Raw genomic sequence first — 54,295 nt, forward strand, 5'->3', positions numbered from 1 at the left:
GTGGAGTGGTCCGAGCGAAAGACGGTCAAACTCGCGCAGACGTGGGGGTACGCCGGCCTCGCGGCGGCCCTCTGCGTGCCGGGGTTCCCCGACACGCTCTCCATCTACGCGTTCTCGGTCCTCGAAGAGGACTACCTGAAGTTCGCGGCGGCGACGTTCGTCGGGAGCGTCGGCCGTCTCGTCATCACCCTCGTCGGCGTCGAAGCCGTCGTCGCGTTCGGATTGCTGTAGCGCGGAACCGAGGTGCGCGCCGCGACGACTCCCGAAGCTGTCCCTCCCCCGAGGAGTCCCAACTCTCCGAGTAAGTGCCGTCTCGCGACCGGTCCGCGCCGAACACGTTCAAAATGTCGGCGGGAATAACTATGTGGTAACCAACCGACAGTGCCATGCACTACCATGGAACGAAGCAGTCGAGCGTTCATCCGAATCGCCATCGCAACCGGTGCCGTCGCGGGAGCGAGCGGAACCGCTCTCACGGGGTGTAAGACCCACGACTGCAACAAGTTCGGCAACCGCGAGGAACAACCGGGGAACGAGAACGGGCAGGCCGTGGGCCACGACAAGGACGAGGGTGATCCCGGCGGCGACGCCCACGACCAGGACGAGGAGAACCCCGAGAAACCGGGACAGCGAGTTGGACACTGCAAGTACGATTGAGCCCCGGCCCGACGAATTTTTTCCATCCGTCGCCCCGGCGGTGACGGACGCGTCTCCCTCGCGAGAGGGTCCGAATCGAGAGTGTAACGTTTCGGAGAGGATCTTCGTTCCGGTTCGGACGAAGCGCCGAACGGCGAGCGGATTTATCCTGCCTCGATTCGTGTCACCACACATGGACGTAGAGACCGGTATGCGACAGATCGACGAAGCGGTCCGGAACACCGTCGGCGCACAGAACTACGACGAGGGGACGGAAGCGGAGTACCGGCAGGTGCTGAAGGAAGTCGAGAGCATCGCCGGCGGCGGTGCCGTCGAAGACGTCGTCGGGTGGATCTCGGGCGAGGTTCGCGGCGAGGAGTCGCTCCCCTCGAAGAACGCCGTCGAGGAACGCGCGGCGCAGATATGCCGCGACTACGACGAGGAGATTCCGTCGTCCTCGCGGTTGGCGAACGCCTGAATCGGCGCGGCGCGTTCGACGGACCCGAGTTACTTTTCTTCGGCGCGCGACTATCGACACCCGTGACGCTCGTCCGCACCGGCCCGATGCGTATGCGCACTTCCTTCTAGCGCCGGGTGGACCCGAGGCGCGGTCGGCGGTCGGTAACGCGGCCGGCGGCCGGGCCCGGCGAACCTCGGGCGCGCGGTTTTCCGCCGAGAGACGCTTCCGAAACCAGCGGGATTTTGGTCCCGCCCCCGAACCACACACGATACATGAGCCACGAGGACTTTCCCACGGACACGCCAGCGGTGGTGACGTGCGGGTTGCCGTACGCGAACGGCGACCTGCACATCGGACACTTACGAACGTACGTCGGCGGCGACATCTTCAGCCGCGCCCTCCGGAAACTCGGTCAGGAGACGGCCTTCGTCAGCGGGTCGGACATGCACGGCACGCCCGTCGCCGTCAACGCCGAGAAGGAGGGCGTCACGCCCGAGGAGTTCGCCCTCCGCCACCACGAGAAGTACGAGGAGACGTTCCCCGAGTTCGGCGTCGAGTTCGACAACTACGGCCACACCCACGACGAGACGAACACCGAACTGACGACGGACATCGTCCGAACGCTCGAAGACGAGGGGTACGTCTACGAGAAGGAGATCCAGGTCGCCTACGACCCCGAGGCCGACCAGTGGCTTCCGGACCGGTTCGTCGAGGGCACCTGCCCGTACTGCGGCGAACACGCCCGCGGCGACGAGTGCGACGAGGGGTGCGGCCGGCACCTCGAACCCGGCGAGATAGAAGATCCCACCTCGGCGCTGACGGGCAACCCCGCCGAGTACCGCGAACGCACGCACAAGTTCTTCGAGGTGTCCGAACTGCAGGAGTACCTGCAGGAGTTCATCGACAGACTCGAAGGGACGCCGAACGCGCAGAACCAGCCCCGAGAGTGGATAGAGGGCGAACTGCAGGACTGGTGTATCACCCGCGACATGGACTGGGGCATCGACTACCCCGGCGACAACCCGCAGGACCTCGTCCTGTACGTATGGGTGGACGCGCCCATCGAGTACATCTCCTCGACGAAGCAGTACACGGACCGCGTCGGACGCGACGAGTTCGACTGGGAGGCGGCGTGGCGCGAGGAGGGGGAGATAACCCACATCATCGGCCGCGACATCATCCAGCACCACACCGTCTTCTGGCCGGCGATGCTCCGCGCCGCCGGGTTCGTCGAACCCCGCGCCGTCATGGCGTCGGGGTTCATCACGCTCAACGGCAAGGGGTTCTCCACGTCGCGGAACCGCGCCGTCTGGGCCGACGAGTACCTCGACGAGGGCTTCCACCCCGATCTGTTGCGCTACTACCTCGCCACGAACGGCGGGTTCCAACAGGACGTGGACTTCTCGTGGGACCGCTTCCGCGAACGCGTGAACAACGAACTCGTCGGCACCGTCGGCAACTTCGCGTACCGGTCGATGCTGTTCGCCTACCGCGAGTTCGAGGGTGCGCCGGACGCTCCCCTCTCCGACGAGGTGCGCGACCGAATCGAACGGGCGATAGAGGAGTTCGAGGCGGGCGTCAACGACTACTCCGTCCGCGAGGCGGGCAACGCCGCCGTCAGAGTCGCGCAGTTCGGCAACGAGTACATCCAGCGGAACGAACCGTGGAAGCTCGACGACGACGACCCGCAGAAGGCGCAGGTCATCCGCGACTGCGTGCAGGTGGCGAAGGCCGTCGCCGTCCTCTTCGAACCCGTCGCGCCGGACAAGGCGGAGGCCCTGTGGGCCGACCTGAACGAGGGGAGCGACGTTCACGGCGTCGGAACCGACGCCGCACTCGAAGCGCCCGCCGAGTCGTTCGGCGAACCCTCGGAGCTGTTCGAGAAGATTCCCGAGGAACGCGTCGAAGAACTCAACGAGAAGCTCCGGTCCCGCGTCGAGGAGAGCGAGGACGAGGCGGAAACCGAAACTGACGACGACGACGAGAGTGATTCGACTGTGAGCGACGAATTCGAACCCGTACTGGACGACCGCATCGACTTCGAGGGGTTCCAAGAGCTCGACCTCCGCGTCGGCGAGATTCTCGACGCCGAGGGCATCGAGGGCGCGGACAAGCTCGCCAAGTTGACCGTCGACATCGGCGTTGAGGAGCGTCAGATCGTCGCCGGCATCAAGCAGCTCCACGATTTAGAGGAACTGCCCGGCACGAAGGTAGTCGTCGTGGCGAACTTAGAGAAGGCGGAGCTGTTCGGCGTCGAGTCCAACGGGATGGTCCTCGCCGCGGGCGAACAGGCCGACCTGTTGACCACCCACGGCGACGCCGTCCCCGGAACGAAGGTCAGATAGCCGGAATAACGAGTCCGTCCCGCGGCGCGTCGCGCCGCGTCTACTCCTCCATCGACACCTGCACCTCGTCGTCGGTGACCGCGACTATCTGCTCGGCCGTCAACGCGAGTTCGCCCGACCCCTCCGAAACCGCCTCCTCCCGGTCGGCGACCGAGGGGGCGTCCGTCTTCATTATCGCCTCGTTCCCCTCGATGCCGGTGATTCGGCCGATGGGTTCGTCGTTCGGGCCGATCACGGTCTTTCCGACGAGTCGTTCGGTCACTTCCTGCATAGTCGGTTCAAGGGGCGAGAGAACCGAAAGGCTGGTGGCGCACCTATCTCCCGGGGAGTCAGTTCAACCAGCTCACACGTCTCGTGAGGACACGAAACGGTTTTGCCACCCTAGGCGAGAGACCGGCCATGTTCTTCGGTCTCACGAGCGAGGATGTCAAACTGGAACGGGGGCCGCCCGTTCGCCTCTCGGAGCGATTGGCGGTCGCTCACTTCTACTTCGTCGCGGACAGTAGCCGGGGCGTGCGGGAGGGAATCGAACACGTCGCGGTGCACGACCAAGGCGACGACACCTACGACGTGCGCTTCACCGGCCACACCGACGGCGCGTACGTCGTAGAGCGCGCGGTTCTGGAGGATATCTGCGCCTCACTCGCGGAGGGCGACCGGTATGGCGAGTGGAAGGCCCGGTTCAGGGGGGAGCGCCCCGACTGGGTGCCGAACAGTATCACGGAAGGCGAGTAGGCCGCGGCGGACGGCGAACCGCCGTTCGTCCGGATGCGGGGCGGCACGGTTCGTGTGTGCGTGGTTTTTCGGCACGGACGGACGTCATCGTCGGGCTTTTTTATCCGATCGGGAGTAACTTGACGCATGAGAAACGCGAAAATCGTCTGTACGCTGGGACCAGCGTCAGACGACCGAGCGACGATTCGGTCACTCGCCGACGCCGGGATGAGCGTCGGGCGCTTGAACGCCAGTCACGGGACGCCCGAACACCGCGCGGAGGTCATAGACCGCATCCGCGCGGTGGACGAGACGACGGAAGCGCCGTTGGCGGCGATGGTGGACCTACAGGGGCCGGAGGTTCGGACCGCCCCCCTCGACGAACCCATCCACCTCGAAACGGGATCGGAGGTACGGTTCGTCGAAGGCGACGACGCGACGCCCGAGGAAGTCGGGCTGTCGTACTCCATCGCCGCCGCGGAGGCGGGCGACACGATTCTCCTCGACGACGGCCGCATCGAGGCGACGGTCGAACGGGTCGAAGACGCCGCCGTTATCGCCCGCATCGACTCCGGCGGCCAACTCAGCGGACGCAAGGGCGTGAACGTCCCCGGCGTGAGCCTCGACATCGACCTCATCACCGAGAGCGACCGCCGCGAGTTGGAAGTCGCCGCCGAGAAGGAGGCCGACTTCGTCGCCGCGTCGTTCGTCCGCACCGCCAACGACGTCTACACCATCAGCGACGAACTGGAGAACCTCGGCGCGGACATCCCCGTCGTCGCCAAGATAGAGCGCGCGGGGGCCGTCGAGAACTTAGACGAGATTATCGATGCGTCGTACGGCGTGATGGTCGCGCGCGGCGACTTGGGCGTCGAGATGCCGCTGGAGGACGTGCCCATCATCCAAAAGCGCATTATCCGCAAGTGCCACGCGACGGGGACGCCCGTCATCACGGCGACGGAGATGCTCGACTCGATGGTCCACGCGCGGCGGCCCACCCGCGCGGAGGCGTCCGACGTGGCCAACGCCGTCCTCGACGGGACGGACGCGGTGATGCTCTCGGGCGAGACGGCCATCGGCGACAACCCCGTCCGCGTCGTCGAGACGATGGACAGCATCGTGCGACAGGTGGAGGCGAGCCCCGAGTACGACGAGACGACGGAGGGGCACATCCCGACCGCCGAGGACAACTCGCGGACGGAAGCGCTCGCTCGGTCCGCGCGCTACCTCGCCCGCGACATCGAGGCCAGCGCGATAGTCGCCGCCTCCGAGTCGGGGTACACCGCGCGGAAGACGGCGAAGTTCCGCCCCGCCGTTCCCGTCGTTGCCACGACGCCGAACGACCGCGTGCGCCGCCAACTCGCGCTCTCGTGGGGGATCATCCCGACGTACTCCGCGTACCGCGACGGCATCGACGAGATGATGGACGACGCCGTCGAAGCCGCACTCGACACGGACGTCGCCTCCTCGGGCGACACCATCGTCGTCCTCTCGGGGATGATGACCGAACTGGAGGGGACGAACACGACGAACATGCTGAAGGTCCACGTCGCCGCGGAGGCCATCGCCACCGGGCGCAACGTCGTCGGCGGGCGCGTCGCCGGCCCCCTCGCGTTCGCCCCCGGCGGCGACCTGACGGACCTGCCGGAGGGCGCGATTCTCGCCCTGCCCGCGGACTTCGACGGCGAGTTCGAGGGCGACGCGAAGAAACTCGCCGGAATCGTGGACGCCCGGCCAGGCATGACGGGCTACCCCGCACTCGTCGCCCGCGAGATCGACATCCCGATGATATCGGGCGCGCCCATCCCCGAGAGCGTCACCCCGGGCACCGAAGTGACGCTTCACGCGGAACGCGGCGTCGTCTACGAGGGGAACGTCATCGAACACGGGAAGGGGCGGCGCTGACGGACGCCGACCCGCGCGCGGATCGACCGCCCCTCCGTGTCGGTAGGCATTTCCCGACCCGTCTCCTACCGTCCGACGATGGACCGACCCGACGACACTGAATCCGCCCGCGAGGGGCGGACTCCCTCGAACCGGGCGCAGTCCGACGAGGACGAGGCCGCGCGGACGGCCGAGGAGGGGGCGACGCCCACCGAGGGGACCGCCGGCCTGTTCTGGTCCGAGGACGACGACGCGGAGACGCCCGAACTCGAACCGCTCGAACCCGGGCGGCCGTCGCCCGAGAACGTCCTGTTCGTCGTCCTCGGCGCACTCGGCACCGTCGCCCTCGTCCTGACCGCCGTCTCGCCGCTCTGAGGCGCGGACGGCCGACACGGGACCCGAGGGCGTCGAAGCGGCCGAATCCGGGCCGTTGGATTATCAATTCTGAGTACCCGACCGTAGTCTTTTATGGGTGATGCCGGGTAGAGGTGCGTAACGTCCCGCGCCGGGCATTCCGATGAGACGCACACACATACTCGCGACGGTGGTGGCGACGATACTCGTCGTCGCCGCGGTTCCCGTCCCAGCAGACGCCCTCACGACAGCCCCCGGTTCGAACGACGCCGTCGCGTTCGACGTTGACGAGACGCAGAGCGTCTCGTCCGCCAACCAGAACGCTTTGCGTTCTGGTGACGTCGCAGAACACGGTTCTGCGGGCAGTGAGACGCAGTCTCGAAACGTTGCCGACGCCTCCGGTTCGTTTCCGGGTGGCAACGTGACGGTCACTCGCGGCGATAGAGTGACGTTCACCGTCAGTCACTCCGGCCCCGCGAACGTGACCATCGGCGGCCCGGACTACGGCTATCACCTCCGAATTCACCTCGGCGGGTCCGGTACCGACGAGGTTTCCATCGACACGTACGCGACGACGAGCGCCGACCCCGACACGTACGTCACGGGCGGCGACGCCACGTTGGTCGGACCGAGCGGAGGCCTCGACGAACCGCTCGAACCCGGCGATTACCTCGTGCGCGTCGACGTGGCCGGCGTCGAACGTGACATCGCGACACTGACGGTCGAACCGCGCGGAGGGATGAGCGCTCAGACGTTCGTCGCCCCCGGCGAGTTCGACCCGAACTCCGTGAACGCGGGCAACGACGGGAACGCCAACGTCGGCCCCCTCACCGGCGTGGCGTCCGCGAGGGGAACCGTCGCCAAGGGCGACTACGCGGTGGTGAAAATCGAAGAGAGCGGATTGGAGACGGCGCTCAACGCCAGCGACCTGAGCGGCGGTGAGGCGGCCAACGGCGTGAAACTGACCTTCACGCAGACGGCCCCCGGCCCGAACCGCGACCCCACCACCTACCTCGCGCACGGAACGACCGACGGAGCGAAAGAAGCGAACGTGACCGTCTACCCGGCCTTCGGGAGCGACCACGTGTACGTCGTCTGGGACACCTCGAACGTCTCCCTCTCGCGGCAGTCCGAGCGGAACCGATACGAGGCCCGTCTGACCCTGACCGAGGGGAACTCGCTGGTGGACGAGGAGACGGTGGTGGCAGCGACGCCCGTCCGGTTGGTCCGTCAGACGGTGAGTCTCTCCCCCGAGACGGACCACGTCCACCTCCCGTGGGAGAACGACACGTACGTCGTCTCCGGGCGGACGAACCGCGCGCCGAACACGACGCTCGAAGTTCGGATCCGGTCGCCCGACCCGAACGCCTTCCTCCAGATTCGCCCGATGACGGTGGACGGAGACGGGCGGTTCAGGGCGTCGTTCGACCTCGGTGACGTCTCCCGCGGCGCGAACGCGACGATGTGGGTGCGCGACCACTACTTGGAGACGATGCAGGAGGTGGCGATAGTCGCCCCCGACCCGAGCGTCACCATCGACGACCAGGACCCCGGCGACGACCCCGAACTGACCGTCGCGCGCGCCGAAGTCCCCGAGGGCGGGTTCGTCAGACTCGTAGACGAGGGGGGAACCGCCGTGGGGCGGTCGAACTACCTCGAACCGGGCCGCCACGAGAACGTCTCGGCGTCGCTTTCGATGCCCCTGTACGACTCTCAGACGATACGCGCCGAACTCGTCGCCGACCGGACGGCGACGAGGCGTACGACGCCGGGAACGACACTGCGTACCTCCGAAACGGCTCCGCGGTGAACGACACCGCGTACGTCGAGTTCCCCGCGGCGCCGACGGAGACCGCGACGCCGACGCCGGAACCGACGGCGACGCCGACGCCGGAACCGACGACGACGCGGTACCCGATTCTGACGGAGACGCCGTTGGACCCCTCGGAGGCGTCGAAGTCGAGCATCCCGCTTCCGATACCCGTGACCCTCACCGCGCTTCTCGCGGCGGCACTCCTCCTCGCCCGACGGAGGGAGAACTGATGACCGTGTTTCAGCCCGCACCTACCACCCCGACGCGTCGAACCGACCCCGCCGAGACGACACCGCACGCCCCGCCGCGGAGCGGAGGTGACGGGCGGTGATTCCCGAGTTGGAACCGGAGGACTTCGTGTCGTTCCTCGGCGACCTCTGGGGCGAACGCGGGTGGGAGACGACGGTGCAGGAGCGAGCGAACGGGACGTACTTCATCATCGGCGAACGCGGCGACGGCAGGCGGGGCGTCCTGTTCGTCTTCCCGACGACCGAGTCGCACGTCTCCGGTCAGCACCTCCGCCGGTTCGTGACGCTCTGCGGGAAGAAGGGCGTGGACGTGGCCGTCGTCGCCACCCAAGGCGCGTACGCCGACGAGGCGCGGAAGATAGCCGACGCGAAGGGTATCCACCTCCTCGATCGGACCACGCTCGAAGGGACCGTCGAGGAGGGCGGCTTCCACCACGTCCTCCGGAAGTACACCGGCGGCGGTCCGTTGGACCCGATTCTCGCGAAACTCAGGGCGCTCGGACTCCCCGTCCCCGAGACGCTCCCCTTCGACCTGCCGTTCGACCCGGCCGAGTTGCAGGCGCGGATCCGGAGCAGACTCGGCGGCTACAGCGACGGAACCGACGACTCGAACGCCGACGGGCCGCCCCCGGACGGCGAGGGAGACGGCGGCGGCGGCGGGCGATTCGACGCGCTTCCGGTGTCGCCGCGGACGCTCCTCCCCGTCGTCGTCGCGGTGGTGCTGTTGGTCGTCGCCGGGTCGGCCACGGGAGCGCTCACCGTCCCCGGGATGGGCAGCGGCGGGGGGGACACGGCGGTGTCCGCCGTCTCGACCGCCGGCGCGAACGCCGCCCTCGACGTCCGCTGGAACGCCGAGACGACCGACAGTGTCACGATAAACGGGACGACGTACGACGCGCCGGAGAACGAGACGTTCGTCGTCGTCCGGATGAACGTGACGAGTCTCTCGGAGTCGCCGGAGCAGCTGTCCCAAGCGCAGTTGGCGCTGGAGGTGGCGGGCGACCGGTACGGTTACCAACCGCTCCGGAACAGCACCGGGTTCCCGTCGGCGGGCCTGTTCGCGCCGGGCGAGTCGCGGGAGGTGTGGACGGTGTTCTCCGTCCCCGCCGACGCCGAGAGCGGGACGCTCCTCGTCCGGTCGGGCGAGGACGTTCCGGGCGTGAAGTTCACGAGAGACACCGCCATCTCCGCGGAAGCGACCGAACTCTGACGGATGGGTCGGCCGCGCCGCCGGATGAAATTCGGCGATGGCGTGACAATCCTTAATCGGGAGCGTTCCATAGGTCCGCTATGCTCGGGTCGTCGCTCTCGCCGTTGCAGCTCTCCATCGGGCCGGAGGCGTTGCCGCTTCTCCTCGTCACGGCCGGACTCGGACTCACCCTCGCCGAGGCCCTCGCGCCGGGCGCGCACTTCATCGTCCTCGGCATCGCCCTCCTCGCGGCCGGACTCGTGGGACTCGTCATTCCGTTCGCCGGACCCATCGTCCTCGGCCTCCTCGTCCTCGTCTTCGGCGCGTTGGCGCTGTACGGCTACCGCGAACTGGACATCTACGGCGGGAAGGGGACGGGCCGAACGTCGGACTCCACGTCGCTCCGCGGGAAGACCGGTCGCGTGACCGAACGCGTGACGCCGACGGGCGGCGAGATAAAGCTGCTCGACGGCGGCGGCTTCAACCCCTACTACGCCGCGCGGTCCGTGAGCGGAGAGATGGCCGAGGGGACGGAGGTCATCATCGTCGACCCCGGCGGGGGCAACGTGGTGACGGTCGAATCGCTCGAGGCGCCGCAGGACGAGATAGACCGCGAACTCGCGCGGGGGCGCGCCCGCACCGAACGCGACGCAGGCGTCGAGTCGGAGACCGAACGCACCTGAACGCGGCCGAACGACCCGACCCGGCCGGCCCGTCGGCGGATTCGGTCGCGTCGCTCGGTTCGCTCGTCATTGTCTCGGGCTAACACTTATCCGCACAACTCACCAACCCCCGGGTATGGTAGTGGACCCCGTAGCACTCCAACTCGGCCTCGGTTTCGGATCGTTCGCCGTCGGACTGTTAGTCCTCCTTCTCGCGGTCGTCACCGTCTACCAGATGGTGGAGATCGTCGACGCCTACGAGAAGAAGGCGCTGACCGTGTTCGGCGAGTACCGGAAGCTGCTCGAACCGGGTATCAACTTCATCCCGCCGTTCGTCTCGCGGACGTACGCCTTCGACATGCGGACGCAGACGCTCGACGTCCCCCGGCAGGAGGCCATCACGCGGGACAACTCGCCGGTCACCGCCGACGCCGTCGTCTACATTAAGGTGATGGACGCGAAGAAGGCGTTCCTCGAAGTCGACGACTACAAGAAGGCCGTGTCGAACCTCGCGCAGACGACGCTCCGCGCCGTGCTGGGCGACATGGAGCTCGACGACACGCTGAACAAGCGACAGGAGATAAACGCGCGCATCCGCAAGGAACTCGACGAACCCACGGACGAGTGGGGCGTCCGCGTCGAGAGCGTCGAAGTCCGCGAGGTCAACCCCTCCCAGGACGTCCAGCAGGCGATGGAGCAACAGACCTCCGCGGAACGCCGCCGCCGCGCGATGATCCTCGAAGCGCAGGGTGAACGTCGCTCCGCCGTCGAGACGGCCGAGGGTGAGAAGCAGTCGAACATCATCCGCGCGCAGGGTGAAAAGCAGAGCCAGATCCTCGAAGCGCAGGGTGACGCCATCTCGACGGTCCTCCGCGCGAAGTCCGCCGAGTCGATGGGCGAACGCGCCATCATCGAGAAGGGCATGGAGACGCTCGAAACCATCGGGCAGGGCGAGTCCACGACGTTCGTCCTCCCGCAGGAGCTCACTTCGCTCCTCGGCCGCTACGGCCGCCAGCTCTCCAACAGCGACGTGCAGGAACAGGCCGGCCTCGACAGCCTCGACTTCGACGCCGAGACGCGGGAGCTCATCGGCCTAGACGACATTGAGGAGATTCTCGGCCAGATAGACGAAGCCGCCGAGATGGACGTCGAAGAGCTCGAACAGGAGGCGCAGGCCATCAAGGAGGGGGCCGACCCCGACATCAAGAGCGCCGACGAGATAATCACGGAGGCGGACACGGAGGACAAAGCGAACATCCGCGACTCCGACGAGGTCGTAGACGACGGTGCCGGCGGCGCGGCCGCCGCCGGGGGAACGTCGGCGGACGGCCCCCCCTCCGACGAGGACGCGGAGGTCGAACGAGAGGTCGAATAGGAAAGAAAGTCTCGGAATCGTACGTATTAACGCCTCACTACAAAATGGAGCGAAGCGCTTTTGCACTCGACCTCCCGTATTTGAGGTAGTACCGATGGCAGACAACGGGGTAGACGAGGAAAAACGGGCCACGCTGCGGCGATTCGCCGCGCTCGGGGCCGCAACGCCGCTCGTGGGGTTCGGAGACGACGAGAGCGAGACCGAATCCGGCGAAACCGGAAGCGACGCGCGCGACGCGATCGTGGGGTACGTGGCCGCGACGCCGGGGGCGCACTTCTCGAAGATACGCGACGACCTGAAACTGGGGACGGGGGAGACGCAGTACCACCTCCGGCACCTCCTGGAGGAGGGCGTCGTGGAGTCGCGCCGCGACGGTGACTACAAGCGGTTCTTCCCGACGGACCGGTTCGAAGAGTTCGAGCAGGTGTCGCTCGGCTACCTGCGCCGTTCGACGCCGCGCGGGATGCTCGTCGAACTGCTCCGTGACCCGGAGGCGACCGGGTCCGACCTCGCGGGCCGACTCGACGTGTCGCGTGCGACGGTGAGCACGTACGCGCGGGAGCTCGACGAGGCGGGACTGCTCTCGCGAGAGGACGGCTACGCCGTGCGCCGCCCGGAGACGGTCATCACGCTGTTGATCCGCTACGCGGACTCGTTCGGGCCCGACGCCGCCGCGTTCGCCGACGACGCCTCGCGGTTCATCCGCTTCGACCCGTAAGCGTCGTCGCGGTTGCGGCGTCGCTGTCGGCGATACCTTCTCGAAAAACGAGCGTCACCGAGAGCGACGACGCCGCCGAACGTCGGCGGTGCGTCCGCGTCTCGTCGTCCTGTCGCGGTGGTACGGTCAGTTAACGTGGGCTTAGACGGTCACTTTCCACGTCGTGCCCGAGGAGTAGCCCCACTTCTCGACGGTCACGTCGTACTCGTCCGACAGGAGCGCTCGCATGTTGGCCCCGACTTCCTTCGCCGAGAGACCGAGATCCTCCGCGATGAGACGGGACTTGAAGTACATCTGGTCGGGCGCGTTCGATTCGAGGTAGTTGAGGATGCGACGCTGTTTCTCGCTGAGGTCGGTCGTCGCGGCGGAGGCGGTGGTGCTCATACTACACGAAAGGCGACAATGGGGTATGAGGGGTTTGGTACGAGCGCTTAACACGCCGTCGTCGTGCGGTTTTCTCCCCCCGACCCCCCCGCCCGCTGGGGCGACAGTCCGTTGCAGGTACAGTCGTCTAACAGTACCATAATCTAGACTATCAGGCGCTCAGGGTGCGTTTGACGGCCAAATACGAAGACAGAAAATTCATACCTGCGGGCCGCCCACGAGGAATACAATGGGTCGTCCGACCGCAAGCAACGCGGTCGACGCTTCACGCGCCGTCGAAGTGAGCGTCGTCCTTCCCGCGTACAACGAAGAGAACACTATCGAACGGACCGTCGAGACGACGCTCTCGGCGCTCTCTTCGTTCCTCCCCGACGACGCCTTCGAGGTCATCGTCGCCGAAGACGGCTGTTCGGACCGAACGCCCGAACTGGCCGAAGAGATGGCCGCCGCCGACCCGCGCGTCCGCCACTTCCACAGCGACGAACGGTTGGGGCGCGGCGGCGCACTCGAACACGCGTTCGAGGCGGCCGCGGGCGACGTTCTCGTCTACTTCGACACCGACCTCGCGACGGACATGCGACACCTCGAAGAACTGGTCGAACGCGTGCGCTCGGGCGACTGCGACGTCGCCACCGGGTCGCGGTGGATGCCGGAGAACGTCGCCGACCGGCCCGCCAAGCGCGGCGTGCCGAGTCGCGCGTACAACGTCCTCGTGCGCCTCTTCCTCCAGTCCGACCTCCGGGACCACCAGTGCGGCTTCAAGGCGTTCTCCCGGGAGGTGTTCGAGACGCTCCGCGACGGTGTGGAGGACGAACACTGGTTCTGGGACACGGAGATGCTCGTCCGCGCCCAACGCGAGGGGTTCGAGGTCGGCGAGTTCGCCGTCGATTGGACGCCGCAGAGCGACACGAAGGTGGACCTCGTCCGCGACGTGTTCGGCATGGGGAGCCAGATACTTCGGGCGTGGTGGCAGCTGTCGGTTCGCCCGCGCATCACGCGCAGAGTCGCGTTAGTCGCCGGCGCGGTCCTGACCGTCGCCGCGATGCTTCTCATGACGCAGTACATCGACTTCGGGGCCGTCCTCTCGGAGGTCAGGCAGGCCGACATGACCTTCGTCGCCGTCGCCACCGTCATCTACATCCTCTCGTGGCCCGTCCGCGGCGTCCGCTACCGCGACATCCTCGAAGAGTTGGGCTACCGGGAGAAGGCGAGCTTTCTCACCGGCGCGGTGTTCATCAGTCAGACCGGGAACCTCGTGTTCCCCGCGCGCGCGGGCGACCTCATCCGCGCGTACGTGGTGAAGGCGCGGCGTGGCATCCCCTACCCGACGGGGTTCGCCTCCCTCGCGGCCGAACGCGTCTTCGACCTCCTCACGATAGCCGGCATGGCGGGCGTCGTCCTCGTGGGCTACACCGTGACCGGAGAGACCGCCGAACTGGCGGCGACGCTCGTCGGCGCGGAGGAGGCCGGGCTGGTCGCCGTCGTCGTCGCGACACTCGTCGGTCTGGCCGCCGTCGTCGCCGTCGCCGTCATCGCCCTCACCGCCCGGTCGGACAGCAACTTCGCGGGGAGTCTCGTCCGCCGGGCGAGTTCCGACTCCTACGCGGAGTACGTCGCGGGCGTCGTCGAACGGTTCGCGGGCGACTTGCAGACCGTCGCCGGGACGCGACGCGGGTTCGCCCGCGTCGGCGCGTCGAGCGTCGTCATCTGGACGCTGGACGTCATCACGGCGGTCGTCATCCTCGCGGCGTTCGACCCCGGACTCGGAGTCGTCGAACTCCTCGCCGTCGGCTTCTTCGCCGTCAGCGTCGGCAACCTCGCGAAGGTGCTCCCCCTCTCGCCCGGCGGCGTCGGCCTCTACGAAGGCGCGTTCACCCTGCTGGTCATGGGCCTGACCGACGTGGGCCCCTCCATCGCCATCGGCGCGGCGGTGCTCGACCACGCGCTGAAGAACGTCATCACCATCATCGGCGGGTACGCCTCGATGATCGGCCTGAACGTCTCCCTGACGACCGCCGTCGAGGAGACGCGCGACGTGAAAGACGCCCCCGAGGGAGCGGCGAAACTCGACGACTGATACCCACCTTTTTCTGCTTCGGGTGCGCTTCGCGCACCCTCACCGCAAAAATCTGGACCAAAAAGGCCGACTCAGCCGTCGAAGACGGCTTCGTCGGTGAACCGCACGCCTTCGGCGCGCGGATGTTCTTACGGCCAACTACCGATACAACTCGCTCACGAACGGCGCGAGGGCCGCCGTCACCGCCGATTCGAGCGCGTCCGTCCGGGACATCCGGCCGCCGGTGAACGCGCCGGCCGCGCCCTGCTTCTTTGCCACGTCTTCGGTCCCGAGAACGTCGTCCATCACCGGCCCGAGTTCCTCGCCGGCCCGCACCCTGTCCGCGATTCGGTCGGGGAGGCGCAGGCTCGGCCCCGCGCCGTACCCCGTCGTCTCGCCGTCGGTGACGGCGGCCCACATCACCAAGAACAGGTCGTCGGACCCCTCGAAGGAGGCCACACCCCCCTCGATGCCGACGCCGAAGTCGTACGCGCCCGCGTCGAGGGCGGCGACGGCGCGGTTCTCCGCGCCGGTGCGCGTCTCCGCGTGCCCCGTCGGTTGCTCCGAGACGCCCGAGGGCACGGACTCGGACGCCACGGTCGCCTCGTCGAAGGCGCGTTCCGTCGCGTCACGCTTCACCGGATTTCCGCTGCCGACTGCGACTCGCATGCCCGCCGGTTCCGCGTCGGCGGGGATGTGCGTGTCGCTTTCGGCGACTCACTCGCCGCCGTGAAGGAGAGACGAGAGCGTCTCGATACCCTCGACGAGGCGGGGACTCGGCTGGTTCAACAGGTCGTCGTCTACGACGTGAACGTCGGCGTCGACGTTCCACCCGCGGGCGCGGAACGACTCGGGGTCCACCCGGTCGCCGTGGCCGCAGACGTGCAACACGACGTGGTCGGGGTCTTCGACTTCGACCGCGGAGCGAGACACCTCTCTGGAGCGTTCGCCGGGCGGGACGAACGGGTAGCGTCCGCCGGCGGCCGCCACCGCCTCGGGGACCCAGTTGCCCGCGGCCATCGGCGGGTCGGACCACTCCTCGCAGTAGACGACCGGGCGAGGACCGTCGCCCGGTTCGTCGGCGACCGACTCTCGGACCGCCGCGAGTCGGTTCCGCGCCTCCGCGGCGAGTTCGGCCCCCGCCTCCGGTCGCCCGACGGCGCGACCCAGCGTCTCGAAGGAGTCTACGACGGCCGCTAACCCGTCGGGTTCGACGTGGCAGACGTCGAAGCCCCGGTCGAGGAGTTCGTCGCGGACGTCCGCCTGCAAGCCGTCGCTGGTGCAGACGAGGTCGGGGTCTAACTCGGCGATGCGGTCGTAGTCGGGGTTCAACCACCCGCCGACGACCGGCCGGTCCAACTCGCAGTGCGTCGTAACGCCGACGACGATGTCGTCCGCGCCCATCGCCGCGAGCGTCGCCGTCGAACTCGGTGCCAGCGATACGACGCGCGGTGCCCCCTCGGCCCCGCGTGCGCCCTCCGGGTCACCCTCCATACCCCCTCTCGAACGTGTGAGCGCAAAGGAGTTACGCGAAGTCAACAGTATATAAACATGAACGACACCCGTTCACAAACGTCGGAAATCGAGGCCTATCGTACGAATTCGAAGAAAATTCCGAACTGCTTATGTGGTCTTACTCGCTCTTTGGGGTACGGACCGCCTCGGGCTTTCTCAGCCGTGTTTCCGCACCGGGGCATTCGTCGCTGTACCAATGAGCGAGAAGAGCACCTTCACTCGCAGAACTGCGAGAACGAGAGAGGAACCGAAAGAGCGGACCGGCGAGAAACGGAACGCCGACTCCGCGGGAGAGAAGTGGGGGCGACCGGCGGACGAATCCGAGACGGAGTCGGAGACGACCGACGAGGAACTGACGTGCCCGGAGTGCGGCGGCAACGTCATCACCGACGACGAACACGGGGAGACGGTCTGTGACGACTGCGGCCTCGTCATCACCGAGGACTCCGTGGACCGCGGCCCCGAGTGGCGCGCCTTCGACGCCCAGGAGAAGGACAGCAAGTCCCGCGTCGGCGCGCCGACGACGAACACGATGCATGACAAGGGTCTCTCGACCAACATCGACTGGCGCGACAAGGACGCGTACGGCAACTCGCTGTCGTCGAACCAGCGCCAGAAGATGCAGCGTCTCCGCAAGTGGAACGAGCGGTTTCGCACCCGCGACTCCAAGGAGCGCAATCTGAAGCAGGCCCTCGGCGAGATAGACCGCATGGCCTCGGCGCTCGGTCTGCCGGAGAACGTCCGCGAGACGGCCTCGGTCATCTACCGCCGCGCACTCGACGACGACCTACTGCCGGGACGCTCCATCGAGGGCGTCGCCACCTCCTGTACGTACGCCGCCGCGCGGATGGCCGGCGTCCCGCGTTCGCTCGACGAGATCACGGACGTCTCGCGTGTCGAGAAGAGCGAAGTCGCCCGGACGTACCGCTACATCGCCCGCGAACTGTCGCTGGAGGTCAAGCCAGCGGACCCAGAGCAGTACGTCCCGCGCTTCGCGTCGGAACTCGGACTCTCCGACGAGTCGAAGATGCGCGCGCGCCAACTGCTGAAGAACGCCAAGGAGAAGGGCGTCCACTCGGGCAAGTCGCCGGTCGGCCTCGCGGCCGCCGCCGTCTACGCCGCCGCCCTCCTCACGAACGAGAAGACGACGCAGGCCGCCGTCAGCGACGTCGCGGACATCTCCGAGGTCACCATCCGCAACCGCTACCACGAACTCCTCGAAGCCGAGGAGAGCCTCGGCCTCGCCTGAACTGCGCCGTTCGCCGCGGTTTTCGGTTTTATCGACGCTCGCAAGCGACCGCTCCGCTCTCCCCGCCGAACCGAGGCGATTTGACCTCTCCCCCGACGGGTTCCGGCCGATTTCGCGCGCCGGGTAAGCGTTTAGTCGCCGCACTCCGGCCTTCGAGTATGCACCTCTCGTTCGACTCGTTCGTGTTGGCGGCGGCCACCGCCGACCTCTCGGACGCCGCGGACCCCCTGGTCGACGAACACGCCGATGCGGTGGAGTTTCGGATGGACCTCGCGGATTCGGACCCCGAGTCCGCCCTCGACGCCTACGACGGAGGCGTTCCGCTCATCGCGACGAACCGCGCGTCGTGGGAGGGCGGCGAGTGCGACGACGGCGAGGACGACCGGTTGGCGGCACTCGAACGGGCGGCCGAACGGGACGTGGTGGCGGCCGTCGATATCGAACTCGACAGCCTCCTCACCCCGCGGGGCGCGGCGGCGGCCGACCGGGTTCGGGAGTCGGGCGCGTCCGTCGTGGCCTCCGTTCACGACTTCGAGGGGACGCCCGCCGCCTCCGAACTCCGCCGGAAACTCCACCGGGCGGCGACGCTCGGCGACGTGGGGAAAGTCGCGGTGACGGCGACGGACGACCGCGACGCCCTGCGACTCCTCGAAGCGACGGACGCCGCGACGACGTGGGGCGACACCGTGGCGACGATGGCGATGGGCGAGGCAGGGCGACACACGCGCGCCGTCGCGCCCGTTTACGGGTCGAAAATCGGGTACGCGCCCGTCAGACCGGCGGACGCCACCGCACCGGGCCAGTACGACTTGGAGACGCTTTCTCGACTCGTCGGCGACCTCGAAAGAAATCCGGACACTTAAGCGTCGTGACCGCTTCGGGGCAGGACATGGCGGATACGCGTCGGCGAGCGATGGTCGCCGCCCTCGTGGGCGTACTCGGTGCGAGCGTCGGCATCGCCGGCGCGGGGCACGTCTACCTCCGGCGGTGGCGCAGAGCGGTCGCGTGGTTCACGCTCGTCGTCGCCGTCGGCGTGGGCCTCGTGTTCGCGTTCGCCGACCCGACGACGGTGTCGGTGTGGGACCTCTCGGCTCTCCCTACGGAGGTGACCGGGCCGGTGTTCGCGCTCCTGTTTCTCAGCACGGTGGACGCCTACTACGTCGCCGCGCGCAGTTACCGGACGGACTCCGGCCCGCGGTGTCCGCACTGCGGCGGCGAACTCGACGCGGAGATGTCGTTCTGCCCGTGGTGCGCGACGGAACTGAAGCGTCGGCCCGAGGGCGTCGAGAACGTCGAAGTCGAGGAACGCGGCGACGAGACGAAGTAGAGAGACGGAGCGACGGGCGGAACTCGGATTACTTCTCGATGATGCTCTCTTCGACCGCCTCGCCGAAGTGGCGGGCGGTCTGTTCGTAGTAGAGGAGGATTTCGTCGCCGGCTTCGAGGTCCGTGACCGACGTGCGGCCCTCGCGCGTGTGGACCTTGATAGTCTCGGCGTTCTGCAGGAGCGTCTCCACCCTGTCGCCGTCTACGTCTGCTTCGACGCGGAACATCGGTCGCTTCTCTATCTTCACGCGCCCGACGATGGCCTCCCGCGTCCGACCGGTCTGGTCTACCACCTGCACCTCGTCGCCGCTTTTCAGCTCCGAGAGGTACTTCGTCCCGCCGTCGGGCGTCCGGACGTACGCGTGGACAGCGCCGGCGTTGACGCGGAACGGTCGGGAGGCGACGTACGGCGACTCGGCCGTCTCGGCGTGGACGAAGAAGAGACCCCGGCCCATGCTGCCGACGAGCATCCCCTCGTCGTGTTCCATCAGGTTGCCCGTGTCGACGCAGACCCGGTCGGCCATGCCGGTCCGTTCGACGGCGGTCACCTCGGCCCACCGGAGTTCGAGCGACTCGCGTTCGGCCTCGTCGCGTATCTCGACGGTTCGGCGAATCTCGTCGGGGTCGTCGCTGTCCAAGAGGACGCCGTCGGAGCCGGATTCGAGCGTCTCGAACGCCGTCTTCGCCTCCTCGGCGGAGGTGACGCCCGCGATGAGTTCCGTCTCGTCGCCGATGCGGGCGATGAGGTTCTCCAAGGGGATGATGGTCCAGTCCTCCCCGATGACGATGGTGTGGTCGGCGTCCAGGGCCGCCTCCTCGGCGAACGACTCGTAGTCCTTCGAGAGGATGCGGACGTACGCGCCGTTGGCTCTCTCGTCGTCGCGGCGGAGCGTCGTGAGGTCGGCGGAACCGGAGAAGTCGGAGGGGAGGTCCACGGTGCCGTCGCCCTCGCCGCCCTTGCCGACGAAGTAGGCGTCGGCGTTCTCGTTCGGGTCGGGCGTTTCGTCCTCCGCCTCCTCGACGTCGTCGACGAGTCGCACGTCCCCGTCGTTCCGGAAGGCGGCCACGTTCACGTCGCCGAGCGAACGGACGCGTTCGACGTCTTCCTCGTCTACGAGCACCCAATCGACCCCCGCTTCGAGGCCCGCGGTGATTCGTCGCTTCCTCGTCTCCCAATCGCCGACGGCGTCGTCGGCCTTGAGCCAGACGCTCCGAGTCATTGTGCGAACCGACACGTCAGTAGGGCTTGAACGTGGCGACTCTCAACAGAATTGCCGGACGACGGCGCGGAATCGACGACCGGCGAGACGCCGCGACGGCGGCATCGACCGGGATTAGATATAGCACTCAATGGTTTATTTCGTTCCCGAGGGGCGCCTGCGGCGGCGTCGTTCGCTCCGCGGACGAGTTTCCCCGACGCGGCGTTCAGGTGCCCGAGTCGGACGTGAGAAAGCCCCTTCCCGCGGCGGACGAACCCGCGACGAGAACGGACGGCCGACTCGCCCGGCGGCACCCCCGGAGTTTCGGCCGCGACGACCGCCCGCGGGATCAACGCCGAACCGCCCACCGGCGAAACGGCCGCGTGGGGCACGAGGGTGAGAAGTCGGCGTTCGTCCCGAGGAGAGTCGTCGAGACCGCGGACCGACTCGGTGTCCCGTCGTCTCACCGGATTCGCTCGCCGGGGATACCGAAGCGTCGAGAACTCGCCGCCCGGGAGTACGCACGCGAACCGGTCAGCCCCCCGTTCGTCTCGCTACCGACCGCCCCACCTCCGAATCGCGTCCGTACTCGGCGGGGTCCGACCGCTATCGGAACGGATCCGTGAGCGAAATCGCCCGGAGGGACGTCCGTGACGGGCCGCGGCGGCACTCTGCGAGAACGAGAACCGACGCCGGCGAGAGAGACATACATCAAATACCGCGATACGAAATCGGGGCGTTCCGAGAAATCGGACACTCGGCGGAGGGTGCACGTCGCTCCGACCGCTTACCGGCCGAAACGGGAGAATCTGGAGAAACAGCGACTGACGAGTGCGATTACGCCGGCGCGATGCCGCCCTCCTCTCTGGTGAGGAGGCAGAGGACGAACGAGGAGAGCCAGTGGGACCCGGCGTAGTTCTCGGTGAACGCCCGTTGTAATCCGCGCTCGGCGTGTCTCTCCGCGCTCTGACGGAACGGCTCGGCGTACCGGTGGCCGTCGAGGGCGGACGCGAGGCCCGCCGCGCACCACGCCTTCGAGACGTTCAGTCCGACGAGGTGGAGCGCGACCCCTTCCTCGGGGTCCGAATCGGCGCGGACGGGTTCGAGGACGGAATCGTACGGAGAGCGGGCCAGGTCGGGGAAGAACCCCTCGGCCCACGTTTCGAACTCGTCGCGGTCGTAGACGCGGCGCATCAGGTCCGCCTCGGTCAGCGAGGGCGAGAGGAAGTCCCACCCGAGCGGTTCGTACTCGACCGGGTAGTCCCGATCCTCGGCGAAGAACTCCCTCGCCGTCTCGGAGGCGGCGGATTCGAGCGCGGTGTCGGACACCGTCCGCGCGTAATCGAGGACGCAGTGCAGGGCGAACGCGGAGTTCCGGTGCGTTCCGACCCGGAACGGACGCTCTTGGGTCAGAAACTCCGAGCGGACGAGGGAGACGATCTTCCGCTCCAACGGTTCGAGGACCGAGCGCCACGCTGCGGCGCGGTCGTTCCCCCACAGGTGCAGTTCCGACGCGAGGTGGAGGAGCCACGCCCAACCGTAGGGTTTCTCGAACGCGGGGTTGCGCTCGAACTGTTCGACCTCACGTTCGACGTTCTCGGGCGTGAACCGACCGTCGATGCTCTCTACGATTCGAGAGCGCTCGGGGTGGTCCTCGAACAGTCGGAGTTGGCGAACGAGCGCCCAGTGACTGTGGACCGCCGAGTGCCAGTCGTAGCAACCGAAGAACACCGGGTGTCGCTCCTTCGGTCGCGGCCCGCCGGAGGGGGAGTCCAGAGACCGAGCGTGGTGGGGGAACTCGGTTTCGACCGATTCGAGCGGGTGGTGCGCGAGCGTCTCCGCCGCCTCCGAACCCAACCAGTCGCTCTCTCCGGCGAGAATGGCGTCGATGTCCGCGTCGGCGAACGTATCCATCGGAAGATTCGTTTCTCCCTCTCCGTATTCAATCGGTTGCCGGTGCGGTGTTCAGGGGCGGTACCCGCGGTTCGGGCGGCGGGAGAAGAGGAGAACCGCGTCGGTTTACGCTTCGATGCCGAGTCCGGCCTGCCGGAGTGCGCTCTCTGCGTCGGCGTCGTCGTGGACGACTGCGCTCACCGCGCGCGTGATGGCCTCCGGGTCGTCGTGTTGGAAGATGGATCGACCCATCGAGACGCCCGCCGCGCCGCCGTCCATCGCGCCGCGGACCATCTCCACGGTTTCTCTGTCCGTGCCGCGACTGCCGCCGGCGATGATGACCGGCAGGCGCGTCGCGTTGCAGACGCGTTCGAAGGAGTCGCCGTCGCCGGAGTACGCCGTCTTCACCACGTCCGCGCCGAGTTCCTCGGCGAGGCGGACGGCGTGGGCGAGGCTCTCGGCGTCGTGTTCGTCGATACCGGGGCCGCGCGCGTAGTTCATCGCGAGGACCGGCACGCCGTAGCGGTGCGCCTTCTCGGTCAGTTCGCCGAGTTGCGTCATCTGGTCGGGTTCGTGCGCCGACCCGACGTTCATGTGGAAGGAGACGGCGTCCGCGCCGGAGCGAAGGGCCTCTTCGACCGACCCCGTCATGCGTTTGTCGTTCTCGTCGGGGCCGATGACCGTCGACCCGTTCAGGTGGACGATGTAGCCCTTGCCGTTCTTGTTCGGGTGGACGCGGGGGGCGACGCCCTTCTGCGTCAGAACGGCGTCCGCACCGCCGCGCGTGATGGCGTCTACCGTCGATTCGAGGTCCACAAGGCCCTTGACCGGGCCGAGCGTGATTCCGTGGTCCATCGGGACGACGACGTATCGTCCGCGTGTCGAGATGCGTTCGAGTCGTGCGTGGAGTCCTGCGTGCATTGTATTGTGTGAGACTGTGGCAACCTCGGGTTATGTGCGTTCCGCTTGTGGCTCACGTTGCGCGAATCCGCGCTCCGCTCCGTCCTTCAGTTCGCGCGCCAGCGATTCGAGTCGTTCCGCGACTGCGTCCGCGTCCTCGTCGTTCTCGTGGCCCTCCGCCACGAGGTCCACGAGGGCGCTCCCGACGATGACGCCGTCCGCGCCGCCGGCGACGATTCGCTCGGCGTGGTCGCCCGTCTTGATGCCGAATCCGACCGCCTTCGGCACGTCGTACGCTTCGAGTCTGTCGAGGCTCTCCTCGGTCTGTCCGGACACGTCCTCGCGCGCGCCCGTGACGCCGAGTCGGGCTTGGACGTAGACGTAGCCCGACACCTGCTCCATGATCCGTTCGAGGCGTTCCCCGCGCGTCGTCGGCGCGACGATGAACACGAGGTCCAACCCGAACTCGTCGCAGGCCTCGCGCAGGGGGCCTGCCTCCTCGGCGGGCAGGTCCGGGACGACGAACCCCGAGAGGCCGACGTCGGCGGCCTTCTCGACGAACGGGCGCGGGCCCGTACTCGCGGTTTCACCGCTCGCTTCCGAGGCGCCCCGCGCCTCGCTCTCCCCGTACTGGTAGATGAGGTTGTAGTACGTCATGCAGACGAGGGGCACGTCCACCTCCAGGTCCTCGACGAACTCGAAGAAGCGGTCGGGGGTCATCCCGGCCTCCAGCGACCGAACGACCGCCCCTTGGATGGTCGGCCCCTCCGCGACGGGTTCCGAGAACGGCAGGCCGAGTTCGATGACGTCTGCGCCGCCGCGCGCGAGGGCTTCGACGTACTTCAGCGACGATTCGTAGTCCGGGTCGCCGGCCGCGAGGTACGGGACGAACGCCGGCCCGTCCGCGAACGCCGCTTCGAGGGCGTCGTTCGCCATCTAGAACCCCCCCGCGAACTCGGTCATGTCGGGCGCGATGTCGATGTCGCGCTTCTCCGTCTCCTCGATGACCGATTCGAGGTCCTTGTCGCCGCGGCCCGAGAGGTTCACCAGCACGGAGTCGCCCAACTCCCCGCGGTTCTCTTCGAGGTAGGCGAACGCGTGGGCGGACTCCAACGCCGGGATGATGCCCTCCAGTTGCGAGAGGCGGTGGAACGCCGTCAACGCCGCGTCGTCGTCCACGTTCGCCGCCGTCACCCGCCCCTCGTCCACGAGGTGGGCCAGTTCCGGGCCGACGCCCGCGTAGTCCAGCCCCGAGGAGACCGAGTGCGACTCCATTATCTGGCCGTCGCGGTCCTGCAGAATCTTCGTGCGCGCGCCGTGGAGGACACCCTCCCGGCCCGTCGAGAGGGACGCGGAGTTGGGCGCGACGCCCGACTCCTCATCCACGGAGAGGGAACTGCCGCCCGCCTCGACGGCGTAGAGGGCCACGTCCTCGTCGTCTACGAACTCCGCGAACGCGCCCATCGTGTTCGACCCGCCGCCGGCGCACGCGAGGACGGCGTCGGGGAGGCCGCCCGTCTTCTCGCGCATCTGTCCGCGCGCTTCCTCGGAGATGACCGACTGGAAGTCCCGCACCATCGCCGGGAACGGGTGCGGGCCGACGACGGACCCGATGACGTAGTGCGTGTCCTCGACGTTCGTCGCCCAGTCGCGCATCGTCTCGCTTATCGCCTCCTTCAGGGTGCCGCGACCCGCCGTCACGGGCGTCACCGTCGACCCGTTGAGTCGCATGCGGAAGACGTTGGGACGCTGGCGGTTGATGTCGCGCTTGCCCATGTACACCTCGCAGGGCATGTCGAGGTGCGCCGCCGCCATCGCCGTCGCGGTGCCGTGTTGGCCCGCGCCCGTCTCCGCGACGATGCGCTCTTTGCCCATGTACTTCGCCAAGAGAACCTGCCCGAGGGCGTTGTTGAGTTTGTGCGCGCCGCCGTGGACCAGGTCCTCGCGCTTCAGGTAGACGTTGCAGTCGTACCGCTCCGACAGTCGCTCCGCGTACTGCGTGGGCGTCGGTCGCCCGCCGAAGTCCCGCAGGCGACGCCGGAACTCGTCCATGAAGCCGTCTTCGTTCTCCAGCACGTACCGCTCGTAGGCGTCCGTCAACTCCGTTATCGCCGGCATCAACGCCTCGGGGACGTACTGACCACCGTACTCGCCGAACTTGCCGTCTGTCTGTGTCTCCGTCATTCGGATGTCTCCGCTGTCGTGAATCGTTCCGCGTTCGCTCGCACGTCGCCGTCCATGATGGCCGTGCCGATGAGGAGGGCGTCCGCGCCCGCCGCGCGCATGCGACGGGCGTCTTCGACGCTGGAAACCCCGCTCTCGGCCAGAAGCGTCGCGTCGTCGGGGACGTGGGGCGCGACCCTCTCGAACGTTTCGAGGTCCACCTCCAACTTCGCCAAGTCGCGGTTGTTCACCCCGATTATCTCCGCGCCCGCCTCCACCGCGCGGTCCAGTTCCGCCCGGTCGTGGACCTCCACGAGCACCTGAAAGCCGCGTTCGCGTGCCGCCTCCAGGAGGTCCGGCAGGTCGTCGCCGACGAACCGCGCGATGAGGAGGACGACGTCGGCCTCCACGGCGTCGAGTTGCGCCTCGCTGACGACGAAGTCCTTCCGGAGGACGGGCACGTCCACGGCCTCCCGGACCCGCCGGAGGTTCTCGGTCGAACCGCCGAAGTGCTCCGGTTCGGTCAGCACCGACAGGGCCGTCGCCCCGCCCGCGACCATCTCGCGGGCGAGTTCGACGGGGTCGTCGGCTCTGGTCCCCTCGGTGGTCGGACTCGTCGGCTTCACCTCCGCGACGACGGGCACTCGTCCCTCGTCCTCGGCGGCGTCCACCGCGTCGGGGAACGACCGCGCGTCCACGCTGACGCGCGACTCCCCGCCCGACCGGTCGCGTGCGGCCGCGAGGATGGACCGCACCTCCGGCGCAAGTTCGTCCTCACTAGCGTCCATCGTTGTACATCAACGGACTCATTTGCACATAAGGCTTGCGCGTCGTCGTCAAGGTTCAAGGCCGACGACGGAGTAGCGACGGGTATGGACGCAGGCGTCTTCGCCCGGCGGTCGGACAGACTCGGGCGAACCGTGCAGATCGGCGTCGCCAGCGGTCGAGTCATCAACGTCTCGTTCCCCGAGACGCCGCCGGACGACGCCGAGGCGGACCACCCCCTGTTGGATCGGGTGTTCGACTACCTCGACGGCGAGTCGGACCACTTCGACGACGTGACCGTCGCCCTCACCGTGCCGACGGAGCAACGGCGCGTCCTCGACGCGGTTCGTAAACTCCCGTACGGCGAGACGGTGTCGCTCGGACGGGTGGCGAAACTCGCGGGACTCGACGACGAGGACGAGGAGGACCGACGGACGGTGCGGACGGCCCTCTCGGAGAACCCGGTTCCGCTCTTCATCCCCGACCACCGCGTCCGCGACGCGCCGGGCGGCGCGCCGGCCGAGGTGGCGCGCCGCCTGCGAGAGAGAGAGTCCGCGTGAGGCCGCCTCAGACCCGTCGGATGACGAGGTAGCCGATGAAGCCGAGGACGAAGAACGCCGAGGCGACGGTTTCCACCGCGTTGGACCCCATCCCGGCGGCCCACATCGCGACGGAGACGAACTGCGCGAGGCCCGCGAGGACGAACGCCCCGGCGGTGGCCAGACGGACGCGCGGGTCGGTTCCGCGACTCCGCTCCTCGTAGACGGTGTAGCCGAAGTAGAGCGCGACGACGCCGAATCCGACGTCCACGGCGACGTTCGCGAGGGGGTTGCCGGTGACGACGGCCACGACCAAGAGTGCGAGGTAGCCGACCAGAATCGCTCGTATCGCCGTCTGCCGAGTGTCTGCCATGCCGGAACTGGGGAGGTCCGGACAGTAAAAGGTTCGTCGTTCGAGGATGTTGCGCGGGCGTCGCCGCCGCCGCGGTCGGTCGCTACCGAACGCGGCGCGGGGACGCGTTCGCACTCACCCCGGAGTGGGCGCGCCGGGTTCTTCTCGGTCGTCGTTTCGGTCACCGCGGTTGAGTATCGCGTCGCGGATGCGGTCGAACGCGGACCTGTCCGTGCTGATAGTCAGAGGGTACATGGCCTAGGTGAACGTTAGTTATTGTCACACTTGGTCCTAACGGGGATCGTCGCATCCGCGGTGTCCGTGAGACTCGCTTTGCTCGTCTCGCGAGGTTCGCCTCGCTCACTCACGTTCGCTCGGCGAACCCTTCGTGGACGACGAACTCCAACGCGTTCACGAGGTAGTGCGCCACGAAGACGACGAGGAGGCTCCCGGTGAGGACGAACCCCGCCGCGAGGACGAACCCGAGGACGCCGGTGACGACGACGCCGATGCGGCCCTGCGCGCCGTGCCCGAGGGCGAACGCGACGGAGGAGACGACGGCCATCGCCCACGGCGAGACGTCGAACCCCGCCGAGATGACGCCGACGAGTGCGCCGCGGAAGAGAAGTTCCTCGAACCCCGCGATGATGGGCAGGACGCCGAGGAGAAGGACGGCCCATCCACGGAGCGTATCCGGGGCGAGGGCCTCCCGGAGTTCCTCGCCGCCGCCGAGTCCGAAGCGTTCGCCCACCGCGGAGCCAAGTTCGTTCGCGCCGTAGAGGACGACGCCGAATCCGACGCCGACGAGGGCGTACCACGGCGTGAGCGTCTCGAACCCCGCGCCGAACGCCCACGCGGGGATGTCCGAGAACCACGCGCCGGCGAGAAGGAGGACGGCAAACAGCCCCTGCGACACCGCCACGTTCACGAGGAGGAGGGCTGTCGAGGGACCGGCGTCCGCAGTCGCCTCTGCGGCCGACGGGCGCGGGCGGTTCCGCCCCGGGTCCGCGGCGACGAACTCCTCGGACGGCGTCTCGGCACCCTCGGTGGCGCGGGTTTCTGCCTCGGTATCGGCCTCCGACCCGTCTCCGACGGACGATTCGGACGGGGGGGACGCGGCGTCGGACCGGAGGTCGTACCCGCCGTTCGGACCGGCGTCTCTCGGTTCAGTTCGTACGTCCGCACGCGACTCCGCCGACCGGTGCGGTGCGTCGGGCGCGTTCGACGGCGTCCGCCGGCCGTCGTGGTCGCCGTGGGAGATAACGCCGCGAGAAGCGTGAGAGAGTAAGAGAAGCGCCGACGTGACGAGGCCCGCGAACGCCGCGAACGTCGCCCAGTCGGGCATCCGCCGTTACTGCGGACTCGGGCTGGACGGCCCGGAGACCTTGTTCTCCTGCGAGAGTGCGGAACCGGTGATGCTCTTGAGGCGGGCTACGAGAGAGTCCTTCTCGGGTTCGCCTTCCAGAGCGATGTCGAGCACCTCGCTGATGTGGGAGACGGGGATTATCTCCACCATCTCGCGGTACTCGTCTTCGATCATCACATCCTGCATGTTCGCGGCGGGGATGATGACCTTGTCACATCCGGTCTTCGCCGCGGCCTCGATCTTGTGCGTGACGCCGCCGACGGGGAGCACGTCGCCGCGGACCGACAGACTGCCGGTCATCGCGAGCGACTGGTCCACGCCGACGCCTTCGAGCGCCGAGATGACCGCCGTCGCGACGGTGATGGAGGCGGAGTCGCCGTCCACGCCGCCCTGTCCGGCCTGGACGAACTGGATGTGGATGTCCTTCTCGGAGATGTTCTCGTCGGAGAACTTCTTGATGATGGCCGAGACGTTGTCGACCGCCTCCTGCGCCATCTCCTTCAGCTGACCGGTGGCGATGACCTCGCCCGGCCCCTGCGAGGGCGTGACCTCGGCCATCACGGGGAGCATGATGCCGGAGTCCTCGCCCATGACCGCCAGACCGTTGACGCGGCCGACTTGGTAGCCCTCCGCGACCTGCAGTTCGTAGTCCTTGCGGCGTTCGATGTAGTCGTCCGCGAGCTGCTGCTCGATGGAGCGACTGCGACCCTTCGCCTGCAGGACGTGGTCGCGCGTCACGACGTCCGCGTCCTGTCCGCGGGCGATGTCGCCCGAGACGCGGACGAGACCGCCGAGGTTGCGGAGTTCGAGCGTCAGGTGACCCTTCCGGCCGGCGCGGCGGCGGGCTTCGAGGATGGTCTCCTCGATGGCCTCCGCGGAGAAGTCGGGCAGGCGGCCGTCTTTCTCGACCTCTTGGGCCACGAAGCGCACGTACTTGCGGCGCATCTCCGGGGTGTCCTCGATGGTGTCGTCCATGTACACCTCGTACCCGTACCCCTTGATGCGGGAGCGGAGCGCGGGGTGCATGTTCTCCATCGCGTCGAGGTTACCCGCGGCGATCATGATGAAGTCCGTCGGGACGGGTTCCGTCTGGACCATCGCGCCCGAGGAGCGCTCGGACTGGCCCGTGATGGAGAACTCGCCCTCCTGAATCGCCGTCATGAGGTGCTGCTGGCTGCGGATGTCGAGCGTGTTTATCTCGTCGATGAACAGCACGCCCTTGTTCGCCTTGTGGATGGCACCCGGTTCGACCCGGTCGTGACTCGGCGTCTCCATGCCGCCGGACTGGAACGGGTCGTGGCGGACGTCGCCGAGGAGCGCACCGGCGTGCGCGCCGGTCGCGTCCTCGAAGGGCGCGGCCGTCTCGTCGGCGTTGTTCACGATGAGGTTCGGAATCATCGCGTCGCTTCCGCGAGAGCCGTAGCGGAACGCCAGATAGATGATACCCGCCGCGAGGATGCCGAGCAGAATCTGCCCGGCGATGATGAGCGAGTAGCCGAGGACGATGGCGATGATGATCCACATGAGGAACGACCGCATCTGGTTGCGCTTGCGGGCCTCCTCCTTGTGGGCCTCGACTATCTGCTCGCCCTTGCCGGCGGGGACGGTGCGTACCTTCGGGTTGTTCCCGTCGTCGGGGTTGTGGTAGACGAGGACGTCCTGAAGCTCCTCTTTGGGGAGGAGTTCGGCCATTGCCTTCGCGAGCATCGACTTGCCCGTACCGGGCGAGCCGATCATCATGACGTGGCGGCGCTGCTTTGCCGCCTTTATCACGACGTCGCGGGCGTGTTCCTGACCGATAACCTGATCGACGAGCCTGTCCGGGACCTGAATCTCCTCGGTAGAATCTATCTGCAGACCGCCAAGAAGATCGTCTTCGTCGATATCGTCGGCGACGTCCGCCGTGACCTCGACTTCGCTGCCGAGGTCGTCGATGGTCCCTTTATCGGGGTCGTCAGACCCTGTCTGACGGCCCGCAGAGCCACGCTCTGCGACCCCGTCGTCAGGTCCGGACTCCGGAAACACCTCGTCGTCGGACGACGAGTCGGGGGTCTCGTCGGAGACGTTCTCCCCCTCCTCCGGAAGGTTGTCGTCGGTGTCGGTGTCGTTACTCATAGTAGTCTAACACGCTTTCCAGTTCCTGAGAGCGGCGCTCCCGTCCGGTCGTTTGCCGGTTGAGTGCCTGATACTCATAGAACTGTGTCGCTACTACAATGGTGGGTCGCTCAACTGATATACTTTCTCCCCGCATCCGACCGACGCACTCCCCAATTAAACGGACGTTTCAGGGCGTTTAACAACGGATTAGGTGATTTATTACGACTCGCACACTTTATAAACGATGCGCGGGAAAACAGGACCATGCGGGGGTTCTACATCGGCCGGTTTCAGCCATACCACAACGGTCACCACCAGATGGTCAAAGAGATAGCCACGGAGGTAGACGAACTCGTCCTCGGAATCGGGAGCGCCGGCGACTCCCACTCGACGCGGAACCCGTTCACCGCGGGCGAGCGAATCATGATGGTCACGAAGTCGGTCGTCGACTTCGACATCACCACCTACGCCGTCCCCATCGAGGACTTAGAGCGCAACTCCGTGTGGGTGAGTCACGTCCAGAGCATGTCCCCGGCGTTCGACGTGGCGTACTCGAACAATCCGCTCGTCATCCAGCTGTTCAAGGAGGCGGGCGTCGAAGTGCGGCAGTCCCCGATGTTCAACCGAGGGGTCCTGCAGGGGACCGAACTCCGCGACCGGATGATATCCGGCGAGGACTGGCGGAGCCTCGTCCCCGAACCGGTGGCGGGCGTCATCGACGAGATCGGCGGCATCGAACGCATCCAACGCGTGAGCGACACCGACTCCGGCGGGTATGACACCGACGAGGGGACCGACCCCGCTTGACACGATGATAACGCTCGCTTCCGACTTCGGGTCGCCGTACCCCGCGGCGATGAAGGGCGTCATCCTGCGGGAGAGCGACGCCCGCCTCGTGGACGTGACGCACGAGTTGCCGCGACAGGACGTCCGCGCGGCGGCGTTCTGGACGCGCGAGACGCTTCCGTACTTCCCGCCGGCGGTCCACCTCGTCGTCGTGGACCCCGGCGTCGGCACCGACCGCGCGGCGCTCGTCGGGCGCGTCGGCGACCACGCCGTCGTCGCCCCGGACAACGGCGTCGTCCGCCCCGTCGCGCGGCGCATCGCCGCCGAGACGGGCGAGGACCCCGAGTGGTTCACCTACGAGTACGACGACCCGGCCTCGACGACGTTCCACGGCCGCGACGTGTTCGCCCCCGCCGCCGCCGCCGTCCACGAAGTCGGCGTCGGGGAGTTGGAATCGCTCCCCTCGATAACCCCCGCGGACGACGCGGTGGACCTCCGGTTCCCGACGGCGTCCGTCGAGGGCGACGAGGCCCGCGGCGAAGTGCTCGTCGTGGACGACTTCGGCAACGCGGTCACGAACGTCCCCGGGGCGTTCCTCGACGGGCGGACCGGCGACACCCTCTCGGTGAACGGGACGGACGCGCCCGTCGAGACGGCGTACGCCGCGGTGGAACCCGGCGACCGACTCGTCACCGTGGGGAGTCACGGCTACGTCGAGTGCGACGTGAACCGGGGGCGCGGCGACGACGCGTTCGGCCTCGAACCGGGCGACGACGTTCGCCTGCGGTTCTGAGCGACTACTCGATTCGCCCCCGAAGGAGGCACTCGCGGACCGTTTCGCCGAGCACCTCCGCCTCCCGTTCTTCGACGGCCTCGTACCCCCGCGACCGATAGAACGAGCGCCCGACCCGGTTCTCGGCGAGGACGCGCATTTCGAGCGTCTCACAGTCTTCCTGCCGGCAGAACTCCTCGATTCGCGCCAACAGCGCGGTTCCGACGCCCTCGCCCCAGTAGTCGGGTTCGACGTAGATGGCGCTGAGCGTCGCGACGCCCTCCGTCTCGCCCGGTCCGCCCGCGGCGAACCCGACGACACCGACGGGGTCCGTCCCCCGGTCCGCCGGAGTGCGGCCGGAGGCGTCCGCCTCCAGTTCGGCCACGAAGTACGCCGCGTCGCCGCCCTCGACGAATGCCCGCGTCGCGTCGGGCGCGTACCACTTCGCCATCGCGGCGTCGATCGTCTCCCGCGAGAGGATGTCGCCGTAGGCGGTGTTCCATCCGCGCCGGGCGATGCGTCGGACGGCGGGCACGTCGTCGGCCGTCGCGTCGCGAACCGTCACCTCGGTCATGGCGAGGCGTTCGACCGACTCCGAAGTAAAGACTCGGTGAGAGGAGGGTCGGACGGTCGGGGGACGGAGCGGCGAGAGAAAATCGGGGGAGGTGACGTCGGACGGCGACTACGGCCAATCTGAGCTAGCAACTTCGTTGCTGCCACAGATATGTTCGATTGTGTCGTGGCTACTGCTCTCTTGGGAGGTCTTCTTTTAATAGGTTCAGGCCGCAGCACACGCGTAGTGATGCTACTAGAGCATCTAATAGGGGAGAACAGAGATTCAATCGGTAGTCGGCACCAGTATCCTTACCTCATTGTTGTTCTGATGCTGATGGTAGATGTGATATTATTCCTTTGTCTACCTCAGAAACAGATGTCAGTGGTAATCTCGATTGAAGGACTAATCCTGGACGTTATAGGGGCATCTCTTCTTGCTACCCTTGATACGGAATGGCTGTATGGGCGGTATGCGAATGAGGATGCCTCTGATCGAGTTAATGCATTCTATGACGGCTATGAGGAGCTAAGCCGTAAATTAGAGCTTGATAATACGAACTCCAAGTTCAGGCCTCTCGCTATGGCTGTTAAACAAGCCCTTGATGACAAGGTAGAAATTACAGCCCTCAAGATAGACGTTTCCGAAGTGAATTCTTGGGAGCGGTTGTTTGCTAATCGAGAGAATCCAATTCAGGCATTTGAACAGCATCACATGATCTTCAAGAACCTCCCACAGGTACGCGCTATCACAGATAGTGACGAAGAAATCCCTCTTGGGTCACACCGACATGTAAAGAGAATGGTCCCTGTTCAAAATTATGTTCGTGACCAAAATCAGAAATATTTCCGATCTGCGATGATCATTTTTATATTGGGATTCTCCTTCCAAATTTTCTCATACGCGTTCTAATCTCTATTTTCCAGAGCGAGGAAGGTGCACCACCGATGACTGAATCCCATCGGGCGAGAGTCGGTGATTAACCACCGAAAGCGTAGAGTTCGCCCGACAGAGTATCTCTATTCTCTACTTCGCGGCGATGACGTCGTCGATGCGGAGAATCATCGTCGCGGCCTCCGTCGCGGACTCGACCGCTTCGCGCTTGACGGCGGCGGGGTCGATGATGCCGCGTTCGACGGGGTCGCCGATTTCGCCGCTGCGACCGGTTGAGATGATGCCGGCGACGCCCTCGCTCTCGTAGCGGGCGCGGAGGTCCACGAGGGCGTCGATGGGGTCCATGCCGGTGTTCTCCGCGAGGGTGCGCGGGAGGGCTTCGACGGCGTCGGCGTACGCCTCGACGGCCAACTGCTTGCGGCCCTCGATGCTCGCCGCCGCGGAGCGGAGGTGGTCGGCGATGGCGATTTCGGTCGCGCCGGCGCCGGGGACGACGCCGCCTTTGTCCACCGCGGCGACGACGACGTCGACGGCGTCGTTGACGGCGCGTTCGAGTTCGTCAACCACGTGGTCGGTGCCGCCGCGGAGGAACAGCGTCACGGACTTCGCCGCCGCGCCGCCCTCCACGAAGGTGAGTTCGTCGTCGCCGAACGTCCGGGCCGAGACGGCCTCGGCGCGGCCGAAGTCGCTCGATTCGAGGTCGGCGACCGACCCGAGGCGCTTCGCGCCCGTCGCGCGGGCGATGGCCCGGGCGTCGGACTTCTTCACGCTCTTGAACGCGAGGATGCCCTCGTCGGCGAGGTGGCCCGCCACGCGGTCCGAGATGGACTTCGTACAGAACACCACGTCGACGCCCGCGTCGGCGAGCGTCTTCGCGTAGCCGCGGAGTTCGTCGTCCTCGGCTCGGATGGCGGCGTCGAGTTGCTCGACGGAGGTGATGTTGTACTCCGTGTCGAGTTCGCCCTTCCGCACGTCGAGTTTCACGTCGAGGACGGCCACGGTGGCGTCTTCGACGCGCAGGGGCATGTTGTCGTGGACGCGTTCCTTGTCGATGACGACGCCCTCGACCAGTTCGGTCGCCGAGGAGGAGGACCCGGTGCGCGTCGTGATGCGCACGTCGTCCCGGTCGAACGTCTCGTTGTCGTCGTGGACCATCCGCACCGCCCCGACGACGTGTTCGGCGAGGACGTCGGCGGTCACGTCACCGGTTCCCTTGCCGGTCATCGACGACTCGGCGACCTGTTCGAGGAGTTCGTCGTCCAGTTTGACGGCCAGCAGTTGCTCGTCGATGGCCTCCTGCGCGAGGCGGGCGGCCTCGTTGTACCCCTCGACGATGACGGTGGGGTGGAGGTCCCCTTCGAGGAGGTCCTCGGCGTGGACGAGGAGTTCGCCCGCGAGGACGGCGGCGGTGGTGGTGCCGTCGCCGACTTCCTCCTCCTGCGTCCGGGCGACTTCGACGATCATCTGCGCCGCCGGGTGTTCGATGTCCATCTGTTCGAGGATGGTCGCACCGTCGTTGGTGATGACGACTTCACCGGAGGAATCGACGAGCATCTTGTCCATCCCGCGGGGGCCGAGCGTCGTCCGGACGGCGCTCGCGACGGCCTTTCCGGCGCGGATGTTCGAGTCCTGCGCGGCCTGACCGTTGGTCCGGTTGCTGCCGCTCGCCAGAATGTACAGTGGTTGCTGCATACGTGTCGCCATAGTTATGAAACCTCACCCCTCCAGACGTTTGCAGTTCTATAAATACGTTTCGGCCCTCGGCGCGGCGTAACCGCACGACGGCGGCGGGAGGCGTGCTATCCCGCGTCGAAGCGGAAGCGAATCTCTCAGACGGTTCGGTGCGCCTCGACGGTCACGTCCTCGCCGCTCGTGACCGTGACGACGTACTCGGCGTAGGTGAACGAAAAGAGGCCCTCGACGTGCGTCCGCGACCCCTCGAACAGTTCGTTCAGCGCGTCGGGGTCGATACCGGCGTCGTAGAGGGGCGGAAGCGAAATCTCGGAGACGCCCTCCGCGGCGGCGACGGCGCCGACGACGGCCATCGCAACCGTCTCGTACTCGGCGGCGTCCACGAGAGACCCCTTCTCGTGGACGATCATCTCGGACTGTGGGATTCGCTCCTCTGACTCGGACATACAGAGCACTACGGAGTCACCGGCCGTTACGATGACCGTTGACCGCACAACCCATTTAAGTACTCCCGTCCGGGGGAGGCGGGGGCGGCGCGGGGTGGTGCAACCTACAAGATATTTGAACTCGTGGGGGTTCCGAGAGAGCATGCTGGAGTTGGAACACGGGTTTCGGGTCGTGGACGTCCACGCCCGACTCGACCCCGACGGGGAGTCGGTGTCAACCCGGGGGCGAGAGGTGGGGCCGGAGCGATTGGAACGGGAACTGCATCAGGCGGGCGTGGTGAAAGCCGTCGTCTCGCCGGGGCGTCGCCCGGAGGGGATGGGGTACCTCCGCGCGAACAACGCCGTCGCGCGGTTGAGCGTGGACCGGCCGTTCTTGGCGTTCGCGCGCATCGACGGTCCGCGCGACCCGAGCAACCGAACCTCGGCGCGCCTGCGCAACCTCACGGCCTCGCGGTCGCAGACGCACGTCGACCCCGAGGACGTGGAGAAGTACGCCTACGACGACCGGTTCTACGGGTTCACGCTCGCACCCGCCGCGGACGGCCTGCCGGACGAGGAGACGTTAGACCGGTTGGAGGACGTGGGCCTGCCCCTCCTCGTGCACGCCGGCGCGGAGTTCCCGCCCGTCGCCGCCGCGGAGACGTTGCTCCGACGGGAGTTGCCCGTGATACTTGCCGGGTTCGGCGGCTTTCCGCTGAACCGCGATCTGATGAACGAGGCCATCGAGATGTTGGCCGACCATGACGAACTCTATCTCGACACGAGTTTCGTCCGCTACCGCAACGTGTTGGAACGCGCCCTCCTCGAACATCCCGACCGCGTGCTGTTCGGAAGCGGCGTCCCCGAGACGCACCCGAACGTCGGCGTCATGGAGGTGCTGACGCTCGACGTCTCCGAAGACGCGATGCGCCGCGCGTTCTCGAAAAATCCGGCGCGCGTCGTCCCCGAACTCGGCCCGGGCGAGGACTGACAGCGCTACCGGCGGTCGTACTTCGCGACGGCCCGGTCGGCCCGCTTCGAACAGCCGTGGGGGTTGCGCGCCGCCGACCGGTCGCGCCGCCGGGCGACGAACCCGTCCGAGGAACCCGTCGCTATGCCGACGAGAACGTCCCGTCCGATGCCGAACCAGCCCGTCGGCGAGGCGTCGCCGCGGACCACGTCTCGGGCCGACGAGAGGGCGTCCCGGCCGGCGTGCGACAGCGTTCGCCGCAGGACGGACGGCCGGACGCCGTAGTTCTTCACGAGTCGGTACGAGAGCGCCCGGTACTTCCACCCCCAGTCCCGTTCGGTCACGCCGCCGTCGGACTCGTACTCGGTCCTGACGCACATCTCCGGTCGCCACTCAACCTCGTAGTCGAGTCCCGCGAGTCGGTGCGCCGCGTCGCGCGCGCCGCCCGTCTCCAGGTACTCGTCGAACCCGTCGAGTCCGTCGATGACGTCCGCGCGGAAGGCGACGTTACCGCCGTTGAAGTACGTCACCTCGCGGCCGCAGACGGAGTTCCGCTCAGCGGACTCCGTCGTCATCCCGGCGCGGAGCGTCTGGTGGGTCGGCCCGGTGACGGCGTCGGCGTCTTCGAGGGCCTCCTCGACGGCGGAACGCCACCGCTCCTCGACTGCGAGGTCGTACCGGAGGAGTGCGACGGCGTCGCCCGACGCCGCGCGAATGCCCGCGTTGCGCGCGACGTTCAGCGTCCGGTCGGATATCTCGACGAGAACGTCCACGTCGTCCCGGTCACGCACCATCCCCGTGGTCCCGTCCGCCGACGGACCGTTGACCACGATTACCTCGGCGTCGGGTGCGTGCTCGGCCAGCGCGTCGAGGCTGGTTGCGAGGCGGTCCCGACCGTTGAGCGTCGGGACCACTACCGAGAGATCCATACCCGTCGGTTGCGACGCGGGAACTTAAATTTCTCCGCTCGAACGCGGCGAGGGAGGGAGCGAACCGGACGTTCGTCCGGTTCGCGGACTGTCGCCTCAGAGAAACCGTCGGTCAGTCCGACCGCTCGCCGACGGTGGCCCGCCAGTAGGAGACGGAGGCGAGTCGTTCTCCGAGACTCGTCTCGCCGAAGGAGGTGTCCGCCTCGCGGAACGCGCCGGCGACGCCGTTCGGAATCTTCCGGTAGAAGCCGTACGGAAGCACGAAATCGTTTCGCACGCCGGCGAGGGTGAGCCCCGCGGCGTCGAGCAGTTCGTGGACCTCCTCGTCGCCGTAGAGGCGCGACCCCATCGGCAGGAGCCAGTTGTACGCCACGCGCGCGCTGGTGTCGTTGAACGTGTCGAAGAACACCAACTCCTTCGAGACGCGCGCCATCTCCGCGAGAAACTTCGCCGGCGTGTCCGCGAGGTGGAAGAACCGCATGGCGAAGACCGCGTCGAAGTGGTCGTCGGGGAAGGGAAGGCGCGCGGCGTCGCCTCTGAGGAACTCGATGTGGTCTTCGACGCCCGCGCGGCGCGCCTTCTCGCGGCCCTGCGTCATCATCGCGCGGGAGATGTCGAGCCCCACGATGTTCGCGCCCCGTTCGGCCAGCATCACGGTGAACCGGCCGGTCCCGCAGGCGATCTCGAGGACGTCTTTGTCCTCGACGGGACCGAGTGCGTCGAGGACCGCTCTCTTCTCCCGGTGGTCGATGAGTCGCCCGCCGCGGGAGAACCGCTTCGAGTCGTACTCTTGGGCGACGTCGTCGGCCTGATACCACTCCTTTCCTTTCACACTACCCTGTTGTGCTCACCCGCGGACTAAAACCGTACTGGATGCAGTCGGGTCGGCCTCTATTCGACGCACTCAGCCTCGTCGCCCCGTTCGTCCGGTGGGCTGACGAGCTTCGCTCGTCGACGCCGCCGAACGTCTTCGTCGCCGCCGGTCCTCGACCGACGGACCGTTCGGGAACAGTCCCCGGCTATTCGCTGGTGACCACCTTGTCCGTCGGGATTCGGACGATGACGCGCGCGCCCTCCTCGTCGCCCTTGTTCGGGTACTCCTCGACGTCCATGTACCGCCGGGCGAGTTCGTCGATGTGCTCGACCGCGCCCTCCTCGTCCAACGTCGCCTCGCCGCGGACGGAGACGAACCGGTAGGGGTCGTCCGGGTCGATGACCGAGACGCCCACCTTCGGGTTCGACTCCACGTTGTTCACCTTCTGCCGGCCGCGGGCGCTGTTTATCAGGACGTACTCGCCGTCCTCGTGGTCCACCCACACGGGCGTGACGTGCGGCGTCCCGTCGGGCATCACCGTGGCGAAGTGAGCGAACGATTTCTTCTCGAAGATGTCGCGGTGGGATTCGGGAATCACGGCGGAGGGGTTCGCGCGCGGCGACCAAAGGGAGTTGGGCAGATGTCCTTATACATAGCAGAATGTGTATAAGGTGTCTGCATTGTTTTGTCACACTTGTAGCCAACCTTTACCAAGGAGTCCGCGTTTCGGATAGGTATGAGCACCAGTACCGCAGAGACCACTCGCGAGGACCCCCTTTCGGAGTCGGAATTCCGCGAACGCCTCCGCGAACTCCCCCCTAGCGCGAAGCTCGTCGCCAAAGTGCTGGAGAGCGACGCGCCCCTCTCGCAGGGACAGCTCGCGGAGGAGTCTCTCCTCCCTGACCGCACCGTCCGATACGCGCTGAATCGCCTCGAAGACGCCGACCTGGTCGGTTCCCGCTACAGTTTCAAGGACGCGCGCAAGCAGGTCTACTTCCTCAACACGTAGACGCTCTCGCCGTCCCTTCCCAGACGCTCTCACCGAACTCCGCTACTCTCCGCCCGACCGGTCGCGGCCGCCGCGTCGGGAACGACCAAGCCACCGTCCGACGGCCGCACCGCCACGATTTTCGCGCGACGCGTCGAACGACGAGTCGTGACTTCCATCCGGCGCTTCTCCGTCCCCGTCGAGACGCGTGCGCCGACGGGCGCGACGAACGCGTACCTCCTCGGCGACGACCGCCCCCTCCTCGCGGACCCCGCGGGCCGGACCGCGGCCCTCGACGAGGCGGTCCGCGAGGCGGGCGTCGAACACGTCGCGGTCACCCACACGCACCCGGACCACGTGGGTGCCGTCGCCGACTACGCCGCGGAGACGGGCGCGACGGTGTGGGCGCGCCGCGGCCGCGAGGACCGGTTCGCCGCGGCGGCCGGCGTCGAACCCGACCGAACGTTCGCGGAGGGCGACCGACTCCCACTCGGGGCGGACGCCGCGACCGTCCTCGACGTGCCCGGTCACGCGCCGGACCACGTCGCCTTCGAGACGGACGCGGGAATCGTCGCCGGCGACCTCGTCGTCGCGGAGGGGAGCGTCGTCGTCGGCGCACCCGAGGGCGACGTTCGCGCGTACCTCGTCGCCTTACGCCGCCTGTACGCCCGGAACCCCGACCGACTGTTCCCCGGCCACGGCCCCGTCGTCGACGACCCGCGACAGACGTGCGAACGCCTGATTCGGCACCGCCTCGACCGGGAGCGTCGCGTCCTCGACGCGGTTCGGGCGGGCGCGTCGGACGTGGACGCCGTCCTCGACGCCGCCTACGAGAAGGACCTGACGGGCGTGCGCGACCTGGCGCGGGCCACCGTCGAAGCGCACGTCGAGAAGTTGGCCGCCGAACGCCGCGTTCGCTACGACCGGGAGACGGGGCGGGTCGAACCGGTCTGACGGGGCGGCCTCGCCGACTCGACCGAGGCGGTTTTCCCGCCGGGGCACCGACGACCGGACGTGAACGACCGCGAACCGACGTTGGAGGCGGAACTCGAACGCGCCAGAGAGCTCGACGTCTCGGCCCTCGCGGACGCCATCGAGTCCATCGGCTTCGAGTGCACCCGGTGCGGCGCGTGCTGTAAGGGCCACGGCGAGGGCGACGAGAGGGAAGCCCACACGGCGACCGTCTTCCCCGACGAGGTTCGCGACCTGACCGACGCGACGGAGTACGACTTCCGCGACGCGGCCCGCCCGATGCCGTTCGGGTTGGTCGAGGGCGAGGCGGGTTTGGAAGGCGAGACGTTCGAGTGGGCGCTTCAGACGGACGCCTGCGGCGACTGCACGTTCTACGAGGAGGACGACTCGGGGACGGGCGCGTGTCGCGTCCACGAGGACCGACCGCTCATCTGTCGGACGTACCCGTTCAGCGTCGCCCTCGGCGGGACGAGTCAACCGATGGGCGAGGCGGTCGACTCGGAGGGAATCGTCCGCGCGCACGAGTGCGAGGGCCTCGGACGCGACATCTCCCGCGAGGACGCCGAGGAGTTGGCCGCGGCGCTACGGACGCGGGCGGTGCGGGAGTTAGAGGAGGCCATCGGCGTCAGAGACGAGTTCTCGCCCGTCGAAACCGGACCGGGCGAGGTGGTCGTCCACGACTCCGAGGGCGCGAAGCGGCCCGACGGGTCGCGAATCGAGGAGTGAACGCGTGTTAGCGGCGGTACACATTTAACGTTCGCTAGTGACGACAGAATGGAGGTCTACACGGTGGAAATCTCAGATAAACTCCTGTGTCTGTTCAACACCGACGTGCGCGCGGAAGACGACCGATACGTGGTCGAAGTTCCCAAGCGCGAAGTCGAGGCCGGAACCGTCGAACCCGGCGAGACGTACCGCGTCGCTCTCATCTCTCGCGAAGTGACCGAAGAGGAGGAGGCGACCGAACCCAGCGGAACCTCGAGCGAACCGCAACCGCCGGTCGAGGTGGGCGAACTGCGCTACGTCGAGATAGAGGACATCGGCAAGCAGGGCGACGGCATCGCCCGCGTCGAACGGGGCTACGTCATCATCGTCCCCGGCGCACAGGTCGGGGACCGAGTCAAGATAGAGGTCACGGAAGTCAAGTCCAACTTCGCCGTCGGCGAAGTCATCGAGGAGGACTTCTAACCACCTTTTTACGGTTCGGGTGCGCGAAGCGCACCGCTCGCCGTGAAAATCTGGACCAAAAAGCCGCGCCTCGCTATCGCTCGCTCGGCGCGGGACAACTGCGGGCGACCGGCACGGCGTCGTCTTCGGCCATCTGCGGACTCTCTCCGGTCGGACGACCGGAAACTGTTTTGTGGGATTCGAACACACCGTTGAAGTATGAGTCCTCCTCGCATCGACGAGTCGCCCGGCCTACTCGCCAGATACACCCCCGATAGCCGCCGGTGGCGACGGCGAATCGCCGCCCTCGCCGCCGTCGCCGCACCCCTCGCGGCGTACGCGGCGCTGGCAATCGTCTCGGGCGTGAAGTCGGGGGCGGCGTACAACGTCCTCGTCGCCGCGTTCGGGATGCTCGCGTTGACGCTCCCGGCGGTGGCCGCGGCGTCCCTCCTCGCGCCCGACTCGGGGACGACGCCGGCGGAATCGACCGACGCCGACGAACTCCGTTCGTCGAGCAACCGGACGGGGTCCGGCGACGCCGTGGAGGCGCTGAAAAGCCGGTACGCCGCCGGCGAGATAGGCGACGAGGAGTTCGAGCGACGCCTCGGGACGCTCGTCGCAACGGACGAAGTCGGCCTCGAAGGCTCCGCCGACGAGGGCGTCGGCCCGACGCCGCGCCCGGAAGAAGTCGAGTCGCCCCGTCGGTAGTCCTCGCGGCGATTCGACGGCCCGGCGGCGGTCAGTCCGCCCGGCGTTCGACCGGGTACCCGTCCGTGAACTTCGAGAGGTCCACCTCCGAGACGTTCACCTCGTCCGCCGAGGCGTACGGCCGGTCGATGACGATGTCGCCCGCGGTTCGCTTGCCGATGCCGGGGATGGCCGTCAGTTCGTCCATCGACGCCTCGTTCGGGTCGAGGGGGTGCGGCACGCCAGTCACCGACCGGTAGCCGTGGTCTACGACTGACACGTCGATGGTTCGGCCGAGTTCGCGTTCGCCCGGGATGCCCACGAGGAGGGGGTAGGTGCCGAGTTGCCGGCCGAACGTCCTGCCGTCCTGGTGGTATTCGAGGTGGACGTTCGGGAGCACCGTCCCCACCGGGGCGAGGCGTTCGAGCATCGGCCGGTCTATCTCCTCGCGAACCTCGCGTTTGTACTGCTGGAACAGTTTCTTGTGGTCCTTCGCGATGTCCGCGCCGGAGTCGGCCATCTCGGTGCCCTCGAACGCCATCACCTGCCGGATGTTGATGCGGCGGACCATCAGACCGGCGTCGTAGACGCGTTGGAGGAACCGCTTGTTGTGCTCGAACGTCTCCTCGCGTTCGGCCTTCAGGCCGTGCAGCAGGTTGATTCCGGGCAGGAGTTTCGGCAGGCGGTTCGTCGCGTCGGGGCCGTGCGTCGGCGCGTCCGCGGGGTCCTCGCCCGGCCGCCATCCGGCCTCCTCGTTGACTATCTCGACCGCCTCGAAGCACTGGTCGGCGGTGACGTTGAGCGTGTTCGCCTCCTGCACCACGGGGTCGGCGGATTCGAGGCCGAACGCGGCGGTGTCGCCCGGCGTGTTGTGTTCGGCGATGATGCGGATGCACTCGCGGGACTTCTCGGGCCACTTCACCACCGTGATGGGGTTCATGTTGTCGAGGTGGAGCGTCTCTAAGTTCGGAGCCACCTCGCGGATGCCGCCGTAGAGTCGGCGGAGGGCGTCGGGGTTCGGCGCTTCGCCGTCGCCGCCGAACGCGAGGATGTCCGCCTGTCGCCCGAGTCGGAAGTGCTTCGCGCCGCGGTTCGAGAGGTTCTCCACCTCCTTGACGACGGAGTCGGCCGACCGGAACGCCGGGTTCCCGTACATCGGTTCCGTGCAGAACGAACACCGGTAGGCACAGCCGCGTGACGTCTCCATCTCGCAGATGAGGTAGTCGGGGTGGTTCGGGTGCTGTTCAACGACGAACGCGCCCTTCGCGGCCCAGCGGTCTAACTCCTCGTTGTCGCGGTAGCGGTTCTCGAACCCTTCGAGGCCGTTGTCCACTAAGTCGTACGCCGCCGCCTCCACGTCGGCCATCGCGAGGAAGTCGTAGTCGAGGTTCTGCCGCTCCATCTCCTGTGCGCCGGCGTTCTCCTCGCCGACGCCGAAGCGGATGGGGCCGCCCATGAGCGTCGTTCCGTCCGCCGTCCACGCGAGCTTTCTGACCTCGTCGGGTTCGGCGGGCGTCCCGCCGACGTACTTGCCGGGGACGGTCATGCCGCCGATGTAGACGAACAGGTCCGCGTCGGCCACGTCGGCCCACTTCGAGCGGTCCTCGCGGAGTTCGTCGATGGTGTGGTAGGTGACGTTCCCCTCGGGCACGCCGGCGTCCACCAGTGCGCCCGCGGTGAAGCGGGGGTACGTCGAGATGTACGGCGGGACGCCGAAGTGCGCGGGTTCGTCCACGTACCCGTCGACGAGCGTCACGGAGATGTCGGCCGGGTCGGTCATGTCCGGGCAGAGGCGGCGAACGCGTAAAACCGTGACTACCTCGGTTCGCACGCCCCCTCGACCCGGAACCGGGAGACGTTTAGCCCGCGCCGTCGGTTCCCCGCGTATGAGCGACGAGTCGGATTCGGGCGCGACGCGCATCCGTCCCGTCCGGCCCGGGGACGCCGAGGCGATTTGGGACATCTACGCGCCGTTCGTCAGGGAGACGCCGGCGACGTTCACCCTCGAACCGCCGTCCCCGGCGGAGTTGCGCGAGAAGATTCGGACGGCGCGGGAGGCCGACGAGTACCCGTGGTACGTATTCGAATCGGACGGGTCGGTCGCCGGGTACGCGTACGCGAGTGCGGTGCGCGACCGCCCGGCCTACCGGTGGAGCGTCGAGACGTCCATCTACGCGAACCCGGACTACCACCGCGGCGGCGTCGGGCGGAGACTGTACGACCGCCTGTTCGACACCCTCCGTCGGCAGGGGTACGTCTCGGCGTTCGCGGTGCTCGGTCTACCGAACCCCGAGAGCGAGGCGTTCCACGAGGCGTACGGCTTCGACCACCTCGCGGACTTCCCCGCGGCGGGCTACAAACTGGGCGCGTGGCGAGACGTCGGGTGGTACCGACTCGAACTCCGCGACCCGCCGGCGGACCCCGACCCGCCGCGTCCCGTCTCCGAAGTCGAGTCGGAGTCCGACGAGTTCTGACCGGCCGAGGGCGACACGGGAAACGACCGAAACCGACGGCCCGAACCGACCGCCGGTACCGAAGCCCGCGTGTTTATCAGCGTGGCGGAACAACATTCGAACATGCCTGCGACCCTCGAAGTGAAGTGCACCAACGGGGACTGCGAGATGGATATGTTCGAACTTCACTACACCTACGACATGCCGGACGAGGTGGGCGTCGAGGACTTCGCCTGTCCGTACTGTCGAGAGACCGAACCCCTCGAAGAGATCCAACTATGAGCGGACTCAGGGAGTTCGGCGAGTCGGCGGCCAAGACCGTCCTCGAACGGATCGGGCGCGGCGTCGGGCGCGTCCAGGAGCGTAAACCGCTCCCGTACGACGTGCTCGAATCCGACGACGCCTACCTCGTCGTCTTCGACGCCCCCGGCGCGCAACGGAGCGACGTGCAGGTTCGGTTCCTCGACGGCGAAGTCGAGGTGCGAATCGACCGCTTCCGCGACTTCCACGAGGGGTTCGACATGCGCTTTCCGGGTCGCGGGTTGTCGCTCGAGGGGTCCGCGGCGTTGCCCGACGACGCGTCCGTGGACGCGACGGAGGCGACGGCGACGCTGGCGTCCAACGGGACGCTCCGCGTCCGCATCCCGAAGGACGGCGAGGTCCGAGACGTGGAAGTGACCGAGGAGGGAGCGGAGACGGACGAACTCGGCTCGGACGGGGACTCGGACGTCGAGAAGTCGGCCGTCGAAGAGACCGTCTCCCAGAGCGACGGCGAGACGGTCGGAGACGGCGACGCCCTCGAATCCGACTACCGAGACGAGTAGCCCGTCACTCGACGGCCATCCCTTCTACGACTTCGAACGCCTCGTCGCCCCGGAAGCGGCGGGGGTCGTACGGTTCTATCGACGCCGCGGGCGCGCCGAGCATCGCCGCGGCCACCGCCTCGCCGGAGGCCGGGGCCCACATGAACCCGTGACCGTGCCACCCCGTCGCGACGAAGACGCCCTCGCGAATCTCCCCGAGCAACGGCTTTCGGTCCGGCGTCGCGGTGCAGAGGCCGCCCCACGCGCGTTCCACCGTCGGGTCGTGGCCCGCGCGGGACCGGAGCACCTCGCTCACCTCCGAGACGAACCACTCGTCGCCCGCGCGGGACCACGACTCCGGATCGGCCTCGACGGGTTCGGTGCCGTCGCCCGCCAGCAAGCCCGAGGGGTGCGGCCGGAAGTACGCCCTCGCGGTGGCGTCGTAGCAGATAGGGCCGTCGTAGGGACGCCGACTCACGAGTGCCTGCACGCGGTACGGTTTCATCGCTATCTCGACTCCCGCCTCGGCGAGGAGGGCCTTCGTCCGCGCCCCGGCGGCGACGAGGACCGCGTCGAACGCCTCGGACGCGCCGTCTCCGACGACCCGCGGCGGGTCCGCGCGGACGTCGACTTCGACGCCCGTTCGCACCTCGACGCCGGCGTCGCGCGCCCGTTCGGCCGCGTCACGGACGTACGCCGCGGTGTCCGTCCACGCGGCGTCCTCGGCGACGACGGCGGTGCCCACGTCGTCCGTCGCGAGCGACGCGCCGAACCGGTCGTGGAGGCCCTCGCCGTCCGTCGTCGTCACGTCGCGCCCGTGAACCCGCATCCGTTCGGCCGCCTCCGCTATCGCCTCGCCGGTCGATTCGTCGTCCGCGCGCGCCAACGCGACGTACGGGCACGGTTCGACCCCGAACTCGCCCCCCTCGGACGCGAACGCGCGGAACCGGGCCATCGCTCTGGCGGCCATCCGCACGTCCACGTCCTCGGCGTAGGCGTCGTAGAGGATGCCCGCGGCGCGCCCCGACGACCCGGCCCCCGGGTCCGCGCCGCGTTCGAACACCGTCACCGACGCGCCCGCGCGGGCGAGGTCGGACGCGGCGGTGAGACCGACCGCCCCCGCGCCGATGACGGCGACGCGCGTTCCCGTCCCGTCCGGCACCTCGAAGGGTCGAGCCATCGGATCGCCGCCCGGCGCGTCGGAATCGGTCATACCGGCCACTCGTCGGGGCGGCACTTAGCGTCCGGCGACTCGGCGGGCGGCGGGCGAAAAAGAGCGCCGAGCGGAGCGAGTCGGTCGTTACTCGGCGAACGCCTCGACGCCGCGGGCGGGGTAGCCGACGACGACGTTCGCGCCCGCGTCCTTGAGTTCCGAGATCTGCTCGCGGACCGTTTCGACGGTGCCGACGAGGCCGTAGTCGCGGACGGCCTTCGAGAGGACGTCGCGGGCGCGGCCCGAGGCGTCGGCGTCGGTGGCCGCGCCGTCGGGCAACGCCGCGGCGACGGGGCGTCTCCGGGCGGCGTACGCGCCCACCGCGTCGAGTATCTCGTCCTCGTCGTCCGCGAGGACGGTCGGCGCGTAGACGGCCACCTCGCCGTCGTACCCCGCCGCGCGGAGTGCGCGCAGGTCGCGGGCGGTCGTTCGGGAGAGCAGTTCGTACTGGGTGCCGCCGGCGGCGAGGGCGATTCGCTCGACGCCCTCGGTGCCGACCCACGCGTCGGGGGCGCGGTCGATTGCGGCCCCGAGTCGCGGCGCGACGGCGCGGCGGGACTCCTCCTCGGAGAGGTACGCCGAGTGCCCCGCCACGAGGACGCGGCGCACCGAGTCGGGCACTTCGTCCCAGCGGGCGTCGTCGCCGAGGGGGTCGAACCCGTCCGCGCGGACGGGTATGGTCAGTCTGACCTCCTTCGCTTCGGCCAGTTCCCGCAGGACGTCGGCGTCCGGGACGTGGTCTCGGCCCTCGTAGTCCACCGCGACGGTTCCGACGGGCACGTCGAGGCCCGTCAGTACGTCGCACTCTTTCGGCTTCAGGGCCACCGCGTCGAGGCCCGTCTGCGAGACGCTACGCTCTCCGGTCAACATCGGCTATCACTACTCACGAGAATGGGGTTATCGTCGTCGCGGAACGCGATCCATCGTCTGTGCGACCATGTACGCCTTCGTACCTCTCGGTCGGGGATAATCCTGTCGCTCGGCGGCACGTATTGCGGCGGCCGACTCACACCGGGTAGTCGGCGTCGGGGTCCACGACGCGGTCCGGTTCCGGCGGCATCTCCCAGTCGGTCGTCAGTTCGAGCAGTTGGACGAGCATCCGCCCCGTCGCACCCCAGACGGTGTAGCCGTCCACGCGGAAGAAGTGGAGTCGGATGGGGCCGTAGTGGGGGTGGTCGCGGTGCTCGGACTCGTAGTTCGCGTAGTCGGTGAGATCCGACTCCGCCAAGGCGACGATTTCGGCGACTTCGCGTTCGTCCGGTTCGTACTCCCTGTCGGGGACGCGCGCGACGAACGGCGTGACCGAGTAGTCGGTGACGGTCCGGATGTCGTCGAGACGGCCGAAGAAGTCCACCTCCGAGTCGCGGAGGCCGATCTCCTCGTCGGCCTCCCGGAGTGCGGTGGCGCGGAGGCTCTCGTCGCTCGGTTCGCGCCCGCCGCCGGGGAAACTCATCTGTCCGGGATGCTCGCCGAGGTGGTCCGCGCGCTTCGTGAACAGCACGTGGTCCTCGTCGTCGCGGACGAGAACCGGCGCGACGACGGCCGCCTGCCGCCCCGCGTCGGTCACCTCCTCCGGAACGTGCGACGACACCCGCGAGAGGTCCATGTCGGTTCCAACGGGCGAAACCCTATAGCCTTAGCCCTCCGGGACCGCCGCGTCCGATTCGCCCCGCGTTCCTCCGCTCACCCGTCCAACGCGGCGTCGAGTTCCGCCCGCACGTCGCCGACGGCCGCCGCCTCGCCCGCCCACGCCTCCACGTCGTACGTCACGTCGAGGAGCGTCCGGAGTCGGTCGCGCGTCGCCTCGTCGGGCGCGTCGTCGGCCTCGGCCACCGCCTCGGACGCCTCCGCCCGCAGTCGGTCCGCCGCCGCCGCGGCGACCGTCTCCCGGCCGACGTCTCGGTTCGGAACGTCGAGGATGTGCGGGAGGTCCTCGGCGTTCGGCGGGAGGGAGGGGAACGCGACCGGACCGACCGCGAGCAGTTCCGACTCCGTACCCGCGTCAGCGTCGGCGTCGTCGGTGGACTCGCCGTCCAACGCGACGAGGTAGTAGTTCCGAATCGCGCCGTCCACGGCGTTCGCGAGGGCGTCGGCGTCGGCGTCCCGCCCCTGCTTGAACGCGAGTTCGTCGAGCGACCGTTCGAGTTCCGTGCGGGTGAGCGCGCCGAACAGATCGACGATGCCCGCGAGGTCGTCGTAGAGCGCCTCGCTCTCGGTCACTGCGCCACCTCCCGGATGTCCGCGCGGGCGCGCTCGGCGACCGAATCGGGGTCTAACTCCGTCTCCGCCCACGCGGGCAGGCGGTCGTCCGCCGGCCCCGGTTCGCGGACGGCGTCGGCGTACACGTCCACCTGCTCCCGTTCGCCCTCGCGGTCGAACCGGAGGCCGTTGAGCGCCGCGTCGGCGGCGTACTGGTCGATGAGTTCGCGCGCCGTCTCCCGGTAGCGGGCCGGGAGCGTGGCGAAGTCGGGCGTCACCCCCCGCTCCGCGACGCACCGCAGGAGCGTCTCGCCGACCGACCGACTCATGTCCGAGAGGCCGGTCGGTCCGCCGACGGCGCGGTGGTCGTGTTCGTACGCGCCCAGATCGACCTGCGCCGTGCCGTCGAACCCGGCGGCGTCGAACGCGTCGCCGAGCGTTCCGACCTCAAGCCCCCACGAACGCGGCGCGCGAATCCGCCGGGCCACGTCGCTCGTCGCGGCGAACTCGCCCGCCAGCGCGTACCGGAACGAGTCGAGGTAGCGGAGGAACGGGGCGGCGTGCGCGTCGGCGAGCGTCCGCACCAACGGGACGTAGAACAGTCGGAACAGCCGACCGTACAGTCGGCCGTCCTCGACGCGGGCGTAGTACCCCTTCGAGAAGTCGTACCCCTGCGCGAGGGGGAACAACAGGCGGGCGATGTACGACCGGTCGTACGTCTTCGTGTCGGCGTCGTGGACGACGACGAACTTCTCCGCGGCGGCCCGCCCCAGCGCCAACCAGACGTCGCGGCCCTTCCCCCGCGGCCCGTCGAGTCCGCGCTCCGCGAGGGCCGCCTCAACCCGCGGACCGTCGCACCACAGCACCTCCATCGGGAGGTCGAACTCCGTCAGCCAGTCCCGGAACCGACCCACCTTCTCGGCGGGCGCGCGGAGGGGGACGACGACCCGCGCCGGTTCGACGCGTTCGAGTTCCGCCAGCACGCGTTCGGCCGCGAGTCCGGCGTACTCGCGTTCGGTCATCGGCACGACGACGGCCGTCCGGTCCGTCGGGGCGTCGGGAACCGGCCCCGTCAGGTCGTGCAGCGTCGTCACCCGCTCCTGAACGTACTCCATCGAGCGGAGGTGAGAAGTGACGGACCAAAAAAGGCGAGGAGACGCGAACCGTCCGGCCGTACCGGGTTACTGCGGGAGTCTCCCGGCGCGTTGGAGGCCGACGAGCGTTCCGACGACCACCGCGAGGCCGAGCGCGAACGTCGAGAAGATGACGTCGTAGCCGAGTCCCCCCGCTGGAAGCGCGGGGAGGAGGGGAACGCGCGACGCCGCGGCGGCGACGAACCCGTAGGCCGCCTCCCCTTCCCGAAGCGCGCCGACGGCCCACGAACCGCCGGCCTGTATGACCATCATACAGCCGGAGTACACCGCGTACGCCGACGAGCGGTTCTCGTCCGGGAGTGTCTCCAGCATGTACGTATCGAGCGCCGGGAAGAGGCTGTGGACGGTGTAGCCGACGAACGCCGTGACGAGGAGGAGCGGAATCAACCCCGCCGTCCGCGTGAGGAGGAGGACGCCCGCGACGAACGCGACGAGGATAGAGAGGAGGTACGGGACGCGCGGGAGCCTGTCGGCGAGGCGGCCGGAGACGAAGAACGCCGGGACGCCCGCGGCGAAGACGACGGTGAGCATGTTCTTCGCCGTCGAACTCTCCAACCCCTTCGTCACCATGTACAGTTCGTAGAAGTTGAACAGCCCCTGCCAGACGAACCCGGTACAGCCGATGATGACCACCCCGACGAGGACGACGCGCCACTCCGACCGGGCCGCCCCGAACAGGTCTCTGTCCTCCGCGCCCGCCTCGGGCAGGTCCGTCCGCTCGGCCGTCCGGTAGAGCACGAGGGTGACGACGAACGCGGCGACGCCGATGCAGACGAACGTGGCGCGCCAGTTCACGAAGACGGCGAGGACCAGCGTGACGAACGGCGCGGCGAGGACGGCGGCGAGCTGGCTCGACATGCCGTGGATGCCCATCGCGCGCCCGACGCGTTCGGAGTAGAGTTCGCTCACGAGCGGATTCGCCGAGACGAAGTACGCCCCGGAGGCCAGTCCCATGAGGAGCGCGCCGACGGCCACCATTGCCACGGAGTCCGCGAACGCGGTGAACGTCGCCGCCGCGGTGAGGACGACGCCGGTTCCGAGGACCACCCTGTGTCTGGGCACCCGCGTGAGGAGCCACCCCGTCGGGATGCGCAGGAGAGCGCTTCCCACCCACACGAGGGTGACGATGAGACCCGCGGTGCCCTCGCCGATGGCGAAGACGTCGATGAGTTCCTCTAAGAGGGGCGCGAACACCACCCGCGCCAGATTGACCAACAGCACCAAAGAACAGAGCGTTCCGAACAGCCGTCCTCGTGACACGGACGCTCTTCTCCGCAGGACAGTTCAAGTGTTCGGAAACCCCTCGTAGAGGGCCGCTATCGACGCGTCGCCGCCGGTATGGGAATTAGTACCAACGCCGAGGTCTTTTTATGTACCGCTTACAAACGCGGAGACGGATATGAAATCGACGCGGAAGGGGCTCCGGGCGGGGGAGTTACAGAAGGACACGTACGGACGACTCACGTGCGGTGAGTGCGGAGACTCGTTGAAGAAGCGGAACGACCCGGACGAGGTGTTCTCGGTTCGCATCTGCCCCGAGTGCGGAACCGAGTGGAAGGAACTCCGGTAGTCACTCGAAGACGGCGTCGAACGCCCGCGCGCCCATCGGGTCGAACGTCCCGGCGGCGACGTTCTCGGCCACGTGGTCGGCCGACCCCGTACCGACCAGGGCGGTTTTGACGCCGGGTGCGCTTCGAGCGAAGTTGACCGCCCGTTGCGCCGCCGTGTCCCCGGCCAGTTCCGCGTCCACGTCGGCCGGAAGCCCTCCCGCCAACTCTCCTTGTCCGAGCGTCGCACTCGTCACCACGTCGAGGCCCGCCTCGTGGGCGTACCAGAGTGCGCTCACGTCCTTCTCTTCGGTCGGGTGGCGGTGCGCCTCGACGGTGAACGCGTCCGCCATCGAGACGTTGAACGGCAGTTGGATCGCCGCCAACCCGCACTCTTCGACGCCCGCCGAGGCGGCGGCGGACTCGGCCCGGGAGACAACTTCCGGCAGCGAGAGATACCGGTCGTGGCCGTGAGGGACGCGGAAGGCGTCCCACGTGGCGACGCCGTACGCGCCGATATCGCCGTCTTCGCGCCGCCGTTCGAGCATCTCGAAAGCCGCCTCCAACTGGTCGTACACGTCCTCTCGGCTCCGTTCGGCGAGTTGCGTCTCGGGGTTGTGGACGTAGTAGAGGTCCACGCCGTCGAGTTCGAGGTTCGAGAGCGACCGGTCGAGGCACGACGAGAGGAAGTCGGGCGCGATGGCGTGGCTTCCGCGCGCGAGGTCGGAGACGTCCACTAAACCGGTGCGGACGAACTCGTCGCGGACGTACGCGCCGGGGTCCGCCGGCCTCTCGCCGTCGAACGGAACGAACCCGCCCTTGGTGGCGACGACGACTTCCTCCCTGTCGGCGGCGGCGTCGCGGAGTGCCTCGCCGACGACGCGTTCGCTCCGCTGGCAGCGGTAGTTTATCGCCGTATCGACGAGGTTGACGCCCGAATCGAGGGCCGCCGTCACCGCCGCGCGGTACCGGTCGTCGGTCGCGTCGGTCGGGTCGCCGAGGTAGGTTCCGACGCCGATGCTGGAGGCGACGCCCGGGCCGAAGCGACGGAAGTACGTCCGCCCGAACGCGTCGCCGAACCGGTCCCGGTAGCCCCACGTCCCCTGTTTCGTCGCCATGGCGTCGGCTACGTAACGTGCGGGTAAACGCTCTGCGACTCCGCGCCCGCCCCCCGTCTCCGCGCTCAGATGTCGCCCGACAGCGCGTCGAACAGTCGTTCGACCAGCATCGACCGGTCGAGGTCTGACCCGCCGTCGGTCTGGATGGTGCCGCCGCGTTGCGGAATCTGGCCGCCGCCCATGCGGGCGTGCCCGCCCGCCGAGGACCCTGGCACGTCGGCGAGGGCGTGTTCGAGCATCCGGCCCATGTGGACCCTGTCGTCGCGGGACCGACCGGAGAGGTAGACGGTGCCGTCGCGTTCGCCGCAGACGACGACGGCCGTCACGCCCTCCAGTTGGATGAGTTCGTCCGCCGCCTGCGGGATGGCGTCCACGTTCGAGAGCGTCCCGATGTCGCTGACGGCGAACGGCCCGCGCACGTCGCGTCCGGCGATGGCGCGGGCCTTCAGTTCCAACACCTCCGTCGAGACTTCGGGGTTGGCGATGCGGTTGAGGGCGTCCTCGTCCACGCCGGGGTAGAGGTAGCCCGCCGCCTCGAAGTCGCCCTCCGAGCACCCCGACGTGAGGCGCTTCGTGTCGGTGAGGATGCCGTACAGCATCCCGGTCGCGACGTTCGAGGGGATGGTGTACTCGGCGTCGACTTCGCTCGCGTGGCGGTCCGGCGGGACCGGTTTCGCGCCGATGTCGCGGAAGTACTCCGCGACGATGCTGGAACACGCGCCGTAGTCGGTCCGAACGTCGGTGAAGTGTTCGCCCGTCCCCTCGCCGGGGTGGTGGTCGATGACCGCGAAGGGGAGGACGCCGTCCGCCCCGGCGAACCCCCGTGGGCGGTTGTGGTCCACGAGTACGACCGCCTCGGCGGCGAGGTCGGTCACGTGGTCTATCGGCTCCAGATCGAGGTCCAACACCGTCTCGAACGCGCGGTTCTCCTGGTGGCGTATCTGCCCGGTGTACTGGATACACGCCTCGGTATCGACCTGCTCCGCGAGGCAGGCGGTTCCGATGGCCGCCGCCATCGCGTCCGGGTCGGGGTTGGGGTGCATGAGGACGACCACCTCGTCCAACCCCGACAGCTTCTCCAAGAAGTTCGTCCCCATCGGCCGCTTGAACCAGAGCATGGCGTACAGGCCGCCCACGAGGGCGAACGCTCCGACGAGGAGAGCCGCGACTAACCCCGGATGCGACCCGAACACCGATTGTACCCCATCGAGCACCCGCCCCGTATCCTGTATGGGTACCGACGCCGCCGTCACGCCCATACTCCTACCTCAGAGCCCACGGTCAAGAATATTCCCTCGCTCCGGCGGCGGCGGCCGACGGACGTCACAGACGGGCGTTCGACCGCTACGCACCGGTCTCCGCCCGGTAGCGTTCGACGGCGTCGCGGTATCCCGACCGGTAGGTCGGGTACCGGAACTCGTAGCCGAGCGACCGAAGTGTGTCGTTCGAACACCGCTTGCTCGTCCGGATTCGGCGTTTCGCCGCCTCCGAGAGGTCGCCCTCGGCGAGGCGTTCCTCCTTCGTCCGCTTCGGCGGACGGGGGACGCCGCACTCGTCGGCCAACCAGTCCGCGAACGTCCACTTCTCGGCCGGTTCGTCGTCGGCGACGAGGACCACCTCGTCGCGGGCCGGACGCTCCGAGAGCAGAAACGCGACCGCCCCGGCCGCGTCGTCGCGGTGGACCATGTTGAGATAACCCTCGGTGACCGGCCCCTCAATGTATCGGTCGAGGCGGTAGCGGTCGGGACCGTACAGACCGGCGAACCGGGCGACGGTGCCGTCGATGCCGGCGTCCGCCGCCGTCTCGCGGGCGACGCGTTCGGCCTCGGCCAGCACCGCCGTCTTCTCCGTCGTCGGTTCGACGGGCGTCTGCTCGTCCACCCAGTCGCCGTCGTGGTCGCCGTAAACGCCGGTCGAGGAGGTGTAGACGAGGCGGTCCGGCGGCGACTCCCGCGAC

The 54,295-nt window shown here is 67.9% G+C and carries 60 protein-coding genes (2 of these 60 running past the window's edge); 31 read left to right on the forward strand and 29 right to left on the reverse strand.

Annotated elements, in window-relative coordinates:
• The 4 genes from ACFQEV_RS15235 to metG all read left to right on the forward strand — a co-directional run.
• A protein-coding gene (locus ACFQEV_RS15235) for a YqaA family protein (protein WP_379697792.1) crosses the window boundary here: on the forward strand, positions 1-231 show its 3' end. It extends 390 nt beyond the left edge of the window; the window shows 231 of its 621 coding nt (coding positions 391-621); the start codon falls outside the window, past its left edge; it ends in the stop codon at positions 229-231.
• A gap of 165 nt (positions 232-396) precedes the next feature.
• A complete protein-coding gene (locus tag ACFQEV_RS15240; protein ID WP_379697795.1) occupies positions 397-657 on the forward strand; it encodes a hypothetical protein in 261 nt (86 codons plus the stop codon).
• A gap of 172 nt (positions 658-829) precedes the next feature.
• Positions 830-1,114 carry a hypothetical protein gene (locus ACFQEV_RS15245; protein WP_379697798.1) on the forward strand — a complete coding sequence of 95 codons (285 nt, stop codon included), beginning with the start codon at positions 830-832 and terminating at the stop codon, positions 1,112-1,114.
• A gap of 254 nt (positions 1,115-1,368) precedes the next feature.
• Positions 1,369-3,441, forward strand: a complete 2,073-nt coding sequence (gene metG, locus ACFQEV_RS15250; protein ID WP_379697801.1) for a methionine--tRNA ligase — start codon at positions 1,369-1,371, stop codon at positions 3,439-3,441.
• Positions 3,442-3,481: 40 nt separating this feature from the next.
• Here metG and ACFQEV_RS15255 read toward each other — a convergent pair whose 3' ends face one another.
• Positions 3,482-3,712, reverse strand: a complete 231-nt coding sequence (locus ACFQEV_RS15255; protein WP_379697805.1) for a hypothetical protein — start codon at positions 3,710-3,712, stop codon at positions 3,482-3,484.
• A gap of 128 nt (positions 3,713-3,840) precedes the next feature.
• Here ACFQEV_RS15255 and ACFQEV_RS15260 point away from each other — a divergent pair, with 128 nt between their 5' ends.
• The 9 genes from ACFQEV_RS15260 to ACFQEV_RS15300 all read left to right on the forward strand — a co-directional run bounded on the left by ACFQEV_RS15260 (position 3,841) and on the right by ACFQEV_RS15300 (position 12,398).
• Positions 3,841-4,176 (forward strand): hypothetical protein, encoded by a 336-nt coding sequence (locus tag ACFQEV_RS15260; protein ID WP_379697807.1) that lies wholly within the window; start codon positions 3,841-3,843, stop codon positions 4,174-4,176.
• 126 nt (positions 4,177-4,302) lie between these two features.
• Complete coding sequence (pyk, locus tag ACFQEV_RS15265; protein WP_379697810.1) at positions 4,303-6,060, forward strand: pyruvate kinase; 1,758 nt, start codon at positions 4,303-4,305, stop codon at positions 6,058-6,060.
• Between the two features lie 78 nt (positions 6,061-6,138).
• Positions 6,139-6,414: a DUF7312 domain-containing protein gene (locus tag ACFQEV_RS15270; protein ID WP_379697813.1), complete on the forward strand. Its 276-nt coding sequence runs from the start codon at positions 6,139-6,141 to the stop codon at positions 6,412-6,414.
• Positions 6,415-6,556: 142 nt separating this feature from the next.
• Positions 6,557-8,203 (forward strand): BGTF surface domain-containing protein, encoded by a 1,647-nt coding sequence (locus ACFQEV_RS15275; RefSeq protein WP_379697816.1) that lies wholly within the window; start codon positions 6,557-6,559, stop codon positions 8,201-8,203.
• Positions 8,200-8,436 carry a hypothetical protein gene (locus tag ACFQEV_RS15280; RefSeq protein ID WP_379697819.1) on the forward strand — a complete coding sequence of 79 codons (237 nt, stop codon included), beginning with the start codon at positions 8,200-8,202 and terminating at the stop codon, positions 8,434-8,436. The genes ACFQEV_RS15275 and ACFQEV_RS15280 overlap by 4 nt, the downstream gene beginning before the upstream one ends.
• A gap of 97 nt (positions 8,437-8,533) precedes the next feature.
• Positions 8,534-9,664, forward strand: coding sequence for a restriction endonuclease (locus tag ACFQEV_RS15285; protein WP_379697822.1), 1,131 nt, complete (start codon positions 8,534-8,536; stop codon positions 9,662-9,664).
• Positions 9,665-9,744: 80 nt separating this feature from the next.
• Positions 9,745-10,326 carry an NfeD family protein gene (locus ACFQEV_RS15290; protein WP_379697825.1) on the forward strand — a complete coding sequence of 194 codons (582 nt, stop codon included), beginning with the start codon at positions 9,745-9,747 and terminating at the stop codon, positions 10,324-10,326.
• Between the two features lie 121 nt (positions 10,327-10,447).
• Complete coding sequence (locus ACFQEV_RS15295) at positions 10,448-11,680, forward strand: SPFH domain-containing protein (RefSeq protein WP_379699898.1); 1,233 nt, start codon at positions 10,448-10,450, stop codon at positions 11,678-11,680.
• A 94-nt stretch (positions 11,681-11,774) separates the two neighbouring features.
• Complete coding sequence (locus tag ACFQEV_RS15300) at positions 11,775-12,398, forward strand: winged helix-turn-helix transcriptional regulator (protein WP_379697828.1); 624 nt, start codon at positions 11,775-11,777, stop codon at positions 12,396-12,398.
• Positions 12,399-12,539: 141 nt separating this feature from the next.
• On the opposite strand, the gene ACFQEV_RS15305 is transcribed toward ACFQEV_RS15300, so the two are convergent.
• Complete coding sequence (locus ACFQEV_RS15305) at positions 12,540-12,782, reverse strand: winged helix-turn-helix domain-containing protein (RefSeq protein ID WP_379697831.1); 243 nt, start codon at positions 12,780-12,782, stop codon at positions 12,540-12,542.
• Between the two features lie 229 nt (positions 12,783-13,011).
• Here ACFQEV_RS15305 and ACFQEV_RS15310 point away from each other — a divergent pair, with 229 nt between their 5' ends.
• On the forward strand, positions 13,012-14,859 hold the full coding sequence (locus ACFQEV_RS15310) for a flippase-like domain-containing protein (protein ID WP_379697834.1): 1,848 nt from the start codon (positions 13,012-13,014) through the stop codon (positions 14,857-14,859).
• Between the two features lie 138 nt (positions 14,860-14,997).
• Here ACFQEV_RS15310 and yjjX read toward each other — a convergent pair whose 3' ends face one another.
• Both yjjX and ACFQEV_RS15320 read right to left on the reverse strand, forming a co-directional pair.
• Positions 14,998-15,507, reverse strand: a complete 510-nt coding sequence (gene yjjX / locus ACFQEV_RS15315) for an inosine/xanthosine triphosphatase (RefSeq protein WP_379697836.1) — start codon at positions 15,505-15,507, stop codon at positions 14,998-15,000.
• A gap of 48 nt (positions 15,508-15,555) precedes the next feature.
• Positions 15,556-16,332: a helical backbone metal receptor gene (locus tag ACFQEV_RS15320; RefSeq protein WP_379697839.1), complete on the reverse strand. Its 777-nt coding sequence runs from the start codon at positions 16,330-16,332 to the stop codon at positions 15,556-15,558.
• Between the two features lie 217 nt (positions 16,333-16,549).
• Here ACFQEV_RS15320 and ACFQEV_RS15325 point away from each other — a divergent pair, with 217 nt between their 5' ends.
• The 3 genes from ACFQEV_RS15325 (at position 16,550) to ACFQEV_RS15335 (ending at position 18,929) form a co-directional block, all read left to right on the forward strand.
• Positions 16,550-17,602 carry a transcription initiation factor IIB gene (locus ACFQEV_RS15325; RefSeq protein WP_379697842.1) on the forward strand — a complete coding sequence of 351 codons (1,053 nt, stop codon included), beginning with the start codon at positions 16,550-16,552 and terminating at the stop codon, positions 17,600-17,602.
• A 158-nt stretch (positions 17,603-17,760) separates the two neighbouring features.
• Entirely contained in the window at positions 17,761-18,465 is a 705-nt protein-coding gene (locus ACFQEV_RS15330; RefSeq protein WP_379697844.1) for a type I 3-dehydroquinate dehydratase, read from the forward strand.
• A gap of 26 nt (positions 18,466-18,491) precedes the next feature.
• Positions 18,492-18,929, forward strand: coding sequence for a DUF7575 domain-containing protein (locus ACFQEV_RS15335; RefSeq protein ID WP_379697846.1), 438 nt, complete (start codon positions 18,492-18,494; stop codon positions 18,927-18,929).
• Between the two features lie 28 nt (positions 18,930-18,957).
• On the opposite strand, the gene ACFQEV_RS15340 is transcribed toward ACFQEV_RS15335, so the two are convergent.
• From ACFQEV_RS15340 to trpC, 6 genes are all read right to left on the reverse strand, one after another.
• The gene (locus tag ACFQEV_RS15340) at positions 18,958-20,148 is read right to left on the reverse strand and encodes a 3-dehydroquinate synthase II (RefSeq protein WP_379697848.1); all 1,191 of its coding nucleotides are present in this window, start codon (positions 20,146-20,148) and stop codon (positions 18,958-18,960) included.
• 816 nt (positions 20,149-20,964) lie between these two features.
• The gene (locus ACFQEV_RS15345) at positions 20,965-22,041 is read right to left on the reverse strand and encodes a DUF2891 domain-containing protein (protein WP_379697850.1); all 1,077 of its coding nucleotides are present in this window, start codon (positions 22,039-22,041) and stop codon (positions 20,965-20,967) included.
• Positions 22,042-22,146: 105 nt separating this feature from the next.
• Positions 22,147-22,941: a 2-amino-3,7-dideoxy-D-threo-hept-6-ulosonate synthase gene (locus ACFQEV_RS15350; protein WP_379697852.1), complete on the reverse strand. Its 795-nt coding sequence runs from the start codon at positions 22,939-22,941 to the stop codon at positions 22,147-22,149.
• A 30-nt stretch (positions 22,942-22,971) separates the two neighbouring features.
• On the reverse strand, positions 22,972-23,856 hold the full coding sequence (trpA, locus tag ACFQEV_RS15355; RefSeq protein ID WP_379697855.1) for a tryptophan synthase subunit alpha: 885 nt from the start codon (positions 23,854-23,856) through the stop codon (positions 22,972-22,974).
• A complete protein-coding gene (gene trpB / locus ACFQEV_RS15360; protein ID WP_379697857.1) occupies positions 23,857-25,104 on the reverse strand; it encodes a tryptophan synthase subunit beta in 1,248 nt (415 codons plus the stop codon). It lies immediately after the preceding gene.
• Positions 25,101-25,871, reverse strand: coding sequence for an indole-3-glycerol phosphate synthase (gene trpC / locus ACFQEV_RS15365; protein ID WP_379697860.1), 771 nt, complete (start codon positions 25,869-25,871; stop codon positions 25,101-25,103). The genes trpB and trpC overlap by 4 nt, the downstream gene beginning before the upstream one ends.
• Positions 25,872-25,955: 84 nt before the next feature.
• On the opposite strand from trpC, the gene ACFQEV_RS15370 reads away from it, so the two are divergent.
• Positions 25,956-26,408, forward strand: coding sequence for a methylated-DNA--[protein]-cysteine S-methyltransferase (locus ACFQEV_RS15370; protein ID WP_379697862.1), 453 nt, complete (start codon positions 25,956-25,958; stop codon positions 26,406-26,408).
• Positions 26,409-26,415: 7 nt separating this feature from the next.
• Here ACFQEV_RS15370 and ACFQEV_RS15375 read toward each other — a convergent pair whose 3' ends face one another.
• The 3 genes from ACFQEV_RS15375 to lonB all read right to left on the reverse strand — a co-directional run bounded on the left by ACFQEV_RS15375 (position 26,416) and on the right by lonB (position 30,220).
• Positions 26,416-26,760 carry a hypothetical protein gene (locus ACFQEV_RS15375; protein WP_379697865.1) on the reverse strand — a complete coding sequence of 115 codons (345 nt, stop codon included), beginning with the start codon at positions 26,758-26,760 and terminating at the stop codon, positions 26,416-26,418.
• 343 nt (positions 26,761-27,103) lie between these two features.
• Positions 27,104-28,084 (reverse strand): CPBP family intramembrane glutamic endopeptidase, encoded by a 981-nt coding sequence (locus ACFQEV_RS15380; protein WP_379697867.1) that lies wholly within the window; start codon positions 28,082-28,084, stop codon positions 27,104-27,106.
• Between the two features lie 6 nt (positions 28,085-28,090).
• Entirely contained in the window at positions 28,091-30,220 is a 2,130-nt protein-coding gene (gene lonB, locus ACFQEV_RS15385) for an ATP-dependent protease LonB (RefSeq protein ID WP_379697870.1), read from the reverse strand.
• Between the two features lie 246 nt (positions 30,221-30,466).
• Between lonB and ACFQEV_RS15390 the strand changes: the two genes are divergently transcribed.
• Together ACFQEV_RS15390 and ACFQEV_RS15395 are read left to right on the forward strand one after the other, a co-directional pair.
• The gene (locus tag ACFQEV_RS15390) at positions 30,467-31,009 is read left to right on the forward strand and encodes a nicotinamide-nucleotide adenylyltransferase (RefSeq protein ID WP_379697872.1); all 543 of its coding nucleotides are present in this window, start codon (positions 30,467-30,469) and stop codon (positions 31,007-31,009) included.
• Positions 31,010-31,013: 4 nt separating this feature from the next.
• Positions 31,014-31,781, forward strand: coding sequence for an SAM hydrolase/SAM-dependent halogenase family protein (locus ACFQEV_RS15395; protein ID WP_379697874.1), 768 nt, complete (start codon positions 31,014-31,016; stop codon positions 31,779-31,781).
• A gap of 4 nt (positions 31,782-31,785) precedes the next feature.
• On the opposite strand, the gene ACFQEV_RS15400 is transcribed toward ACFQEV_RS15395, so the two are convergent.
• A complete protein-coding gene (locus ACFQEV_RS15400; RefSeq protein ID WP_379697876.1) occupies positions 31,786-32,334 on the reverse strand; it encodes a GNAT family N-acetyltransferase in 549 nt (182 codons plus the stop codon).
• Between the two features lie 357 nt (positions 32,335-32,691).
• Here ACFQEV_RS15400 and ACFQEV_RS15405 point away from each other — a divergent pair, with 357 nt between their 5' ends.
• Positions 32,692-33,225 carry a hypothetical protein gene (locus ACFQEV_RS15405; RefSeq protein ID WP_379697879.1) on the forward strand — a complete coding sequence of 178 codons (534 nt, stop codon included), beginning with the start codon at positions 32,692-32,694 and terminating at the stop codon, positions 33,223-33,225.
• 114 nt (positions 33,226-33,339) lie between these two features.
• Here the strand turns inward: ACFQEV_RS15405 and thsA are convergent, their stop codons facing one another.
• Together thsA and ACFQEV_RS15415 are read right to left on the reverse strand one after the other, a co-directional pair.
• Complete coding sequence (gene thsA, locus ACFQEV_RS15410) at positions 33,340-34,899, reverse strand: thermosome subunit alpha (RefSeq protein ID WP_379697882.1); 1,560 nt, start codon at positions 34,897-34,899, stop codon at positions 33,340-33,342.
• Between the two features lie 137 nt (positions 34,900-35,036).
• Positions 35,037-35,345, reverse strand: a complete 309-nt coding sequence (locus ACFQEV_RS15415; protein ID WP_379697884.1) for a HalOD1 output domain-containing protein — start codon at positions 35,343-35,345, stop codon at positions 35,037-35,039.
• A gap of 142 nt (positions 35,346-35,487) precedes the next feature.
• On the opposite strand from ACFQEV_RS15415, the gene ACFQEV_RS15420 reads away from it, so the two are divergent.
• Positions 35,488-36,315: an amidohydrolase family protein gene (locus ACFQEV_RS15420; RefSeq protein ID WP_379697886.1), complete on the forward strand. Its 828-nt coding sequence runs from the start codon at positions 35,488-35,490 to the stop codon at positions 36,313-36,315.
• 5 nt (positions 36,316-36,320) lie between these two features.
• Here ACFQEV_RS15420 and ACFQEV_RS15425 read toward each other — a convergent pair whose 3' ends face one another.
• The 3 genes from ACFQEV_RS15425 to ACFQEV_RS15435 form a co-directional block, all read right to left on the reverse strand.
• Positions 36,321-37,223: a glycosyltransferase family 2 protein gene (locus tag ACFQEV_RS15425; RefSeq protein WP_379697889.1), complete on the reverse strand. Its 903-nt coding sequence runs from the start codon at positions 37,221-37,223 to the stop codon at positions 36,321-36,323.
• 112 nt (positions 37,224-37,335) lie between these two features.
• On the reverse strand, positions 37,336-38,055 hold the full coding sequence (locus ACFQEV_RS15430) for a class I SAM-dependent methyltransferase (RefSeq protein WP_379697892.1): 720 nt from the start codon (positions 38,053-38,055) through the stop codon (positions 37,336-37,338).
• Between the two features lie 187 nt (positions 38,056-38,242).
• Positions 38,243-38,635, reverse strand: coding sequence for a PPOX class F420-dependent oxidoreductase (locus ACFQEV_RS15435; protein WP_379697895.1), 393 nt, complete (start codon positions 38,633-38,635; stop codon positions 38,243-38,245).
• 138 nt (positions 38,636-38,773) lie between these two features.
• Between ACFQEV_RS15435 and ACFQEV_RS15440 the strand changes: the two genes are divergently transcribed.
• The 5 genes from ACFQEV_RS15440 (at position 38,774) to ACFQEV_RS15460 (ending at position 41,872) form a co-directional block, all read left to right on the forward strand.
• Positions 38,774-39,046, forward strand: a complete 273-nt coding sequence (locus ACFQEV_RS15440; RefSeq protein ID WP_092537434.1) for a MarR family transcriptional regulator — start codon at positions 38,774-38,776, stop codon at positions 39,044-39,046.
• A gap of 147 nt (positions 39,047-39,193) precedes the next feature.
• Positions 39,194-39,979, forward strand: coding sequence for an MBL fold metallo-hydrolase (locus ACFQEV_RS15445; RefSeq protein ID WP_379697898.1), 786 nt, complete (start codon positions 39,194-39,196; stop codon positions 39,977-39,979).
• Between the two features lie 60 nt (positions 39,980-40,039).
• Positions 40,040-40,723, forward strand: a complete 684-nt coding sequence (locus ACFQEV_RS15450; RefSeq protein WP_379697901.1) for a YkgJ family cysteine cluster protein — start codon at positions 40,040-40,042, stop codon at positions 40,721-40,723.
• Positions 40,724-40,786: 63 nt separating this feature from the next.
• On the forward strand, positions 40,787-41,185 hold the full coding sequence (locus ACFQEV_RS15455) for a TRAM domain-containing protein (protein WP_379697904.1): 399 nt from the start codon (positions 40,787-40,789) through the stop codon (positions 41,183-41,185).
• A 198-nt stretch (positions 41,186-41,383) separates the two neighbouring features.
• Positions 41,384-41,872, forward strand: coding sequence for an SHOCT domain-containing protein (locus ACFQEV_RS15460; RefSeq protein ID WP_379697907.1), 489 nt, complete (start codon positions 41,384-41,386; stop codon positions 41,870-41,872).
• Between the two features lie 31 nt (positions 41,873-41,903).
• Here ACFQEV_RS15460 and ACFQEV_RS15465 read toward each other — a convergent pair whose 3' ends face one another.
• A complete protein-coding gene (locus tag ACFQEV_RS15465; protein ID WP_379697910.1) occupies positions 41,904-43,631 on the reverse strand; it encodes a radical SAM protein in 1,728 nt (575 codons plus the stop codon).
• 106 nt (positions 43,632-43,737) lie between these two features.
• Between ACFQEV_RS15465 and ACFQEV_RS15470 the strand changes: the two genes are divergently transcribed.
• The 3 genes from ACFQEV_RS15470 to ACFQEV_RS15480 all read left to right on the forward strand — a co-directional run bounded on the left by ACFQEV_RS15470 (position 43,738) and on the right by ACFQEV_RS15480 (position 45,128).
• Entirely contained in the window at positions 43,738-44,325 is a 588-nt protein-coding gene (locus tag ACFQEV_RS15470) for a GNAT family N-acetyltransferase (protein ID WP_379697913.1), read from the forward strand.
• A 102-nt stretch (positions 44,326-44,427) separates the two neighbouring features.
• On the forward strand, positions 44,428-44,586 hold the full coding sequence (locus ACFQEV_RS15475) for a DUF7559 family protein (protein WP_379697915.1): 159 nt from the start codon (positions 44,428-44,430) through the stop codon (positions 44,584-44,586).
• The gene (locus ACFQEV_RS15480; protein WP_379697918.1) at positions 44,583-45,128 is read left to right on the forward strand and encodes an Hsp20/alpha crystallin family protein; all 546 of its coding nucleotides are present in this window, start codon (positions 44,583-44,585) and stop codon (positions 45,126-45,128) included. The genes ACFQEV_RS15475 and ACFQEV_RS15480 overlap by 4 nt, the downstream gene beginning before the upstream one ends.
• Before the next feature lie 4 nt (positions 45,129-45,132).
• Here ACFQEV_RS15480 and ACFQEV_RS15485 read toward each other — a convergent pair whose 3' ends face one another.
• From ACFQEV_RS15485 to ACFQEV_RS15510, 6 genes are all read right to left on the reverse strand, one after another.
• Positions 45,133-46,320 (reverse strand): NAD(P)/FAD-dependent oxidoreductase, encoded by a 1,188-nt coding sequence (locus tag ACFQEV_RS15485; RefSeq protein ID WP_379697921.1) that lies wholly within the window; start codon positions 46,318-46,320, stop codon positions 45,133-45,135.
• Positions 46,321-46,407: 87 nt separating this feature from the next.
• On the reverse strand, positions 46,408-47,190 hold the full coding sequence (locus tag ACFQEV_RS15490) for a DUF7388 family protein (RefSeq protein WP_379697924.1): 783 nt from the start codon (positions 47,188-47,190) through the stop codon (positions 46,408-46,410).
• A 136-nt stretch (positions 47,191-47,326) separates the two neighbouring features.
• Entirely contained in the window at positions 47,327-47,926 is a 600-nt protein-coding gene (locus tag ACFQEV_RS15495) for an NUDIX hydrolase (protein WP_379697927.1), read from the reverse strand.
• Positions 47,927-48,003: 77 nt separating this feature from the next.
• Positions 48,004-48,540, reverse strand: a complete 537-nt coding sequence (locus ACFQEV_RS15500; RefSeq protein WP_379697929.1) for a DUF7109 family protein — start codon at positions 48,538-48,540, stop codon at positions 48,004-48,006.
• The gene (locus ACFQEV_RS15505; protein WP_379697931.1) at positions 48,537-49,634 is read right to left on the reverse strand and encodes a glycosyltransferase family protein; all 1,098 of its coding nucleotides are present in this window, start codon (positions 49,632-49,634) and stop codon (positions 48,537-48,539) included. The genes ACFQEV_RS15500 and ACFQEV_RS15505 overlap by 4 nt, the downstream gene beginning before the upstream one ends.
• Before the next feature lie 66 nt (positions 49,635-49,700).
• Positions 49,701-50,897, reverse strand: a complete 1,197-nt coding sequence (locus ACFQEV_RS15510; RefSeq protein ID WP_379699900.1) for an MFS transporter — start codon at positions 50,895-50,897, stop codon at positions 49,701-49,703.
• A 175-nt stretch (positions 50,898-51,072) separates the two neighbouring features.
• Here ACFQEV_RS15510 and ACFQEV_RS15515 point away from each other — a divergent pair, with 175 nt between their 5' ends.
• Positions 51,073-51,243 (forward strand): HVO_0758 family zinc finger protein, encoded by a 171-nt coding sequence (locus tag ACFQEV_RS15515; RefSeq protein ID WP_379697933.1) that lies wholly within the window; start codon positions 51,073-51,075, stop codon positions 51,241-51,243.
• Here ACFQEV_RS15515 and ACFQEV_RS15520 read toward each other — a convergent pair whose 3' ends face one another.
• From ACFQEV_RS15520 to ACFQEV_RS15530, 3 genes are all read right to left on the reverse strand, one after another.
• On the reverse strand, positions 51,244-52,338 hold the full coding sequence (locus ACFQEV_RS15520) for an aldo/keto reductase (protein ID WP_379697936.1): 1,095 nt from the start codon (positions 52,336-52,338) through the stop codon (positions 51,244-51,246).
• 65 nt (positions 52,339-52,403) lie between these two features.
• Positions 52,404-53,597 carry a DHH family phosphoesterase gene (locus tag ACFQEV_RS15525; protein ID WP_379697938.1) on the reverse strand — a complete coding sequence of 398 codons (1,194 nt, stop codon included), beginning with the start codon at positions 53,595-53,597 and terminating at the stop codon, positions 52,404-52,406.
• An 85-nt stretch (positions 53,598-53,682) separates the two neighbouring features.
• Positions 53,683-54,295, reverse strand: partial view of an SDR family oxidoreductase gene (locus ACFQEV_RS15530; RefSeq protein WP_379697941.1) — the 3' portion only. Its footprint extends 290 nt past the window's final position; the window shows 613 of its 903 coding nt (coding positions 291-903); its start codon lies off the right edge, out of view; it ends in the stop codon at positions 53,683-53,685.

The sequence above is a fragment of the Halopelagius fulvigenes genome, from assembly GCF_042662625.1.
Taxonomy (GTDB): domain Archaea; phylum Halobacteriota; class Halobacteria; order Halobacteriales; family Haloferacaceae; genus Halopelagius; species Halopelagius fulvigenes.

Excerpts from the sequence above, each read along its gene's own strand:
- ACFQEV_RS15370 (WP_379697862.1), top strand. The coding sequence starts at position 25,956 with ATGGACGCAGGCGTCTTCGCCCGGCGGTCGGACAGACTCGGGCGAACC.
- ACFQEV_RS15415 (WP_379697884.1), bottom strand. The coding sequence starts at position 35,345 with ATGTCCGAGTCAGAGGAGCGAATCCCACAGTCCGAGATGATCGTCCAC.
- ACFQEV_RS15330 (WP_379697844.1), top strand. The coding sequence starts at position 17,761 with ATGCACCTCTCGTTCGACTCGTTCGTGTTGGCGGCGGCCACCGCCGAC.
- ACFQEV_RS15505 (WP_379697931.1), bottom strand. The coding sequence starts at position 49,634 with ATGGAGTACGTTCAGGAGCGGGTGACGACGCTGCACGACCTGACGGGG.
- thsA (WP_379697882.1), bottom strand. The coding sequence starts at position 34,899 with ATGCAGCAACCACTGTACATTCTGGCGAGCGGCAGCAACCGGACCAAC.
- ACFQEV_RS15340 (WP_379697848.1), bottom strand. The coding sequence starts at position 20,148 with ATGACTCGGAGCGTCTGGCTCAAGGCCGACGACGCCGTCGGCGATTGG.
- ACFQEV_RS15335 (WP_379697846.1), top strand. The coding sequence starts at position 18,492 with ATGGCGGATACGCGTCGGCGAGCGATGGTCGCCGCCCTCGTGGGCGTA.
- ACFQEV_RS15390 (WP_379697872.1), top strand. The coding sequence starts at position 30,467 with ATGCGGGGGTTCTACATCGGCCGGTTTCAGCCATACCACAACGGTCAC.
- ACFQEV_RS15310 (WP_379697834.1), top strand. The coding sequence starts at position 13,012 with ATGGGTCGTCCGACCGCAAGCAACGCGGTCGACGCTTCACGCGCCGTC.
- ACFQEV_RS15395 (WP_379697874.1), top strand. The coding sequence starts at position 31,014 with ATGATAACGCTCGCTTCCGACTTCGGGTCGCCGTACCCCGCGGCGATG.
- ACFQEV_RS15240 (WP_379697795.1), top strand. The coding sequence starts at position 397 with ATGGAACGAAGCAGTCGAGCGTTCATCCGAATCGCCATCGCAACCGGT.
- ACFQEV_RS15290 (WP_379697825.1), top strand. The coding sequence starts at position 9,745 with ATGCTCGGGTCGTCGCTCTCGCCGTTGCAGCTCTCCATCGGGCCGGAG.
- ACFQEV_RS15325 (WP_379697842.1), top strand. The coding sequence starts at position 16,550 with ATGAGCGAGAAGAGCACCTTCACTCGCAGAACTGCGAGAACGAGAGAG.
- ACFQEV_RS15490 (WP_379697924.1), bottom strand. The coding sequence starts at position 47,190 with ATGTTGACCGGAGAGCGTAGCGTCTCGCAGACGGGCCTCGACGCGGTG.
- ACFQEV_RS15480 (WP_379697918.1), top strand. The coding sequence starts at position 44,583 with ATGAGCGGACTCAGGGAGTTCGGCGAGTCGGCGGCCAAGACCGTCCTC.
- ACFQEV_RS15320 (WP_379697839.1), bottom strand. The coding sequence starts at position 16,332 with ATGGAGGGTGACCCGGAGGGCGCACGCGGGGCCGAGGGGGCACCGCGC.
- ACFQEV_RS15460 (WP_379697907.1), top strand. The coding sequence starts at position 41,384 with ATGAGTCCTCCTCGCATCGACGAGTCGCCCGGCCTACTCGCCAGATAC.
- trpA (WP_379697855.1), bottom strand. The coding sequence starts at position 23,856 with ATGGCGAACGACGCCCTCGAAGCGGCGTTCGCGGACGGGCCGGCGTTC.
- ACFQEV_RS15475 (WP_379697915.1), top strand. The coding sequence starts at position 44,428 with ATGCCTGCGACCCTCGAAGTGAAGTGCACCAACGGGGACTGCGAGATG.
- pyk (WP_379697810.1), top strand. The coding sequence starts at position 4,303 with ATGAGAAACGCGAAAATCGTCTGTACGCTGGGACCAGCGTCAGACGAC.
- ACFQEV_RS15420 (WP_379697886.1), top strand. The coding sequence starts at position 35,488 with ATGCTGGAGTTGGAACACGGGTTTCGGGTCGTGGACGTCCACGCCCGA.
- ACFQEV_RS15400 (WP_379697876.1), bottom strand. The coding sequence starts at position 32,334 with ATGACCGAGGTGACGGTTCGCGACGCGACGGCCGACGACGTGCCCGCC.
- ACFQEV_RS15495 (WP_379697927.1), bottom strand. The coding sequence starts at position 47,926 with ATGGACCTCTCGCGGGTGTCGTCGCACGTTCCGGAGGAGGTGACCGAC.
- ACFQEV_RS15345 (WP_379697850.1), bottom strand. The coding sequence starts at position 22,041 with ATGGATACGTTCGCCGACGCGGACATCGACGCCATTCTCGCCGGAGAG.
- ACFQEV_RS15515 (WP_379697933.1), top strand. The coding sequence starts at position 51,073 with ATGAAATCGACGCGGAAGGGGCTCCGGGCGGGGGAGTTACAGAAGGAC.
- ACFQEV_RS15245 (WP_379697798.1), top strand. The coding sequence starts at position 830 with ATGGACGTAGAGACCGGTATGCGACAGATCGACGAAGCGGTCCGGAAC.
- metG (WP_379697801.1), top strand. The coding sequence starts at position 1,369 with ATGAGCCACGAGGACTTTCCCACGGACACGCCAGCGGTGGTGACGTGC.
- ACFQEV_RS15375 (WP_379697865.1), bottom strand. The coding sequence starts at position 26,760 with ATGGCAGACACTCGGCAGACGGCGATACGAGCGATTCTGGTCGGCTAC.
- ACFQEV_RS15525 (WP_379697938.1), bottom strand. The coding sequence starts at position 53,597 with ATGGGCGTGACGGCGGCGTCGGTACCCATACAGGATACGGGGCGGGTG.
- ACFQEV_RS15350 (WP_379697852.1), bottom strand. The coding sequence starts at position 22,941 with ATGCACGCAGGACTCCACGCACGACTCGAACGCATCTCGACACGCGGA.
- trpC (WP_379697860.1), bottom strand. The coding sequence starts at position 25,871 with ATGGACGCTAGTGAGGACGAACTTGCGCCGGAGGTGCGGTCCATCCTC.
- ACFQEV_RS15485 (WP_379697921.1), bottom strand. The coding sequence starts at position 46,320 with ATGACCGATTCCGACGCGCCGGGCGGCGATCCGATGGCTCGACCCTTC.
- ACFQEV_RS15255 (WP_379697805.1), bottom strand. The coding sequence starts at position 3,712 with ATGCAGGAAGTGACCGAACGACTCGTCGGAAAGACCGTGATCGGCCCG.
- ACFQEV_RS15440 (WP_092537434.1), top strand. The coding sequence starts at position 38,774 with ATGAGCACCAGTACCGCAGAGACCACTCGCGAGGACCCCCTTTCGGAG.
- yjjX (WP_379697836.1), bottom strand. The coding sequence starts at position 15,507 with ATGCGAGTCGCAGTCGGCAGCGGAAATCCGGTGAAGCGTGACGCGACG.
- ACFQEV_RS15405 (WP_379697879.1), top strand. The coding sequence starts at position 32,692 with ATGTCAGTGGTAATCTCGATTGAAGGACTAATCCTGGACGTTATAGGG.
- ACFQEV_RS15425 (WP_379697889.1), bottom strand. The coding sequence starts at position 37,223 with ATGGATCTCTCGGTAGTGGTCCCGACGCTCAACGGTCGGGACCGCCTC.
- ACFQEV_RS15300 (WP_379697828.1), top strand. The coding sequence starts at position 11,775 with ATGGCAGACAACGGGGTAGACGAGGAAAAACGGGCCACGCTGCGGCGA.
- ACFQEV_RS15470 (WP_379697913.1), top strand. The coding sequence starts at position 43,738 with ATGAGCGACGAGTCGGATTCGGGCGCGACGCGCATCCGTCCCGTCCGG.
- lonB (WP_379697870.1), bottom strand. The coding sequence starts at position 30,220 with ATGAGTAACGACACCGACACCGACGACAACCTTCCGGAGGAGGGGGAG.
- ACFQEV_RS15260 (WP_379697807.1), top strand. The coding sequence starts at position 3,841 with ATGTTCTTCGGTCTCACGAGCGAGGATGTCAAACTGGAACGGGGGCCG.
- trpB (WP_379697857.1), bottom strand. The coding sequence starts at position 25,104 with ATGACGGAGACACAGACAGACGGCAAGTTCGGCGAGTACGGTGGTCAG.
- ACFQEV_RS15380 (WP_379697867.1), bottom strand. The coding sequence starts at position 28,084 with ATGCCCGACTGGGCGACGTTCGCGGCGTTCGCGGGCCTCGTCACGTCG.
- ACFQEV_RS15520 (WP_379697936.1), bottom strand. The coding sequence starts at position 52,338 with ATGGCGACGAAACAGGGGACGTGGGGCTACCGGGACCGGTTCGGCGAC.
- ACFQEV_RS15465 (WP_379697910.1), bottom strand. The coding sequence starts at position 43,631 with ATGACCGACCCGGCCGACATCTCCGTGACGCTCGTCGACGGGTACGTG.
- ACFQEV_RS15275 (WP_379697816.1), top strand. The coding sequence starts at position 6,557 with ATGAGACGCACACACATACTCGCGACGGTGGTGGCGACGATACTCGTC.
- ACFQEV_RS15270 (WP_379697813.1), top strand. The coding sequence starts at position 6,139 with ATGGACCGACCCGACGACACTGAATCCGCCCGCGAGGGGCGGACTCCC.
- ACFQEV_RS15305 (WP_379697831.1), bottom strand. The coding sequence starts at position 12,782 with ATGAGCACCACCGCCTCCGCCGCGACGACCGACCTCAGCGAGAAACAG.